Annotated in this window: 50 protein-coding genes (2 of these 50 only partly in view); 8 read left to right on the plus strand and 42 right to left on the minus strand. The window is 49.6% G+C overall.

Translation table 11 applies throughout. The features are described 5' to 3' along the window. Positions 1-1,445, minus strand: partial view of an adenylate/guanylate cyclase domain-containing protein gene (locus FO446_RS20585; RefSeq protein ID WP_237898943.1) — the 5' portion only. 1,312 nt of this gene lie to the left of the window's left edge; only the first 1,445 of its 2,757 coding nucleotides appear in the window; it begins with the start codon at positions 1,443-1,445; the stop codon falls past the left edge of the window. Between the two features lie 170 nt (positions 1,446-1,615). On the opposite strand from FO446_RS20585, the gene FO446_RS20590 reads away from it, so the two are divergent. From FO446_RS20590 to FO446_RS20600, 3 genes are read left to right on the plus strand one after another with little or no spacing between them, the layout of a single operon-like run. Next, complete coding sequence (locus FO446_RS20590; protein ID WP_015892467.1) at positions 1,616-2,002, plus strand: DUF4280 domain-containing protein; 387 nt, start codon at positions 1,616-1,618, stop codon at positions 2,000-2,002. 19 nt (positions 2,003-2,021) lie between these two features. Continuing rightward, positions 2,022-3,695 (plus strand): MORN repeat-containing protein, encoded by a 1,674-nt coding sequence (locus FO446_RS20595; protein WP_237898944.1) that lies wholly within the window; start codon positions 2,022-2,024, stop codon positions 3,693-3,695. Positions 3,696-3,697: 2 nt separating this feature from the next. Then, the gene (locus FO446_RS20600) at positions 3,698-5,131 is read left to right on the plus strand and encodes an eCIS core domain-containing protein (RefSeq protein ID WP_237898945.1); all 1,434 of its coding nucleotides are present in this window, start codon (positions 3,698-3,700) and stop codon (positions 5,129-5,131) included. A 53-nt stretch (positions 5,132-5,184) separates the two neighbouring features. Here the strand turns inward: FO446_RS20600 and FO446_RS20605 are convergent, their stop codons facing one another. From FO446_RS20605 to dpaL, 9 genes are all read right to left on the minus strand, one after another. Then, on the minus strand, positions 5,185-5,823 hold the full coding sequence (locus FO446_RS20605) for a pyridoxamine 5'-phosphate oxidase family protein (protein WP_173610957.1): 639 nt from the start codon (positions 5,821-5,823) through the stop codon (positions 5,185-5,187). A 73-nt stretch (positions 5,824-5,896) separates the two neighbouring features. Continuing rightward, the gene (locus FO446_RS20610) at positions 5,897-7,237 is read right to left on the minus strand and encodes a YjiH family protein (protein ID WP_173610956.1); all 1,341 of its coding nucleotides are present in this window, start codon (positions 7,235-7,237) and stop codon (positions 5,897-5,899) included. A 72-nt stretch (positions 7,238-7,309) separates the two neighbouring features. Continuing rightward, the gene (hutI, locus tag FO446_RS20615) at positions 7,310-8,584 is read right to left on the minus strand and encodes an imidazolonepropionase (protein ID WP_173610955.1); all 1,275 of its coding nucleotides are present in this window, start codon (positions 8,582-8,584) and stop codon (positions 7,310-7,312) included. Positions 8,585-8,589: 5 nt separating this feature from the next. Further along, complete coding sequence (gene hutU / locus FO446_RS20620; protein ID WP_237901080.1) at positions 8,590-10,260, minus strand: urocanate hydratase; 1,671 nt, start codon at positions 10,258-10,260, stop codon at positions 8,590-8,592. A 163-nt stretch (positions 10,261-10,423) separates the two neighbouring features. After that, a complete protein-coding gene (locus tag FO446_RS20625) occupies positions 10,424-11,920 on the minus strand; it encodes a helix-turn-helix domain-containing protein (RefSeq protein ID WP_237898946.1) in 1,497 nt (498 codons plus the stop codon). A gap of 99 nt (positions 11,921-12,019) precedes the next feature. Continuing rightward, a complete protein-coding gene (gene lepB / locus FO446_RS20630) occupies positions 12,020-12,577 on the minus strand; it encodes a signal peptidase I (RefSeq protein WP_173610953.1) in 558 nt (185 codons plus the stop codon). 101 nt (positions 12,578-12,678) lie between these two features. After that, on the minus strand, positions 12,679-14,460 hold the full coding sequence (locus tag FO446_RS20635; RefSeq protein WP_237898948.1) for a sigma-54-dependent Fis family transcriptional regulator: 1,782 nt from the start codon (positions 14,458-14,460) through the stop codon (positions 12,679-12,681). Positions 14,461-14,534: 74 nt separating this feature from the next. Beyond that, positions 14,535-15,695 carry an ArgE/DapE family deacylase gene (locus FO446_RS20640; RefSeq protein WP_237898949.1) on the minus strand — a complete coding sequence of 387 codons (1,161 nt, stop codon included), beginning with the start codon at positions 15,693-15,695 and terminating at the stop codon, positions 14,535-14,537. Then, positions 15,692-16,936 carry a diaminopropionate ammonia-lyase gene (gene dpaL / locus FO446_RS20645; protein WP_237898951.1) on the minus strand — a complete coding sequence of 415 codons (1,245 nt, stop codon included), beginning with the start codon at positions 16,934-16,936 and terminating at the stop codon, positions 15,692-15,694. Before dpaL ends, FO446_RS20640 begins: the two co-directional genes overlap by 4 nt. Positions 16,937-17,501: 565 nt before the next feature. Here dpaL and FO446_RS20650 point away from each other — a divergent pair. Further along, positions 17,502-18,731 (plus strand): leucine-rich repeat domain-containing protein, encoded by a 1,230-nt coding sequence (locus FO446_RS20650; RefSeq protein ID WP_370648031.1) that lies wholly within the window; start codon positions 17,502-17,504, stop codon positions 18,729-18,731. Between the two features lie 100 nt (positions 18,732-18,831). Here FO446_RS20650 and FO446_RS20655 read toward each other — a convergent pair whose 3' ends face one another. Next, the gene (locus FO446_RS20655) at positions 18,832-19,410 is read right to left on the minus strand and encodes a TMEM175 family protein (RefSeq protein WP_173610949.1); all 579 of its coding nucleotides are present in this window, start codon (positions 19,408-19,410) and stop codon (positions 18,832-18,834) included. A gap of 274 nt (positions 19,411-19,684) precedes the next feature. Here FO446_RS20655 and FO446_RS20660 point away from each other — a divergent pair, with 274 nt between their 5' ends. Together FO446_RS20660 and FO446_RS20665 are read left to right on the plus strand one after the other, a co-directional pair. After that, a complete protein-coding gene (locus FO446_RS20660; RefSeq protein ID WP_173610948.1) occupies positions 19,685-20,095 on the plus strand; it encodes a BlaI/MecI/CopY family transcriptional regulator in 411 nt (136 codons plus the stop codon). A 36-nt stretch (positions 20,096-20,131) separates the two neighbouring features. Then, entirely contained in the window at positions 20,132-22,390 is a 2,259-nt protein-coding gene (locus tag FO446_RS20665) for a M56 family metallopeptidase (protein WP_173610947.1), read from the plus strand. Between the two features lie 145 nt (positions 22,391-22,535). Here the strand turns inward: FO446_RS20665 and FO446_RS20670 are convergent, their stop codons facing one another. The 20 genes from FO446_RS20670 to FO446_RS20765 all read right to left on the minus strand — a co-directional run bounded on the left by FO446_RS20670 (position 22,536) and on the right by FO446_RS20765 (position 43,098). Continuing rightward, positions 22,536-22,949 (minus strand): VOC family protein, encoded by a 414-nt coding sequence (locus FO446_RS20670; protein ID WP_237898952.1) that lies wholly within the window; start codon positions 22,947-22,949, stop codon positions 22,536-22,538. 77 nt (positions 22,950-23,026) lie between these two features. Further along, positions 23,027-23,779: an RNA polymerase sigma factor gene (locus FO446_RS20675; RefSeq protein WP_237898953.1), complete on the minus strand. Its 753-nt coding sequence runs from the start codon at positions 23,777-23,779 to the stop codon at positions 23,027-23,029. Between the two features lie 133 nt (positions 23,780-23,912). Next, complete coding sequence (locus FO446_RS20680; protein WP_237898954.1) at positions 23,913-24,770, minus strand: putative RNA methyltransferase; 858 nt, start codon at positions 24,768-24,770, stop codon at positions 23,913-23,915. Between the two features lie 308 nt (positions 24,771-25,078). Next, complete coding sequence (locus tag FO446_RS20685; RefSeq protein ID WP_237898956.1) at positions 25,079-26,038, minus strand: ATP-grasp domain-containing protein; 960 nt, start codon at positions 26,036-26,038, stop codon at positions 25,079-25,081. Beyond that, a complete protein-coding gene (locus FO446_RS20690) occupies positions 26,039-27,310 on the minus strand; it encodes a type III PLP-dependent enzyme domain-containing protein (RefSeq protein WP_173610942.1) in 1,272 nt (423 codons plus the stop codon). After that, complete coding sequence (locus FO446_RS20695; protein ID WP_173610941.1) at positions 27,303-28,475, minus strand: DegT/DnrJ/EryC1/StrS family aminotransferase; 1,173 nt, start codon at positions 28,473-28,475, stop codon at positions 27,303-27,305. Before FO446_RS20695 ends, FO446_RS20690 begins: the two co-directional genes overlap by 8 nt. Next, positions 28,475-29,503, minus strand: coding sequence for a GNAT family N-acetyltransferase (locus tag FO446_RS20700; protein ID WP_173610940.1), 1,029 nt, complete (start codon positions 29,501-29,503; stop codon positions 28,475-28,477). The genes FO446_RS20695 and FO446_RS20700 overlap by 1 nt, the downstream gene beginning before the upstream one ends. Continuing rightward, positions 29,472-30,119, minus strand: a complete 648-nt coding sequence (locus tag FO446_RS20705; RefSeq protein ID WP_173610939.1) for a sugar transferase — start codon at positions 30,117-30,119, stop codon at positions 29,472-29,474. Before FO446_RS20705 ends, FO446_RS20700 begins: the two co-directional genes overlap by 32 nt. Next, a complete protein-coding gene (locus FO446_RS20710; RefSeq protein WP_173610938.1) occupies positions 30,103-31,113 on the minus strand; it encodes a polysaccharide deacetylase family protein in 1,011 nt (336 codons plus the stop codon). The genes FO446_RS20705 and FO446_RS20710 overlap by 17 nt, the downstream gene beginning before the upstream one ends. Continuing rightward, the gene (locus FO446_RS20715; RefSeq protein WP_229088241.1) at positions 31,080-32,318 is read right to left on the minus strand and encodes a glycosyltransferase family 4 protein; all 1,239 of its coding nucleotides are present in this window, start codon (positions 32,316-32,318) and stop codon (positions 31,080-31,082) included. Before FO446_RS20715 ends, FO446_RS20710 begins: the two co-directional genes overlap by 34 nt. Beyond that, on the minus strand, positions 32,278-33,480 hold the full coding sequence (locus tag FO446_RS20720; RefSeq protein ID WP_173610936.1) for an O-antigen ligase family protein: 1,203 nt from the start codon (positions 33,478-33,480) through the stop codon (positions 32,278-32,280). The genes FO446_RS20715 and FO446_RS20720 overlap by 41 nt, the downstream gene beginning before the upstream one ends. After that, positions 33,481-34,197, minus strand: coding sequence for a phosphocholine cytidylyltransferase family protein (locus tag FO446_RS20725; RefSeq protein ID WP_173610935.1), 717 nt, complete (start codon positions 34,195-34,197; stop codon positions 33,481-33,483). After that, positions 34,142-34,969: a CDP-alcohol phosphatidyltransferase family protein gene (locus FO446_RS20730; protein ID WP_237898957.1), complete on the minus strand. Its 828-nt coding sequence runs from the start codon at positions 34,967-34,969 to the stop codon at positions 34,142-34,144. Before FO446_RS20730 ends, FO446_RS20725 begins: the two co-directional genes overlap by 56 nt. A gap of 15 nt (positions 34,970-34,984) precedes the next feature. Further along, entirely contained in the window at positions 34,985-36,382 is a 1,398-nt protein-coding gene (locus tag FO446_RS20735) for a flippase (RefSeq protein WP_173610933.1), read from the minus strand. Between the two features lie 23 nt (positions 36,383-36,405). Beyond that, positions 36,406-37,101, minus strand: coding sequence for a CpsD/CapB family tyrosine-protein kinase (locus FO446_RS20740; protein ID WP_173610932.1), 696 nt, complete (start codon positions 37,099-37,101; stop codon positions 36,406-36,408). Continuing rightward, positions 37,076-37,828 carry a YveK family protein gene (locus FO446_RS20745; protein WP_173610931.1) on the minus strand — a complete coding sequence of 251 codons (753 nt, stop codon included), beginning with the start codon at positions 37,826-37,828 and terminating at the stop codon, positions 37,076-37,078. Before FO446_RS20745 ends, FO446_RS20740 begins: the two co-directional genes overlap by 26 nt. Then, positions 37,821-38,909 (minus strand): LCP family glycopolymer transferase, encoded by a 1,089-nt coding sequence (locus FO446_RS20750; protein ID WP_237898958.1) that lies wholly within the window; start codon positions 38,907-38,909, stop codon positions 37,821-37,823. Before FO446_RS20750 ends, FO446_RS20745 begins: the two co-directional genes overlap by 8 nt. Continuing rightward, positions 38,906-40,801, minus strand: coding sequence for a polysaccharide biosynthesis protein (locus tag FO446_RS20755; RefSeq protein WP_237898960.1), 1,896 nt, complete (start codon positions 40,799-40,801; stop codon positions 38,906-38,908). Before FO446_RS20755 ends, FO446_RS20750 begins: the two co-directional genes overlap by 4 nt. A gap of 40 nt (positions 40,802-40,841) precedes the next feature. Then, entirely contained in the window at positions 40,842-42,122 is a 1,281-nt protein-coding gene (locus tag FO446_RS20760) for a nucleotide sugar dehydrogenase (RefSeq protein ID WP_229088112.1), read from the minus strand. After that, on the minus strand, positions 42,115-43,098 hold the full coding sequence (locus tag FO446_RS20765; RefSeq protein ID WP_173610927.1) for an NAD-dependent epimerase: 984 nt from the start codon (positions 43,096-43,098) through the stop codon (positions 42,115-42,117). Before FO446_RS20765 ends, FO446_RS20760 begins: the two co-directional genes overlap by 8 nt. Positions 43,099-43,289: 191 nt before the next feature. Here FO446_RS20765 and FO446_RS20770 point away from each other — a divergent pair, with 191 nt between their 5' ends. Further along, complete coding sequence (locus FO446_RS20770) at positions 43,290-44,828, plus strand: glycoside hydrolase family 55 protein (RefSeq protein ID WP_221868115.1); 1,539 nt, start codon at positions 43,290-43,292, stop codon at positions 44,826-44,828. Between the two features lie 55 nt (positions 44,829-44,883). Here FO446_RS20770 and FO446_RS20775 read toward each other — a convergent pair whose 3' ends face one another. Together FO446_RS20775 and FO446_RS20780 are read right to left on the minus strand one after the other, a co-directional pair. Continuing rightward, positions 44,884-45,279: a hypothetical protein gene (locus FO446_RS20775; protein ID WP_173611003.1), complete on the minus strand. Its 396-nt coding sequence runs from the start codon at positions 45,277-45,279 to the stop codon at positions 44,884-44,886. Between the two features lie 111 nt (positions 45,280-45,390). Beyond that, positions 45,391-48,597: a DNA translocase FtsK gene (locus tag FO446_RS20780; protein ID WP_370648034.1), complete on the minus strand. Its 3,207-nt coding sequence runs from the start codon at positions 48,595-48,597 to the stop codon at positions 45,391-45,393. Between FO446_RS20780 and FO446_RS20785 the strand changes: the two genes are divergently transcribed. Then, entirely contained in the window at positions 48,491-49,765 is a 1,275-nt protein-coding gene (locus FO446_RS20785) for a hypothetical protein (RefSeq protein ID WP_173610925.1), read from the plus strand. The two genes, FO446_RS20780 and FO446_RS20785, sit on opposite strands and share 107 nt — an antisense overlap. Positions 49,766-49,828: 63 nt before the next feature. Here the strand turns inward: FO446_RS20785 and cysC are convergent, their stop codons facing one another. From cysC to FO446_RS20830, 9 genes are all read right to left on the minus strand, one after another. Then, a complete protein-coding gene (cysC, locus tag FO446_RS20790; RefSeq protein WP_173610924.1) occupies positions 49,829-50,434 on the minus strand; it encodes an adenylyl-sulfate kinase in 606 nt (201 codons plus the stop codon). A gap of 38 nt (positions 50,435-50,472) precedes the next feature. Further along, positions 50,473-51,612, minus strand: a complete 1,140-nt coding sequence (gene sat, locus FO446_RS20795) for a sulfate adenylyltransferase (RefSeq protein ID WP_173610923.1) — start codon at positions 51,610-51,612, stop codon at positions 50,473-50,475. 42 nt (positions 51,613-51,654) lie between these two features. Then, entirely contained in the window at positions 51,655-52,371 is a 717-nt protein-coding gene (locus FO446_RS20800) for a phosphoadenylyl-sulfate reductase (RefSeq protein WP_173610922.1), read from the minus strand. Positions 52,372-52,386: 15 nt separating this feature from the next. Continuing rightward, on the minus strand, positions 52,387-53,844 hold the full coding sequence (gene cobA / locus FO446_RS20805; RefSeq protein ID WP_229088115.1) for a uroporphyrinogen-III C-methyltransferase: 1,458 nt from the start codon (positions 53,842-53,844) through the stop codon (positions 52,387-52,389). Positions 53,845-53,899: 55 nt separating this feature from the next. Further along, a complete protein-coding gene (locus tag FO446_RS20810; RefSeq protein WP_173610921.1) occupies positions 53,900-54,139 on the minus strand; it encodes a DUF3906 family protein in 240 nt (79 codons plus the stop codon). Between the two features lie 38 nt (positions 54,140-54,177). Further along, positions 54,178-55,794 carry a nitrite/sulfite reductase gene (locus FO446_RS20815; RefSeq protein WP_173610920.1) on the minus strand — a complete coding sequence of 539 codons (1,617 nt, stop codon included), beginning with the start codon at positions 55,792-55,794 and terminating at the stop codon, positions 54,178-54,180. Then, the gene (locus FO446_RS20820) at positions 55,760-56,572 is read right to left on the minus strand and encodes a sirohydrochlorin chelatase (protein WP_173610919.1); all 813 of its coding nucleotides are present in this window, start codon (positions 56,570-56,572) and stop codon (positions 55,760-55,762) included. The genes FO446_RS20815 and FO446_RS20820 overlap by 35 nt, the downstream gene beginning before the upstream one ends. Before the next feature lie 156 nt (positions 56,573-56,728). Then, complete coding sequence (locus tag FO446_RS20825; protein ID WP_173610918.1) at positions 56,729-57,622, minus strand: alpha/beta hydrolase; 894 nt, start codon at positions 57,620-57,622, stop codon at positions 56,729-56,731. A 25-nt stretch (positions 57,623-57,647) separates the two neighbouring features. Then, positions 57,648-57,671 carry the 3' portion of an arylamine N-acetyltransferase family protein gene (locus tag FO446_RS20830; RefSeq protein ID WP_173610917.1) on the minus strand. It continues 735 nt past the right edge of the window, so only the last 24 of its 759 coding nucleotides appear in the window; its start codon lies off the right edge, out of view; its stop codon occupies positions 57,648-57,650.

A 57,671-nucleotide genomic window follows, 5' to 3' on the forward strand; every position in this document is an offset into this window, starting at 1 on the left:
TCATTGTCATCCATCATGAGAAACAATTCGCCATCCTTGTATTTGTAAATCGTTTTATATAACCCCCTGTTCACATTCACATCGTCTGGGACCTCCAGTTTTTTCAGGTTGGCCTGTATAGCTTGATAGTCCGCATTCATGTAGTCAATCGCTCCATTGATTCCATCCAGCCTGTCCCCTTCGATCAGCGTAGAAATAACATAGGCTTGGAGACGAAGATCGGTTTGATTTTCCTTCTCCATAAACGAGAAGGTCAGCTTCGTTCCCTCCAGTTGAAGAAATACAGGGACAACAATGAGTGGGGCGATCACAATCGTTTGCTTGATAATCAACGGAATCCGGAAGAGGCGAAACAACAGAAACTGAATGACACAAAACAGGAGAACTGCCATACCCAATCCTGTCCACCAGGTCCATTCCTTCAAGCGGTCTTCTCCGGATACAGACGGGGACGTGAGCTTGGTCATCACATTTCCTTGTTGATCCAGGAAGGCGAGTTGACTGTCTGTGGCGACTACGATCTCATACTGGGGAGTTACAGCAAACGCCGTTAAGGCACTGCTATCGCTCGACTTGATCTGCTCGAATGTTTTGGAAGGCACCATCAAGGCGATTTCATCTGGATGTGCGGGATCGAAGCGTTCAATGACATTTTGATCAGAATTGTAGAAAAGAAGACGCCCTGCTGGCCCCACTTTGACATGATCGGGGACGGTACGATTCGTTTCCGAGCGCTCAGAGTGAATGTAGAGCGGACCTTTCACTTGAGCTTCCCCGCTTCCCTGGGGAACGTCGACCTGAAAAAACTCTCCGCGCTTGGTAGTGACATAGGTATGCCGTGGGTCTACTCCTGTGATTTCATTGACGTACACTTCATTAGGCAATTGGATTTGATAGAGTTGTGTGGGGGGTGAATCAGAGGGTACAAATTGATAGGCAATTACTTCAGGATGTTGATACACATAAAAATAAAGGCGATCTTTCGCAACTTGCAGGGAGCGTACCTTGCCAATTCGCTTGTACGAGCTGTTCGCTCCGTATGAATCTTCATACACGACTTGTACGATTTCTCCCTCTGGCGACATTCGCACGATTCTCTCGGATACAGTCCGCAAGCCAAAGCTGTCGAGCTTTGTAATCAGCACGTACGCATATCCTTCTTCGTCGATGGCTACCTCTGTGAAATTTTCCAAGCCTTCTTCTGGATTTTGCTCCAGGACTTGCTGGTACCGTAGCGTCCGATCGGGGTACAGGCTAGTCAGCTTTTGGTGTCCATCCGTTATGAGGACGACATCCTTTTGACTATTGACCGCGATGCTGTTGATCCCTTGAAACGGTTCGTCCTGCTTCCCGCTTCTATTCACGTTCCAAGCGAGCAGCAAGCCGATCCCAACAAATACAATCAGCAGTCCGGTCAACCAGGAATACTTCTTGTTATTTCCCATCGTTTGCGGTTCTCCCATCTCTCGAAAACGTATTTTCGAAAATGATACCAAGCAACATTATACTAAAAATTACAAATTTCGCTATACATCTTCTCTATTTGACATTTATACTACTATACAGATTGATTTTCAATATCTTACCAGATGACTTATGAAAAGGAGTTGGCTTCATGGGACAACTTGTCTGCGGAGGAGCCATGCTACAGTGCAGCTTCGGTGCTGCTCCCAGTTCACTTATGGTGCTCCCGGTGAATCGCGTCACAACCAGTATGCCGATTGCAAACATCATGGACAATAAACCGATGGTAAACGTCCTTCCATTCGGGATGTGCAATACGATGTCCAACCCTCAGGTCGCAGCAGCCACAGCGGCAAAGCTGGGCGTTTTCACTCCGGTCCCCTGCGTTCCTGTCACAGCAGCCCCTTGGGTTCCTGGCTCCCCTACTGTTCTCGTCGCCAACATGCCTGCCCTCAATCAAACCTCCAAGCTCATGTGCAGCTGGGGTGGCGTCATTTCAATCACGAACCCCGGACAAGCGACGATTCAGGTTCCCTGACAAGTAGGGAGGTTACGATATGGACAAACAACTCCAAAAGCTAACGGAACAAACGATTGTCGACCCGCTCACCCATCCGCTCAAAAAATGGGGGCAGGATTGGATAAAAAAAGGAGCCGCCCTCCCCAAGCAAGCCCTCGATTGGATCAAGAACGGCATTGCCGGATTATTCACAAAAAAAGAAACTTCACTCAACGATTACGTGCATATCGGCCGTTTTTACATCGCCAAACGCTTTCTCATTTTGACAGGACTATTCCTCCTTGTCCTGGCCTACTTCCTGTTCATCAATCCTCCCGATGCGCTTAACCGCTTTTTGCAACGTCCCATCGTCATTCACTTAAAAACTCCCAATCAACAGATTTCCGACACGGGTTTGGCGATCATCTACAACCCGGAAGGCACGATGATCTATTCTGGTCAGCTCGTGGATGGTCTGTATGACGGAAAAGGCGAGCTCTATGACGACAATGGCAAGCTTTTCTACAGCGGCGAGTTTAAAAGCGGCACTCCACAAGGCTTGGGCAAAGGATACCGGAAAGGCGTTCTCGTCTATCAAGGCGGGTTTGACAATGGGGTATACGCTGGTCAAGGAGCGTTGTACAACGACAACCAGCAAGTTGTTTTTCGGGGAGATTTCAAAAATGGGAAGCTGGATGGAGCCGGTCAGGAATTGTACACAAATGGCGCAATTAAGTACGAGGGTGCTTTTCAAAACGGCGTGTACAACGGAGCTGGCCGACTTTTTACGAAGGATGGGAAGCTGCTCTACGACGGACTTTTTGACAATGGCTTCTACGGCGGCGAAGGTACCGATTACTACGAAAACGGGCTCGTGCAGTATAAAGGGCAATTTGTGGACGGCAGATACAACGGGGCCGGGAGTCTTTTTGATCGGGATGGCAAGCTCGTTTATGAAGGGCATTTTCGCAATGGGCACTTCAATGGAACCGGAACCAAATTCTCCACCAGTGGCAGCATCGTTTATCAAGGTGATTTTTTGCTGGGCGTGTATCACGGGCAGGGCGAGCTGAAAGATGCAAGTGGCGTAACGCTGTATAAAGGCGGCTTTGCCGAAGGGCATTATCACGGAACGGGAGAGCTTCGTTCTGCCGAAGACGCTCTGTTGTATCAAGGGCAATTTCGGGCAGGTGCCTACGACGGCATCGGGGTACTCTACGACAAGGAAGGCTTACCTCTATATAAAGGTTTTTTTCGCGAGGGGCGCATTCATTTGCCAGGATTCATTGGCATCTCCCGGAGCAAGCTGGAGGAAATCATGGGCAAGCCCGACGATGACACACCGAAGGAAGCCGAGGGTGCTGTTCCTCCTCCTGCCGATCAAAAAGCACCCGAAGTTCCACCAGTAAAGGATACCACTTTATCGCCGCAAAAACTTTCATATCGTGAAATGAACATGGCTTTTACACTTGAACCAGCACCAGGACTCCCTGGCAAGCAGATTGTCACTGCCGTTCACGTATATCACCCACAGGTCATCTCGATTGTCAAAGAAGATCGGAACGAGCTCGACAGCAAATCTGCCATTTTGCCCAAGACATCCTCCACATACTCTACCCGTACTGGCGCTATCACGAGCTATTTGGTCGACCCGTATCTGTATCTCTATTTCTATCAGGCACAGCAAAAGGAACCCGTTCAATTGGACGTGACAAAAGCAGAGGGGGTGTAATCATGCGACGCTATGAATCTAGCAAGTCGTCTATGGATGCGATTCAGGAAAAACCGAAAGCACCTGTCTCCAAGCCCATGCTCCAACCGAGCCAGATCCAAAGAAAGGCGAGTCACTCTTCCCACATCCTTTCGCTGCAAAAGACTCTTGGCAACCAGGCCATCCAGCGCATGTTATCGAATACTCCCCTGCAAAAATCGGAGAATCTCTCTTCCAGCAGCGGCCGCTCGCTCCCCGATTCCGTCCAAGCAAAAATGGAAAAGGCTTTTCACACTGATTTTTCAGATGTACAAATTCATCCAGAATCGTCTGTCGCCTCCCAAATCGGGGCTGTTGCCTTCGCCCAAGGGAATGACATTCACTTTGCTCCGGGGACGTATCAGCCAGAGACGCATAGCGGCCAACAGCTACTCGGTCATGAGCTGACACATGTGGTCCAGCAACGACAAGGACGGGTACAGGCGAACGTTCCTGATTCCAGCTTGCCCATCAATGATGATCCGGCTCTGGAAGCGGAAGCTGATCACTATGGGTCACTGGCAGCAGCAGGAACCATGACGGATGGTACAGGTACGGATGCTTCTGGTTCTGTATCATCCCCCATTATCCAAGGCACTTGGGATGAAGCTTTAAAAGATGCACGAAGAATGTGGGGTAAGCATGTGGATAAAACCAATGACTTGCATGACGGCACAGTCAGTGAACTTTTTGACAATGTTGACTACTTAACCTTCAATGACAAAGTGCGCTTCAGCTATAGTCTGCATTCCAAAATATCCGATATTTTTTCAGTTACAGGCGGGAACTATACAGAACTTGAAGAGGCACAGCGCCTTTTGGGAGAGGAAATCACGCCTTTTTTCGGTCAGGATAAGGACAATGATCCTGACATCGATTACAGCTATTGGGAGGAGCAAGAAAACGACAACGATGAGAGAGTCGACATGATGGACGAAGACGAGGAGAATTCAAATGTTTTACACGTGGAAAAACGCGTTGCAATGGAGATCAAGACGATCAGTTCCCATGATGATTTACAAATTAACGCACGTATTCACGAGGCGATTGGTCAATTGGATAAACGACGAGATACCGATCAATATGATGAATACGTCATCGTCATTCAAAAATATCATCCAGAAAATCCTTGGCCGTACACCAAAATGGAAAACCGGGCGGCTGCCGAACTAGGCGATCTCAAGCAAAGGGTTATTCAAAGATTGGGGAGCATGACCAATCTGCCCAACTATAATATCAAGGTTATATTCCGCGGCATCACCAGAGGTACACCCACAGGCGGAACCGGTGGTGTAAATCCTGCATTCATTATCCCGGAACACATCCGTTATTCGAATATGCCATCGTATTCGTTGGAGTGTTACTACTGGGGTGAAATCGGGGCAGGGTGGCTGGTAGATGATCCTGTTCGCGAATAACATGATAAAACGACAGCCACGCTAAATAAATGGCTGTCGTTTCACTTTTGACATTAGTACAATCGATTCGTATAGCTGTCTTGCAAGCCCTCTGCCACTTCTTTTGCCGTCACACCTGGAAGCTTCACATGATCCGCCAGCATTTGCGCGACATTAGGAGTGGTCCCCTCTGCCGGCCAGGTCTCTGGCTTCCATAGACCGGAGCGCATAAATGCCTTCGCACAGTGGACGAAGCACTCCTCTACCTTTACGCCGATCCCGAGCGTTGGCGCCTTCCCGTTTACCGCCATTTTCGCGAGTATTTCTTCATCGCGAATAATGCAAGCCTTGCCGTTCACGCGAAATGTCTCTTCTAGCGTAGGAATCAAAAAGATAAGCCCAATATGCGGGTTGACCAAAATATTCGTGATAGAGTCCATTCGCTTGTTTCCTGGGCGCTCAGGGATGACGAGATGGTGATCGTCGATGACATGCACAAAGCCAGGCGCATCTCCGCGTGGCGAAGCATCGCAATGGCCATCTTTGTCTGCTGTGGCAATGATGAGAAATGGCGCTTGGGCAATGTAATTGCGGCTATGGTTATCCAGCTGGGTTATCGCCTTGTTCTGTACGAGACGACTTGGCTCTCCTACCATTTCGCGCAGTTGCTGCTCTGACGTGATTACATTCCGGAATATTCCGAATCCTGACATGACTTCCCCCTCTTTCCTCTGCTTGTTCGAATCTGCCACCATCATACCATATTTGCCCATTCTCTTTTCATGATTATGGCAGGAGCAGGAAAGCTAACGGGGTAACAAACAGCAGTGTTAAGATCGTACGCTCTACCCAAATCACCAGAAGCTTTGGAATACTAATCGGAATCTCGGTAGACAAAATGCAAGGAATCGTCGCGGAAAAGAACAGGATGGAAGAAACTGAGACAACTGCAATGACAAACTTGGTGACCAGAGGCGCTTTTACCACTAATAGTGCGGGCAAAAACATTTCGGCAATTTCGATTGCTGACGCTTTTGCAGCCAGCATCGGCTCTGGAATTTGCAAGAGCCATGTAATCGGATAAAACAAGTAACCCAACCAGTCAAACAAAGGGGTAAATTCAGCCAGCACCAACCCGAGCAAACCGACCGACATAATGGACGGAAGAATACTCATGGTCATAATAAAGCCATCCCGCAAGTTCTCCCAAATGTTTCGTTTAAGCGGCAGTGCTTTTCCCGCCGCATCCATTGCTTCCGTCCACGCCTGGCGCAGCCGTTTTTCCTTGATTACTTTTTCAGGATCGCCGTTGTCCTGATAATACGCATCGCTCATGCTGGACAGCGGCCAAATACGCACCGTCACTGCGGTTACGAGAAACGTCACGACGAGCGACACCCAGAAGTAAAGATTCCAGTAATTCATCAAATCCAATGTTTTCGCGATGACGATCATAAATGTCGCAGAAACGGTGGAAAAGCCCGTTGCAATAATGGCTGCTTCTTTAATCGTATATTTGCCTTCTTTGAATACCCGGTTCGTGATCAAAAGACCGATCGAATAGCTTCCCACAAAGGAAGCCACCGCATCTACCGCAGAGCGGCCTGGTGTTTTCCAAATCGGGCGCATGATCGGTTGCACCAGTACCCCGATAAATTCCAAAAGGCCGTAGCCAACCAGCAACGCCAAGAACACGGAGCCGATCGGGACCACCATGCCTACGGGAATCACCAGCTTTTCAAAAAGAAATGGCCCCATATTCTTGTCCAGCAGCCATGCTGGACCCGCCTGAAAATAGATTAACAGAGCGATAGGCACACCCAGTACTTTTAGTGCAGAAAAGACGAGATTTAATTTGCTCTGCTTCCAACTGCCCGTTACAAACGGATAAATGGCCCCAAGCACAATCACAAGCAAGGCATATATCGGTATTACACCCGGCATGATTTGCCGAACCCATGTCACGATGTGATCGAGCATAATCGAGCTTGTGTCATTAACGGTAACTGGAATAAAAAAGACAAAAATACCAATGAGGCTAAAAACAAAAAACTTCCAAGCATGTGTGGTGGATACGGCTTGCTGATCAGGATGAGGTGCAAGATTGCTGTTCGAAATATTTCCCATACATGTCCCCCCATTTTAAAGACAAGCCGGTCTCCCCCACTTCTATCCGTTTTTCTTTTGCTCTCTTTCGTATTACGCCAGTCTGCCCCCAGCAACGACAATTGTTCCGTTTTTGATGACCGTGTTTACGTGATTAATCCCATACCGATATTGCAAGGTCATGAAATCAGGAACGTCAAAAATCGTGACATCTGCTTTTTTCCCAACCTCAAGGCTGCCGACTTCATGCGCGCAGCGGATTGCGTGAGCGGCATTGATGGTAGCTGCTGTCAGCACCTCGGCTGGCGTCATCCCCATTTTCAGGCAACCAAGATTCATGATGAGTGGGAGCGAAACCGTTGGAGACGAGCCCGGATTGCAATCCGTTGAAATCGCGACAGCCACGCCACGATCAATCATTTTCCTGCCATTTGCTGACTCAGCCATCAGGAAAAACGCCGTACCGGGCAGTAACACAGCGATGACACCCGCTTCTGCCATCTGTTCAATCCCCTTGTCGGAGGCACGCAACAAATGATCCGCAGATACCGCCCCAACCGAAGCTGCCAGCTCTGCCCCTTCATACGGTTCGATTTCGTCCGCATGAATCTTCGGCAGCAGCCCATGTCGGACCCCAGCTTCGAGAATGCGTCGGGACTGCTCAGGGGTGAACACACCTCTTTCGCAAAACACATCGTTAAAAACAGCCAGCTTGCGACGAGCAACCTCCGGGATCATTTCCTCGATGACCACGTCTACAAACGCATCCGGATTTTCCTTATATTCACGCGGCACCGCATGTGCACCCATAAAGGTACTAACGATGTCGATGGGATGTGCTTCGTGCAACTGCTTGGCGACCTCGAGCTGCTTCAGCTCATCTTCCAATGTCAGGCCGTATCCGCTTTTCGCCTCGACGGTTGTGACCCCATGCAACAGAAACTGGTCAAGACGCTGCTTACTCTGGGCAAACAGCTCTTCGTGGGTGGCTGCGCGGGTCGCTGCAGTGGTCGAGTGAATACCACCGCCATTGTTCATAATCTCCATATAGGTCGCACCGTTTAGTCGCATATTAAACTCGTTTTGCCGACTGCCCGCGTGCACCAAATGTGTATGAGGATCTATCAGCCCTGGCGTGACCAGTTGGCCCGAAGCATCGATGATTTGCGCCTCATGCGCACGATCTCGATAGTGAAGTGCCAGCTCTTCATCTGTTCCCACACGCTGGATCACGCCGTCTTCCAGCCAGATGCTTCCGTCCTCGATGATCGACAACTCGTTCATTTGCGCTCCAACTACTGGGGAAGAGGAGCCGCCAGCCAGCGTGGCAAGCTGACTGGCATGGCGAATCCATACAGGTTTTGTCATGGCTCTTACTCCTTCATCATCGGAATGTGGACGCCTTTTTCCTTGGCTGTTTGAATCGCGAGGTCGTACCCTGCATCGACATGTCGGACGATGCCCATGCCTGGATCGGTCGTGAGGACACGCTCCAGACGACGTGCTGCTTCTGGTGTTCCGTCTGCCACGATGACCATTCCAGCGTGGAGGGAGTAGCCCATGCCAACGCCTCCTCCGTGATGCACAGACACCCAGCTCGCTCCGCCTACCGCATTGATCATGGCATTGAGAATTGGCCAGTCTGCAACCGCGTCGCTGCCATCCTTCATCGCTTCCGTCTCACGGTTTGGCGAAGCAACAGAGCCGGAGTCCAGATGGTCACGCCCAATGACGATAGGAGCCGATAGCTCGCCGCGCGCCACCATCTCATTAATGATTTGACCAAAACGCGCACGCTCGCCATAGCCTAACCAGCAAATGCGGGAAGGCAGTCCCTGGAACTGAATGCGCTCCTGTGCCATGCGAATCCAGTTGCACAGATGCGTGTTATAGGAAAACTCGCGCAGGATGACTTCGTCTGTCTTGTAAATATCCTCCGGATCGCCGGATAGCGCTACCCAACGGAACGGCCCCTTGCCCTCACAAAACTGCGGACGGATGTAGGCTGGCACAAAGCCAGGGAAACGGAACGCGTCCTCCACACCCTCGTTTTTTGCCACCTGCCTGATGTTATTGCCATAGTCGAAAGTGACTGCTCCTTTTTCCTGCATGGCGAGCATCGCGCGAACGTGTTCAGCAATACTTGCTTTTGCGTGAGATTCGTATGCTTTCGGATCGCGCGCCCGCAGTTCAGCTGCTTCCTCCAGTGACATACCGATGGGAATGTAGCCATTGAGTGGATCATGCGAGGAGGTCTGGTCCGTCAGCACATCCGGGATAAAGTCGCGAGCCAGCATGGCATTCAGCACTTCGGGTGCATTGCCCAACAAACCGATGGAAATGCCTTTTTTGTCGCGTTTCGCGTCTTCCGCCAAACGGATCGCTTCATCCAGACTCTCTGTCATCACATCCAGGTATTTTGTGTCCAGTCTGCGTTGGATACGAGTCGGGTCCACCTCGATATTGATGCTCACACCGCCATTGAGTGATACGGCTAACGGTTGCGCCCCACCCATGCCGCCCAAGCCTGCTGTGACGGTAATGGTTCCGGTCAGCGTTCCTTCAAAATGCTGGCGTGCCAGTTCTGCAAAGGTCTCATACGTTCCTTGTACGATGCCCTGGCTGCCAATGTAAATCCAGCTTCCCGCTGTCATTTGTCCGTACATCATCAAACCCTTTTTGTCCAGCTCGTGGAAATGCTCCCAATTCGCCCAGGCAGGCACCAGGTTCGAGTTTGCCAGCAGCACACGCGGCGCATCGGTATGCGATTTGAATACAGCAACTGGCTTGCCAGACTGGATGAGAAGTGTTTCATCGCTCTCCAACGTTTGCAATGTTTTGACAATTGCATCGAAGCATTCCCAGTTCCGCGCCGCCTTGCCAATTCCGCCGTATACGACCAGATCCTCTGTACGCTCCGCTACATCGGGATTGAGGTTGTTCAAAAGCATGCGCAGCGCAGCTTCCTGCACCCATCCCTTTGTATGTAATTGGGTACCTGAAAAGGCTTGGATCAATTGCTCAACGGATTGTGTCGTCGTCATCATTTCCACCTGCTTTTCTAAAAGGATGTACTTCTTAGCTCCATTGTAAAAAAGCAAGGAAAGACAAAAAAGGCACCGCGCTTTCGATTTGGTGCCTCTATTTTCGATTCAGTTGCAACCGCATTCATGGTTTGACGAAAAAATCTGTCTTTTCTTTCGATTTCTATCTTTTCTTCTGATTTCGTAACAAACGTGGAGTTGTCCCTGTCTTTTCCTTAAAAATTTTACTGAAATAATTGGCGTTAATGAATCCACATCGCTCTGCTACCTCTTGAACAGACATCGATGTTTCAAGAAGCAATCGACGTGCCTCTTTTACCCGCAACGAAGTGAGTATTTGGCGAAAAGAGCTTCCTTGCTTTTGCGCGAGCAGCGTACTGAAATAGGAAGGGCTACGGTCGATATAGCGTGCAACCTCCTCCAGACGCAGTGCCGGATCGGTATAGCGGCCTTCTATATAACGAATCGCCTGTTCCACGACATCGACACGGGACTCGTCGATGGGATGGTGAGCAGCATCCAGAAGCTGATTGATAAACAGCAGCAGTTCCACTACGATCCGATACAAGATCGGCGAGTACAGAATCGTTTCGAAAACCCGGTGATACTCCTCTTCCAAAGGTCCAGAGTCAAGACCACGTGATATCATGTAGCGTCTGACTTGGGCCAAAATACTCGTCAGCCGAATACGCAACAGCCCGGGCTCTGGATAGGGCTCTTCCTTGTAAAAAAAGTGTGTATACAGCCACTGCTTCAACTCTTCCCGATTGCCTTCATCCAGCATTTCTACCCACGTGCGCTGTTCGGCGGGGGTCAAAAATGGGTCAATCATCGTCCAATTCACGCGATTGTTCACGACCGTCACTTGCCGATATCCTTTAAAAAAGCGGACTTGCAGGGCTTGGCTCGCATCCGCATAATTTTCGTTCAAGCTCCGCTCATGGTTGCTTGGGTCATACATGACCAAAAAGAGCGGCGCGTCATTATTTGCTTCCCAGTCCATCAGCAGACGCTTGCCCATTTGGTGGAGCGTAGAAGGCGATACCACAGCATCCATTGGAAAAACCCCCACAATGGTCTCCCCTAACGGCAAAAGAGCGGGTTTGTCGCGAAACGGATATTCTTCAAAAAAGCGCAGCAGCTCGGGGTGGCGCTTCGGATCCTCCAATTGAGCCAGCATGAGCGAATAAGACTTGGCTTGAACATGCCCGGGGAAAAACAGGTCAAGATACGAGACATCCCTGTCATGGTCCGATCCTGTTCTCTTCTCTTCGTTCACTCGCTTCCGATCCAAGCGCTCCTGGCAGCATCTCGTCAGGATTCTCCTGATGTATTCCGGTGTCTGTGGCTTCAGCCATAGATCGCGGGCAAAAAGTCCAATTCCCTGCATCGCGCGCTCGAACGTGGCTTCTGATGTGGTCACCACAACGGTCGGACGATACTGCTCCACCAGGAGCTTCAGCCGATCCCACTCCCCGCGCCCGATCATGTCCAGTTCAATACAGAGCACTTCCGGTGTATGCGCTTCCATCATTTCGAAAACGTCTTCCATGGTCCCGGCACTATACACCTTGTCATACGGAATGGCATAGCTGTTGACGAGCCATCCGATCCCAATTCGTTCGTTCTGGTCCCGATCCGCTATCAAAATGCTGAGCATAAGCCGTCCTCCTTTTTAGAGCGATCAGAAAAGTGGGACATCTTTCACTATGAAACAAAGGTTGCCCATAAATGGACAACCTTTTCTCCTTCACGTTCCTTACTTCTTGAGAGGGTTTTCGATCATGGTTCCCATCACATGATCCAGCGGAATAAAGCCAATATCGCGGGAATCTGTACTGTGATTACGGTTATCTCCCATAACAAAAATATGATCGGCTGGAACCGTGATCTTTCCGTCTGCTACATATTCCATCGTTTCTTTGATATATGGTTCGTTCAATGCCTCACCGTTTCGATACACCTTGTTGTCTTTGAACTCGAGTACGTCACCTGGTCTTCCAATGACACGTTTGACATACATCGTGTGATCATCGCCTTGGCCTGTGACCAGCGACACCAAGGGATGCCCCATGATATCGTCCATCAATGTACGGTCTCGCTCTACCCTACTGTCGATCACGACAATGTCGCCGTAATCTGGCAAATAAGAAAACGTGTGTGATAGTTTAGACACATATATGCGCTGTTCGTCTTGTAAGGTTGGGTCCATGGAATGCCCATCAACCTTGAACGGTTGAAATACAAAGATTCCGAGGACAAGAGCGAAAACGACAGCAAAGGTTATCGACCGAATCCATCCCAATACTTCTTTCATTTTCTTTTGGCACTCCTTCCTTATACCATTCTCTCTTCCTGTATCGAAACCATCATACCACATTATCCGCCCAATCCCAAAAAATCGACCGGAAGCAAAGATCAGGTGAGACCGTACTCGCGCAGTTTCCGAAACAGCGTTGCCCGGCTTATGCCTAATAGCGCAGCTGCTTCTTCTTTTCGTCCGTTTCTATCCCGAATTTGTTGCATCGCGGTATCAATTGCTGCTCGTTCCAGCTCTTTCAGCGTAAGCCCTTGCTTTTGCCAGTCGAATGACCCCTGATTTTCTTTTACGAAATGTGGGGAAGATTCACGCAGCATTCCCGTTCGAATGGGCAAGCTCGCAGGCTGGACCCAAGGGCTTGCTTCCATATTGACCGCGTACTCGATTACATTTTCCAGCTCTCGGACATTTCCTCTCCAGCCGTGATGAAACAGGACGTTTTGCGTTTCCTGGGAAAAGCCGAGCAGCTTCTTCCCCGCTCTATTCGCATGCGCCAAAAGGATATCGTTCGCCAAAGGCAGTATATCCTCTCTGCGTTCTCGCAGCGAGGGCAAGTGGATGGGAATTACATGCAAACGATAGTACAGGTCCAACCGAAACAACCCTGCGTCTACTCGCTCCTGCAAATCCAGATGGGTCGCTGCAATGATCCTCGCCGCTAAGCGTATAGGCTTGCCGTTTCCTCCGATTCGGTACAGTTCCTTTTCTTGCAACACGCGCAACAGCTTGCTCTGCAGAGGCATGGGCATATCCCCGATTTCATCGAGGAACAGTGTGCCTTTTCCCGCGACCTCAAACAAGCCCGGTTTTCCACCCTTTCGCGCTCCTGTGAATGAGCCTTCCTCGTAACCGAACAACTCGCTTTCCATCAAATGCTCAGGGATTGCTGCGCAATTAATCGAAAGGAACGGCTCGTCACGACGCGGGCTTGCCTGATGAATGGCTTTGGCAAAGAGCTCCTTTCCGGTTCCACTTTCACCTTGGAGCAGGACAGTCGAATCACTGGCTGCCACACGTCTTGCCACTTCCTTTGCCTGCACAATGGCAGGACTGTTTCCACCGATCATCCGAAAAGGGTCGGGCTCCGAATATCCACTCACCTGCCTTGCGATTTGCACGACTTCCTGTACATCATCAAGCGTAATCACCCATTCTTTGACCGTTCCTTCCAGTAGAATGGGCTTGATGGCAAACAAAAAGGTCTTGTCTTCCTGCCCGATGGACAAAACGACCTGCTTTGGCGCAGATTGCCCAGCATCTGCACGGCGAATGGCATCTATCCATTCTGCCGTCTGACTGTCGTCGTGATCGAGCTGCAAATATTGACGGGCACGCTGGTTCGCTTGCATGATCCGATTGTCTTGATCGACGAGAAACATAGCCTTGTCCATTTCATCCATAACGACACGCAGCTTTTCTACCGTATGCAACTGCTCGACGTACAAGCAATGCTCTTTTAACTTAATGGCGATCAGCTCAGCCATTTTTTGCAAATAGGTCAATATCGCATCCACATCTGCAAACAACCGCTCGCGTTGCTCCTCATCGAAAGCGAGCAAGCCGATCACACCTATGTTTTCATTATCTAAATGAATCGGGCAACAAATCTCTCCCGTCTCCCTGCAATTTCCATAATGCATACAAGGACGGCACCGCTCATCCTGCCCGGGATGCATGATCACAACAGGATGCCCGGCGAGCAACGACTCCCGGTAGATATGATCCTCTCCTGCCATCGTTCGCAAAACGCCAGCCTCATTCTTCCCCGTCCCTGCGATCCGCAAAAACTGACTGTCCGCAATCTCTACTTCTACGCGCAGAACCGATGCAACAGCCGAAGCAATCTGTTGCACACTTTCTTGAATATCTCGCAAGGGCATCTGGCTTCCCCTCCCGTCAATCTCTTGCATCCATTATAACGCATCACAGGAGAAGCCAGCCCTCTATGCAATTTTTACCGGCAAAAATCGCAAATTGTCTCCACCAAGATGGCACTCATGTCTACCAAGCTATCCACCTCTACATATTCGACTGCCGCATGCAGCCCAGCTCCCACTGGTCCAAACAAAACTGTAGGGATTCCCGCTTCCTGCAACAATGCTGCGTCCGTCCAACCCGAGAATCCGCACACTTCGGGTGTTTTTCCCGTCACACTCTTACACGCTCCCTGAAGGGCTATATAAACAGGCTCATCTAACCCGACTTCAAACGGCTCCCGCAAAAATGACAGCTCGGCGCTTGCTTGGAACGTCTCATCTTCTGCGCGCAGCTTCTGAAGTAATGCTTCTATTTCATTGGCAATGTCTGCCTCTGTCTCGCCCGGCAACGTCCTTCTCTCCCAGTCGATCCGGCAATAGTTTGGATAGGTGGACAGCTCCGTTCCTCCTTGAATGAGTGATGCATGGACAGATGCCGCACCGAGAATCGGATGAGCGGGACCTTGAGCCAACCTGTCCGAGAGGCGCTCCAGCTCTTGCAGGACTCTGCCCGCCCGAACGATTGCATCAATCCCTTCTGATGGACGGCTTCCGTGAGCTGCCTTGCCCAGCACCTCGCATTTGACCCAGGCAAAACCTCTGTGTACGACACCAATCGCCAGATCGGAAGGCTCGCAGCATATCGCTGCATCTGCTTTGTACGCCTTTACCAACTCCTCCGTGCCGATGCTTTTATACTCCTCGTCAGCGACAAAAGTCAAAATGACATCTCCTGCCATTGGAACCTTTGCTCGTGCGATCGCCTCTACTGCGGCAATCATGGCCCCCAGACTGCCCTTCATGTCCTGACTGCCTCTGCCGAAAATTTTGTTGTCCACAAGGGTAGGCTCAAACGGCGGAATCTCCATACGCTTGGCGCTTACCGTATCCATATGTCCATTTAGCATCAAGGATTTGCCGCCGCCCGTTCCCCGTAGGATCCCGACGACATTGACCGCTGTGTCGCTAATAGGCGTGACGCGAACCTCCAGTCCAGCCGCCTCCAAACGCTCTCGAATAAAAGCGGCGATCGCTTTTTCGCCTGGGCCATCCTCGTCCAGGTATGGATTCACCGAATCAATGCGTATCAAATCCTGTACGAATGAAATCAGTTCATCTCGATTGATCGTCACGTTCATTTTGTCAGACCCTCCTCTTCCCGGCATGCGCCCTCCCAGATGATGCGTTTGTAGATATCCCGATCCGTGTCACCCTCCGTACTAAAGCATAAAACAACGGAATTTTCATCTAAGCCGAGCTGCTCACGCTGTTGATGATACATTGGCTTGCTCATCAAGGCAGCGAGTAGCCCTACCCCGACTGCTCCACTTTCCCCGCTTACAATAGAAGGGTCGGTTCCAATCGGTGCCGCAAGTATACGCATGCCGTTTGCAGCCACATAATCGGCACAGCTAACGAAGAAGTCCGCATGCTCCTGCAAGATCTCCCATGCCATCGGATTCGGCTCGCCACATGCCAGACCTGCCATGATGGTTCCTAGCTCTCCCGTAGCAGTATGTGGCTGTCCGTCGTTCTCTTCTGCTGAGAGGACCATGCAATTGGCGCTATGTGGCTCTACGATCACGGTTGTTAGGTCTTTGTTTACTTGCGCCGCTACGAAATGTCCCAAGACTGCGGCAGCCATGGAACCGACACCAGCCTGCAAGAAAAGATGCGTCGGCTGTTTGGCGTCAGTAAGGGCTGAGAGTTGTTCCATAGCCTCTGCTGCCATTGTCGTATAGCCCTGCATAATCCACATGGGAATAGTCGTGTAGCCTTCCCATGCTGTATCTTGAATCACTTGCCAACCACGTTCTTTGGCCATTTGTTCTGAGAGTCGCACGGCTTCATCGTAGTTTCCATGGATCACGTGAGCTTCTGCGCCGGCCTCGCGTATCGCATCTACCCGTTGCTGGGTGGAGCCTTTGGGCAAATAAACAACGGCATGTTGTCCGAGCGCCTTCGCAGCCCATGCAACGGCCCGTCCGTGATTGCCATCTGTTGCAGTGACGAAGGTGACTTCTCCAATTCGCTCTTTCACTTCTTGGGAGCACAGTGCTTCAAAAGTCATGTCTTCTGTCGATTTCCCCAGCTTCTCGCACAAAAAACGCGCCATCGCGTAAGAAGCTCCCAAAACCTTAAAAGCATTGAGACCAAATCGCTCGGACTCATCTTTTACAAGTACCTGTCCTACCCCCAGCTCACGTGCCAGTGCAGGCAATGTAACAAGGGGAGTTGGCTCGTAGTTTGCGAGAGATTGGTGAAAAGCTTTGGCAAAACGGGATTCTATTGTGGTCAAATAGGTAGGAATGCGAGAACTCTCGCTATTTTTTCTCTTATTTTTTACGACGTAGATTGGTGGTTGATTACGTTTATCCATTTGATGTGTACCTCCTCCGTTGGTTTCATCCTGAATGATAGAGCAAGGATCGTGCCAACGGTGGGAGGCGTGGGTGGCTTATTGTTTTGGTGGGAATCGTATCATAATGAGATGAAATCGTATCATTTTGATACTTTTAGTCTTTTTTTGAGACTTTTTATCCCGACTGCTGTGGTGGGAGGAAACAGAAGAAAACGCTCCAGCTTCTTGGGTCACCAGGATCTTCGCTTATTTCTCCTGTTTCCTTGCGAGCGGATGTAGTTTCAAGTGGCTTTTAAAGATTGAGAATCATTGGACAGCTTCGCAGTGATTTGCGGACAACAGAAATGCAACGTGCCCACGCTACGAAGCGGCTACCACTTTTGCATTTCCCCGCAAATCGCTGCGGAGCGGACAGTCCCCACTTCCCAGCAGGACGTAGCCCGGAGCGTAGACTGGAAATATTCTTCTCTCCACTACAGCAACTACAAAATCAACTTGGCTTTCTATGCTATATTTTTATTAAGCTCCAAGGTATTGAGATGTATTGATACATAGCGCAGAAGTCAGGAGTTAAGAAGGAAGGATGAAGGAAATGACAAATCATAAGCAAGTTCGTTCTCCTGCTGGTTCTATAAGAGAAGATGGTCGATATCCCATCGACCTGACTGGCCCTCACAGCCATACACTTGTTATCAAGCCCGGCGTAGGCAGTCTCTCCATTGGACCCTCACAATTGGGCAATAAGGCAGATTTGCACGTCGATCCCTATGTGCCCATCAATTGGAACATATTCGATTCCTTTGCCACACCAGCTGGCTCTCCCTGGCCGCGGTTTCTGTACTACACAGGTAGCGACGCGGGCTTCTTCGACTGGGCCAAAGAACGCCCCATTGAAGAAATGGCATGGGTTCCGATCCTGTCAAAAGACATGGTCGTTGACGCCAGCCAATCCAAATTGCACAGCTTGCATATCGAACTGGACCAGTTTGAAAGCTGTTTGCATTTGAAACTCCCGAAACGCCAAGTCTCTGAATATTTCCGTCTGAGTGTGGCTGGAGATCTATCACGCTTCTCTGTCAATGGCGACATGCCATACTCCCTGACACTCAAGCCGCGAACCAGCCGCCGCAAGAATCATGCCCCCGTCTTGCTACCCGATCTGGGCGAGCTGCACCAGGTCACGAGCCTGACACTTCGAAACGAACCGCTGGCGCAGCCTGTCTCGCTGACGTGTTTAGAGAGATTTCAAAATCTTACATCATTGAGCTTGTGGGGCAATTTCTGCGACTTGGAGCTGTTAGCTCGTCAGACGCAGTTAACAAATTTGGAGCTCCGCTTCATGCCTGATCTAGGTGACCTGCCGCCATTAAATGTGTGGCCGTTGCTTGACAGATTTATCGCCTTTAACGTGGAAGAGATTACAGGCAAGCGACTGAGGCAGCAAATGAAAGCCCGAGCCAACACCCGCCCATGGACTGGCCACGCTTCCGTGAGCCAATTACGGAAGCCCGAGTGGTGGACGACCGAGTTTGGCCGCCCATTTTCGTCCTGGCCGAAACGTCTGGCCAAGCTGGCTAATGAAGCCTATGACGTTGCACAAGCGGCCTTGGCGCAAGCCCGCAGCCTTGCTGATGCGGAGGCAGCCTTTACGGCCTTTACCGTGCGTTTTAACACCCTCAAAGGTATCGAAACCATCGAACGAGATGACCTGGGTGAAGCTGTCTGGCAACTAAGCCAGTCTGACCACCAAATCGGCCAGCCTATTACGGAGGAAATGGCTCAACGCTGGTTCGACGCCGCACGCGATTACTGATGAAAGTGAAGCAATGTTACTAACAAGGTTTAAGACCATCCTTTGCGGGAACCTATTTTTGAAAAAAAGCCTCCGGTTTGGAGGCTTTTTTTAGGCACAATTATTCGCTTCTCAAGATATGCTCGATTCGCTTTTCCGGCACGACCCAGATCACAGCAACGAGTACATAAAAGAAACCGGAAACCCACGGACCCACATACGCGGTCAATATTGCGAGCAAGTAGAGAAAAGGAGATACTTTCACCTTCCAGTCTCGGCCCATTGACTTTACGAATACGGAATCGCCAGAATGCTGGCTGATAATTGCGAGCTGGAGAAACCTGTAAGAAGTAGCTGCAAGCAGAAGAACGATCCCGTACAATGCCATCGGGGCGGGAGCAAAATGACTTTCCCCCATCCAGGCGGTCGTGAAGGGAATAAGGGATAGCCAGAAAAGCAATATCAAGTTGAGCCACATTAGCCGCCCGTTCATTGTTCGAATCATGTGCAGCAGATGGTGATGGTTGTTCCAGTAGATGCCGACATAAACAAAACTGAAGATGTAGCTAAGCACTTTTGGTCCTAATTCAATTAACGAATACCAGTCTTGGCCTTCCGGTACTTTGAATTCTAGCACCATGATCGTAATGATAATCGCCAGTACGCCATCGCTGAACGCTTCCATCCGGTTTGCTCTCATTTGGTGATCACCTGTTTCCTCTTTACGTAATTTGTTGATTGATAGATATTTGTAGTTATTCTATATGTTCTGCATAATGTCAAGCACAATTGTTGCGAACATTCCCTTGCGTTTCTGGCCGAATTGAACCGCAGCTGAGCCATGCGTATGTAAATAACAACCTGTGGTTATGAATGGAAAATATTTCTTGACACTTTTCATTTACGTTTGTAATATTAACCCGACAGATTATATTTACATCTGTAAATCAAAAGATGGATTAGGAGGTGAGTACATGCACAATCTCCCGAAAATTTCTGAAGCAGAGTGGGAAATCATGAAGATTATTTGGAAGAACAACCCGATAAACGCCGAGAATATCGCACTCCTCTTGCCTGATGAAATCGAGTGGACCGATCAAACCGTTCGTACCTTTATCAACAGACTTTTGAAGAAAAAGGTGATCGGTTTTGAAAAAGCAGGAAGAAGTTATAAGTACTTTCCATTGATTTCCGAAAAAGAATGCATCAAGGCAGAGAGCCAGTCGTTTTTGAAAAGAGTCTTTAGCGGGGCGGCAGACATGATGATGACCAATTTTTTAGAAGACGTCAAGTTGTCCCAGAAGGATATCGAGCATCTCCAAAAGATTCTGAATGAAAAGCAGAAAGACAAGGACAAAAGAGGCGATGACAGATGTGAAGAATGACAAAGCAGCAGATCTCACTGTAAAGAGGTAGAAAGCATGGATATGCTATGCGATATTTTTTTATGGGTTTTTGATGCCACCATTGGAGCTAGCCTCGTCGCTTTGATGGTGATAGCCACCAAGAAAATCTTTCATCACCGAATAAGTGCTCGACTTCACCACGCACTTTGGCTGATTGTGTTAATACGGCTTCTGTTCCCTTTTCTCCCTAACAGTCCGGTAAGCATCTTCAATATCTGGCAAGTAGGCGTAGACAGCATAAAAAATGCTGTTTCCCCCCACTCCCCTGTTGCGAATGACGCGTCACAAAAAGAGATAGAGCAAAACAGCAAACAAACAAACTCACCTCAAAATAATAAGACAAACCAGCCAGAAAATCAAAAACTTCTGGATCCCTCCCTATCCCACCAAATCAAAATCGATCCAGACCCTGTCGAGAACAATCACATCCTTGGCGTAAAAATAGCAGCCATCGTTTGGCTTGTGGGATGTTTTTCACTGCTTGGATTTATGTGTGCCTACATGTTGCGAACCAGAAGCAGAATGAGCAGCCTCAAGATCGAAACCGACCCGCAAGTCATTTCCATCCTAGATGATTGCCGAAAAAGATTTGGCATCACCAAACCAATCCCTATCTATTCAGGAAGCTATAGAAAAAGTCCGCATATCTCCGGGGTGATCCATCCATGGATTTACTGTCCCGAAGAGATATGCAAGGAATCGAACGCCTCTGCGCTTACCCACGTCTTCTCCCACGAGCTTGCCCACTACAAAAGAAAAGACATCGCGTGGAATCTGCTGAGTCTACTTGCTCTGGCCATTCACTGGATGAACCCTTTTGTTTGGTTGTGTGTAAAACAGATGAAAGCCGACCGGGAGCTTGCGTGTGACGCTTATGTGTTGAACGTTCTGGGTGAAGATGAGTCTGTGCCCTACGGGATGACGATTATTCAATTTTTGCAGCGTTTTTCTGCCAACCGCCAGCAGCTTCACTTGCTTCACTTTAACGAAGCAAATAACAAGAATCAACTGATAAGGAGAATTCAGATGATAAAAAGCTTTAAAGCAGGATCTTACAAGCTTTCGGTTGCTGCCGTTTTGTGTGTAGCTTTGATGAGTTCGGTGACCCTTACGAATGCCGCGGTGAAGGTGGGGAGCACCGCCCAGCCAGTCGCCTCCGATAAAGCTAATGCAGGGCAAGAGGCTAGATTTTTATTTGACTCGGATGAGCGAACATACGACCGTTTGTCAAAAGGAATACAGACAACTGGTTTTGATTTTAAAGTTCCTGATGTGCTTGCTATGGACTATGAGTTTAGAGGGATGTATATCGATCAGAAAAAGTTGCGTACCAATAAAGAAACGCACGTTCAGATTGAATTTAGAAAAAGAGGTCCATCATCCAAATATGTGCGTTTTTCTGCAAGGAGCGGACTAAAAGGATTGGAGGCGGCTTACAAAATAATCGTAGATGAACAAAAAAAGGGATATGGGGAACAAAAAATAGCGAAGCAAAATTTAAATGTCCAAGGGCTAGCTGTAATGAAAGTGACTTTTAATAGCGAACACTCCGGTGAAGAAAACAACATTAACTACGTTTACTATCTATGGCAAGATAACGGAATACAGTATAACATTAGTAGTTTCGCTAGCGATCCTCAAGAAGACATTGTGAAAATGATCTCGAATGTGAAATACCCGGATCAAGCGATGAAAGAACGTTATGTAGGCTATTCCAGTTACGTCTTGGGCTTATATGATACGGAAGATGTACAGCACGGCTCAAAAGCTATAGGGTTTACTCCTAAATTTCCTTTGGAGCTGCCGGGACAGTTCAAAGGTACAGCAGCAGATATAAGCTCAAAAGTAAATTTCAGCATGCCGGCAAATGAGGAAGATTATAAGACTATGTACCTTGGGATTTACTACGATGTTGCTGAGAAAAACAAAAGATTGAGCGGAGAAAATAGAATCTCATTTGATCAAATCAAAGACACAAAAATATACGAAGATATGAAAAAGGATGGAAATGTAGCATTTCACCTCGGTATGGACGATAAGCACATAGTTAAGGTAAACATGCTGAAAATCGCTGGAAATGAAGTGTTCAAAACGGCGAAATACAAGCGTTTTGGAGAGGCGAGCAAACCAGAGGATCCAACTCTCATCTCCTATTTCTGGAGAGAAAATGACGTTTGTTTCAAAGTCACGTTTATGGACGAAGTGTCCAATGAGGAGGAGATTGTTTCCTACCTGATGAGCCAAAAAGCGGTGGACTTTCAGAACTTGAAGTAGTAAGGACGTACTAGTACTGTGCGGTAGAAGGGAAAATGATTTTGGATGCCACCCCAGGAGCAAGCCTAGTTGTTCTGGGAGTGGCATCCTTCAAAAAGTACGGTTGTTAACGGGGGAATCAAAAACGCTTAAAAGCTACCACTTTCTATGCGTTTCTCTCTTCATCCTCAACAGAAGGCCAGCCACCCCATAGGTGGTTCAAATGCCCATCTGGATCACGAAATCGAAAGCTGTAGCCTCCGCCTCGCTTATACGTCATTTCACTTACTTCGATTCCTTTGCTTTTCAACTCCTCATAAACCTCATGGATTTGGTCTACCTGCAAGGAGATGATCGGCTGGGCTTGTCCGGCCATATCGGTAAAGTCCAATCGCGGAACCTCCGGGCAACGAATGAGTCCGAGACCTACTCCGCCTACGTTCAACCAAGCCTCATTGTCTCCAGGTGAATATTCAAACGTGAACGGAATACCGAGCACATCGCGATACCACTTTATGGATACCTCCAAGTTTTTGACTGGCAGCTGTACAACCGCAAAATTACGCACATGAATACTCATTTGTGTTCGCTCCTTTTTTCAAATATGTATTTTCACCCTCATGAACGAAAGAAAAGAACAAAAAGAAACGGGTACTTCTACCATTTCTGAAAAAAATGCAGCAAATGTCCATCCGGGTCACGAACCGCAAAGAAAAGGCGATCACCTGCTACCGAAACCTTTTCCACGCTCACGCCCAGTTTTGCGAGGCGCAGGTACGTTTGACAAATCGCGTAGGCATCCCCTGCACGAAAGGCAGACAAAAATTGCTCGAACCCTTCTTTTGATACAAAGCCGGATGAATCACGACGTCCAGCTTTGTCGAATTTCTTTTTGTGGGATGGGCTTTCTCCCTGTCTGGATTGCTCTGCCAACACGAACAAGCGCTGGCGTGCCCTCTTCACTCCTTCCTTCACTGCCCCTACGGTCGTATGGAGCAATGTGGCTGTTTCCTGCGCCGTAAACGAAAAAATGTCCATCATGAGAATCAGCACCATCTGTCTGGCATTTAGTCGATCCGCCAGTTGCTCGAACACCTCTCTCTGCACAAACGCATCAGATACACTGGACTGATGCAGATAGATCGCTTCATCAAACAAGGCGGGATGCTCATTCGCCTTTACTTTCCTGCAATGATCGATCCAAGCATTCGTAGCAATTTGCTTCAAAAATGCCTTGGTTAGTTCTCTGTCTGGAGTCTTCTGCAAGGAACGATACACCTTCGTCAATGTTTCCTGGAAGAGATCCTGCGCATCCCACTCGTTTTTCGTGAGGGACAAGCAATGCTTTTGGATATCCGCAAGGAAAGGATTTACGCGCAAAAAGGAAGCCTTATCCTGATCAGCCCCCATACTATCCCTCCGAAACTTTTCTGAGTATTCATGCTTATTTTCAAAAAAATAAAGAACGCTGTCAACAACGACCATCTACAAATAGGAAAGCGACTGTCCCAACGGATTTTTCCCGCTCAGGACAGTCGCTGCTTTATTTCCTGCCAATCAATACAAGTAAGTCTATCGTCATATCCACTCCTGCCAAGTCAGACACTCGCTCCAATTGCTCAGGTGTCGCTCCCCACGCCAACGGAGTCATCTGAAGCAGGGAAACAAGACGCTCTTCCTCCAGTCGGAACTGATACTGAACCCGTTCCTTACCAATTAGCTGGAAGCTGGTTTTGAAGTGCTCGATCGTACGAGTATTCTTATATTGTGTTTTGGGAGTCTCTTGATACAAGGCTTCTCGTAGCTCTCGCAAATAGTTGGCCTCCGGAATGACTTTGATCATCCTTCCATCATCAGCCAGGAGTCTATGAAACTCATCCGAATTGGATGGAGATAATAGATTCAAAATGCATGAAAACTGTCTGTCGACAAACGGCGCATTTGTCAAATCGCCAACGCACCAAACTACTTCTGGATCGCTCTTCGCCGCGAGCATAACCCCCTCTTTGGCGAGATCGACACCCACTCCGACAAATGGGACTTTGCTTGTTTGCATCACTCTCTGCCGAACCTGTGTCAGATGATAGCCTTCGCCGCATCCTGCATCCAGCACGTACATCTGGCTTTCCTCAGCGTCTGTCCTATGCAGGATGACTTCGCTCAATACGTCATACAAAGGATCAAAGAAGCCTTGCTCCATGATCGCCCTTCTCGCCGCAAACAATTGCTTGTCATACTTTGTTTTGTAGGTTCGCGTAGCCAAGTGGACATAGCCGTGCTTGGATAAATCAAAGCAATGATGATTGTTGCATACCAAGCTGGTGACAGGTACGTTGCGCATAGCTGCCTGGCAATTTGGACAACGAAAAATCCCCACATGCTGGGAGATAGCTGTAGACATCAAAAAAAAGCACCCCATTCATTCGTATTTCGGTGAATGAAAAAAGGCACAGTCAAATAAACCCCAAGCATTTTCAAAAAATGCGGGATTCTGTTGAGCTGTACCTCACATTACCGATAACGAATGAACTGGATGATCATGGTCTGTAACACTCCTGCACTTTGATTAAGTAGGCATCACGTGGACGCTCAGCTACAATTGTAGCACATTTCAGCAATACAGCCACTGTACAATATGGGGCAGGTACGCAATATTTATCTTGTTTTTCGCTTCCCTGCCCTTTCCCGCTTCTGAGGTTTTTTTTCCCTTCACTCCAGAAGCATGACCTCATCGTATTTCATCATGATGCTTCCTTCCTTGTACTCCCCTACTTTTGGTACATTCACCAGACCCTTTATGTTTTGGAGAAGCGCACGGACGCTGTTCACTCCGCTTTCGTGAGCATGCGGATACCCTCCGCCAAAGCGGGGATTGATCTCCGACACAACGTACTGATCTCCCACCAAAAAACAATCGATGTCAATGGGCCCTCGCGGCTCCAGGACACGAATCAGTTCCTTCGCTAGCGATAGCAGACGCGGATCTTTTACCGCGAGTGAGCGATCCGTCTCCCCTGCCCGCATACGCAGCTTTTTGCGGGTGAATAGTGTCACCAGCTCCCCCGAGATCAGATCCACATAGCCGTCCACTCCGTACTCCTCTGCCTGCAAGAACGGTTGAATGACGACATCCTCCGTGTTTTCCATGAGCATGGACCATTCTTGATCATTCTCCACACGTGTGATGCCTAAACTGGCACTTCCATACCGCGGCTTGACAATCAATGGATATGTAATCTGCCCTGCTGTAAGCGCTGCTTGTACCTCATCCACTTTTGTAAAGGTGGGAATGGCGGGAATCTGATGCGCGGACAAAAAATCATACGTAGCCATCTTATCCAAGCACATCTGGATTACATCCCGATCGGACACGATCACCTCGATGCCCTGCATGTAGAAACGATCTGCATATGCAGCCAACAGTGTCAGCTCCGGGTCTATTAAAGAGAGGATTGCCTTGATCTCGTAGCGTTGGCAAATGTGCAGCAGGGCATCGAGATAACCAGGATCGTCGATACGCGGCACCTGCTCATGATAATGGGCAGCGTACAGGGCCGGGGCTGTCGGATCGCAGTCGACTGCGATGATTTTGCCAGTGTCACCCCATTCGCGTACAAAATAGTGGAGCAGCTTGACTCGTCTGCCTACACTGGTCACAAGTACGTTCATTCAGTTCACGACCCCCTGCTTGTCAACGTGAAAACGATAAACCGATTCGGGTATGAATTGTTGGAGAGTCTCTTTTCCCCTGACAATGACTGTATCTTTTCCATCGATAGCGAGAACCGGCGGCCTCTCCCGAATAAAAGGTGGATTAAAGACAAGCGTATACGCCCCTACGTGTCCGAAGACAAAATAATCCCCGCTATCAGGCAAAGGTCCCGTATAGCTTTGAAGCAAATAATCTTTTTCCATGCACGTATACCCGACGACATGATAGCTCGCTTCGGGAACTGGCTTGCGGTTGCACACATGTCGGGCTGGCAAAGGGTGCGCGTGCATCGTCGGCTTGACATTGTGAATGCTGCCATCCACGAGAACAAATCGCTCTCCTCTGTTTTCTTTTACATCGATGACCTGGCAAACGAAATCAACGGCATCTGCCACAAGTGAAATACCCGGCTCCAGAATCAGCAACGGAGCGTGATCCAGCTCTGCCAGCTCCTCCTTCATGACTGACGTAATCGCTTCGGCGTACTCCTCAAAGGTTGGTGCAGCCGTCATCCCGAATGAGGTCGGGAGCTCGCCAAAAAATCCGCCTCCCATATCGATAAAAGCAAGCCGCTCACCCAAATGCTGTTTTCCCAAACGGCATAAATAGCGCGCAATTTGGCGATACACACCGACACTGCGATTGGTGGAAAAGTGTCCATGCAACCCGACTACATGCACATTCGGGGCGACAGCCAATTGACTCAGGGCTTTTTCCAAATTGCCGTTTTCGACGCAAAAACCAAATCGGCTGACCTCGTACCCATTTTGCAGAGGACTCACGCCACCCCTGGCCAAATCCACATTAATCCGCAGCCCGATCCGAAACGTCTGCTCGGGATACTGCTTGGCGTAGGCCACCACCCACGGGATTTCCGAAAAAGAATCCAGATTGATCAGGCTCCCCTGCTCCAAGACAAAATGAATGTCCTCTTCCGTTTTGAGCGGGCCGTTAAAAATGATGGACGCAGGGTCGACGCCGAGTTTCCGTGCCAATTCGTATTCCAGTCGAGAGACGACTTCAGCATGCGCCCCTAGCTGATGCAGCTTTTGGCATAAAAACGGCAAGTAATTGGTCTTATACGAATACGCGACGACTACATGCTCATACCGCTGGGTAAAAGCCCGTTGGAAACGACGATAGTTCTCGGAGAGCTTCACGGTGTCCAGCACGTAATAAGAAGACGAGCAGAGGCTACGCCATTTTTCTAGCTGCTCATAACTATACATGGCGCACCCCCCGTTCCTGGTTCAGGAGGCAGCTCATGATCAGACCGATGACCCGCTCCTGTTGTTCAGCAGTCAAGCTGGAACCCGACGGCAAGCAAACACCTTCGGCAAACAGCTGATCTGATATACTCTCATCAGGTTGGTGCGGATAGTATTGGCATTGTGCGAACAACGGTTGTAGATGCATCGGCTTCCACACGGGACGGGCTTCGATATTTTCTCTACCCAGTGCATCGATCAATTGTGCAGCAGAGAGTGTCGTGTCAGCTGGATTCAGTCTCATCACCGTTAGCCAGCGGGTGGATCGCCCTGTCGCCGGCTCGGGCATGAACGAAATGCCAGGCAATTGTCCGAGGGCTTGTTCATAACGCTTATAAATCCCTCGCCTTGCCTCGATTCGCTCCTCCAAGACGCGCAGCTGCCCCCGGCCAATTGCCGCCAGTACGTTGCTCAACCGATAGTTGTAGCCCATCTCTTCATGCTGGTAATGCCTCACTGGCTCCTTCGCCTGCGTCGACCAGAAGCGCGCCTTTTCAATCGCCTCAACGTCATCGGAGACGAGCATTCCACCACCTGAAGTCGTCATGATTTTATTGCCATTAAATGAAAAAGTCCCAACATGACCAAAGGCACCGCTCATTCTCCCTTTGTATACAGCTCCTAACGATTCTGCTGCATCTTCCACCACGCGCACCCCATACTGCTCACAAAGCGCCATCAACGGCCACATATCTGCGCTCTGCCCATATAAATTGACGATGACGACCGCCTTGGGCAACTTGTCCGCTGCTGCAGCTTCCTGCAAGGCTCGCTCTAATGCCTGCGGAGACATATTCCAGGACCCTTCCTCGGAATCAATGAATACTGGAGTCGCTCCCTGGTACAGAATCGGATTGGCACTGGCGACGAAGGTGAGACTGGAGCAAAACACCGTATCACCCGGAGCCACACCGGCTAGCCTAAGGCCGAGATGGATAGCAGCCGTTCCAGAGGATACAGCCAGCGCAGCTTTTACGCCGACATACTGGGCAATCTCCCGCTCAAAAGCATCGACGTGTTCCCCCAATGGTGCAATCCAATTGGAGGCAAAGGCGTCTGCCACCAACTCCTGCTCATCCTCCCCCATATGTGGCGGTGATAAAAAAATCCGCTGCTGCGCACTCATTACGACGTCCCTCCATTGCGATAGGCAGGAAAGAAATCTTGCTCGCCAGCCTGATCGACCTGTAGTTTTTGGCACAAAGCCAGATACACTTCCTCATCGTGAACTTTTTTGCCCATCCAGTACGGAAAATGATTGCCGTTTGCAAACGAGGACTTGAAACGGAACAAGCCATCCCCATCCAAATTCCCTCCTCCAAGGAGAAGTAGCTGTGCTCCATCTTGCTTTGCCTGCTGGATCATGGCGTCGAAGAGGAGGTGGTTGACGCCAAGCGCCATGTCTTCCGTATGGGATGCCCCTAGCTGATAATGGGCGAATTGATTTCCACTGAGCAAAAGTACTCCCGCCACCGGCCGATCCTCATGCATGGCAAGCAGAAGCCGCGGCTTGCACAGCTCTGTTTTTTTCATGAGTCCCCAAAAAAATTCAGGTGCATAGTAATAGATCGCCGCGGCTTGATTACGGTCCATCGTCTCCCGATGCAGCTGGATAAAAGAAGGAAGCCAATCGGTTCCGCCCAATGTAACCCGGACGTCGTTTGCCGCGGCCTTCCTGATATTTCGTCCGACGTTTTGCGTATAGTGAGCACGAATGTAGGAAAGTGTGGGGCGCAAATCGACAGCCGTTACCATCCTCACCAAATCCAGTCGCATTTGATCCGCAAACAGCTCCGCATTTCCCAGCAACGGATGAAAGCGGACCGTTTCTGTCAGATAGTTTTTGTACCGACAGTAGACGTGGAATTGCTCCTGGAACAATCGGGCAGCCGTCTGTCCTCCCACGACAAATGGCCCTCCGTATCCAATCGAAACCAAATCCGCATAGCCGGGAATCCACCCATCCAGACGTCTGACCAAATACGGGTAGAAAACCTCGTTCTCCCCACTCTTGAAAAAGACAGCTTCTGGCGTGCCCTGCTCCATTTTGGCGTATAGCTGCACAAATTCTTTCGTGTAGGACACGTCTAATTTGAAAAACCGTCGCAAATATTCGGTCCAATCATCCTGTTCCGACAGTACGATCAGGCTCACATGCTTCCCTCCCAGCGCGCTCTGTGTTTTCACTCCCTCTGAAGTCTTCTACCGTGACGCTGCCCAGTTGATTTATGCCTGTCGATTGAAAAACACGCTTGATCGTCAGACCGATAATCCGCATATCCAGTAAAAAGCTGCCATTTTCTACATACCAGACGTCCAGCTCGAACTTTTGCTCCCAGTCAATCGCATTTCTTCCATTGACCTGCGCCCAGCCTGTAATCCCCGGCTTTACGTCGTGTCGTTTTAACTGCCGCGGCGTGTACAACGGCAAGTACTCCATCAGTAGCGGTCTCGGCCCTACGAGGCTCATTTCACCGCGAAGCACATTCCATAGTTGTGGCAATTCATCCAAGCTATACTTGCGCAAAAGCGTTCCGAATGAACCCAGCCGCTGCTCGTCAGAGAGAAGCACTCCACTCTCATCACGCTCATTGGTCATCGTGCGAAATTTGTAGATAAAAAAAGGTTTTCCGTGCAAACCTGGTCGCTCTTGTACAAACAAAACCGGAGACCCCAGCTTCCAACGGATGAGCAGACTCACCAGCAAAATCAGCGGGGACAGCATGACGAGCATCAGGAAGGATACGCCACGATCAAACAAGGACTTCATGCCGCACCTCCTGTTGATTCCACTTCGCTGCCGCTTCCTCCATACTGAGGCTCTGCATGCCGTACCTCTCGCGTAACATGGAGTAATGCTGGAGGATTTCCTCCAAAAAGGACAGATTCTCTTCCATGTGGTTCCCGAAGTTTTCCGGATGCCACCATAGATGGTACAAGCGATTGTGCTCTGCCGTATGAGTCAGGTCGCGTTTGATTCTTTTCATGCGCCATTTTTCCAACCTCTGTAGTCGAGGATGATAAGGACGCAAAAACCGACTGGATGGAACATCGACCATTCCCTCTGGACTACGCTGCAATGAAACATAATTGTTATGACCGGAGAGATTCACATACGCATCCATCAGTCGCATGGCTCTTTTGAACAATGTCTCTTCGGCAGCCCCTTGTGTGTGATACATCCAAGACTGCTCGTTGCCGCGATAGGAACGAAACCCCTTTTTCTTGCACAAAGATAAATAGGCAGGCTGTACCTGATTTCGCGGAAAAACGATGCTGGTAGGGGAGTATCCTTTTTTGTGAGTCACTCGATGAAAAGAATCAAGGTCAGCAGCAAAAGCTTCGGGAGTCTGTCCCGGCTCCAGACAATAGTAGTGGGAAAGGGTGTGGCTTCCGATGAATTGATGCGGGTAAGAGGATATCAGCTTGATTAAGGAAGGAGCAAAATGATACGGGTCGACCTGCTCATGCTCTCCGATCGCATCTGTGTCCATATAGGGATAGGGTGACAGCTTTTCATCGGCATACGCCGGGAGATGCCATGGGACGACACTTGCCAGCTCCTTGCGCGACTCGCAAAACAAAAAACCGACAGTCGCCCAGGTGACGTGCATTTCATACTTGGCAAACAGCTCCAAAAGTGCGGGGATCACTTGACGAACGCCTAGCAAATTTTGCTCATAGGACTGAATGGTTCTCTTGTCTCGGACGCCCCAGTAAAGTTCAAAGTCTAGGGAAATGACGAATGCTCCCGTCTTGTCCAATCTTCTCCGCTGCCTCCTTTCTCCTGCTCTCTTTCTTCTCTCAGCTGACCAGTCAGTTGGGCAAATAACGCCGCCTGCTTCGCGAGGACCGTTCGCTCATCAAAGTGCTCAAGCGCGATACTGCGGCTGTTCTGCCCGAATGCTTCTCTGAGTCTCGAATCCACTACGAGCTTTTTTAAAGCTGCATACAAGGGACATATCTGTTTTGGTTCTACTAAAAATCCGTTGACCCCGTCTCTGACTTCTTCCCGACATCCACGGATATTCGTGGCGACGATCGGTTTTGCCATCGCCATTGCCTCAATGATGGATCGAGGCAGCCCTTCGCGATGAGAAGGAAGGACAAAAATATCACTGGTGGCCATCAACTCCGGGATGTCTGTGCGGAATCCAGCCAAAATGATTTGCGGATGCTGTCGACAAAGCTCCACGAAGTTTTGCCCCCGCTGATCGCGTTCACTGGAAGACACGTCCCCCACCAACAAGAGGCGCAGACGTGGAAATTCGCCCGCCAGCTTGCGAAAGGCCTCCAACAGCTCAAAAATTCCTTTCTCCGAGACCATACGTCCTACATAGGTGATCACCACATGATCATCCCGCAGCCCCAGTGAGGACTTGATGGACTGGACCTTTTCTCTCGTAACGTGTCGCGGGTGAAAGCGTTCTGTGAGATCAACACCGTTGCCAATATGCAGAATCCGCTCCGCCTGAGAGGAGAAGCCATCCTGCACGCTCAACTCGTAATCCTCCCGACTTTGAAGCAAAAGATAGTCAGTCATATGCCGGGCAAACCATTTTTCCAGCGTGTAATACATCCGATACGTTCTTTTGCTCATGCCCTCATGAAAGAAGTAGCCATGTGCTGTGTAAATGACATGCGGCACTCCTGCCAACCTTGCTGCCACACGCCCGAGAACAGCAGCGATCGGTGTATGAACATGCACGACATCATACTTCTCCCTTTTCATTAACCGATACAATGCCCCAATCGTGACCAGATTGGAAATCGGGTCGATCTTTCGCTTAATGGGGATACTTCTGAGCGTCAATCCCTTTGCTGTTAGCACATCAAAGCGCCCTGTATCCGAACACGCGGTATGCACCTCGTAGCCTTCACCCATCAGCTTTTCAATCAGGGGAAACAGCAAGCTTTCTACAGAGCGGTCAATTGCGCATACTTGTAAGATTTTTTTCAAGCAGATCACCGCCATTTTTGATCTGACGCGTATTGATTTCGGCTGTCACAAAATACAGCGCGAGCATGATCCAGAAAAACGTTTCGCGAATTCCATTATGAGTGAGTCCGTACAAAATTTGGAAAAAAAGCGGATACCAAGCAACCAATCGATGCCCACGAACCGCCCCATAAATCACGAGAATGAACAACACCGTGCCCATTACGCCGTAGGAAAAGAACAGGTTGGCTAAGGTAGAATGGAGTTCCAACGAAATGCTGCTGTTAAATCGCTCGTACATCCCTTCCCCTGCTCCGAACAAAATGTACTCCGGATGGTTGGCAATCCGGTCATAGCCCCGCGCTGCCCAATTGTCATCCGAATCTTCGCCGAGTGTGACCATTCGTTCTTCGATTTGTGTGTAAATAGAAGCATCGCTCAGCACGTTTTCGTTGGTGTACAAATAGATGAAGAAGACAGTGAAGGACGAGACGAGCACGCAAAGGAGATTCATCCAAAACAAGCCCGTGCGTTCTTTGATCGAGAGGAGCAAAAAAACGAGGTACATCCCTACGGCACTAATGATCGCTGCTTTTGACAGGGACGCTGCAATGATGCTAAACGCCGTGCCGATCGCAACAAAGAGAGGAATGGTCTTCACAGATACGAAGCGGGCACACAGCAGGCATATCCCCATGCACAGAAGCCCAAAATAGCCGAGCTGGTTCGGATTGTTGAAGAACAAGGACTGCCTGAACTCGTCACTATCCGGTGACAGTCCTGACACGAGAATGAATGCCTGAACGAGCAAGGAAGTGGACGTAGCCAGGAAGACCCATTTGACGTACTCTTGCGGGTTGCGCCTGAACAAAATAACCAGGGCAAGCATCACGGCTCCGTTGTACAAATACCACTTGGTCGAGCTGAATACATCCATTTCCCCGCCGAGTGCAATCGCCCATATGCCGTTCACCATCATAATGTCGTACAAAAACAGAAGGGTAAGGAAGAGAAAAAATCCGAGTCTGCGGTTGACCCGCCCCAAGCGAAACAAGAAGCTGTAGGCGATCAAGATCAGCATAATAAAATCGGCGATTTGCGGATTGCCACTTGGGAAGAAGTAGAAGGGCTTAAGTACCACATATAGCAAAAGAAGGATCTTGTCCGGTGAGAGCTTTTCCTTGATCATCATTTACCTGTGCGCCAGATGGTTGGTGAATTGCAGGATTCGCCGATAATCCTCCCACGTATCAACCTCTGCCCAAAACAATCCCGATGGTATTTGTGCGACATACACATTCCTTTCCCCCAAAAAAGAATAGAGGACATTTTCCCACCACAAATCATACTGCTTCTCCTGAATCAACCTTTGTACTCGCCGCAAAAATATTGGCAGAAAGCTCTCTTGAAGCTTGGCAATTCCAACGTATTCGCCAGTTGTCTCTTCCAGTGAGAGCTCCTTTCCATGGCGGAGCAAGAGTCCGTTTTCATAGCCAAATTTATAATCCCCCTCATAGCGACGCACTGGATCAGCAAACATGACAGGGCATCTGGTCTCTTGCAACACGACCTCCAGTACCTTCGACTCAAAGTAAACGTCGGCGTTCAACAGCAAGCAGTCGCTTCCTTGCAAAAACTCGCGGGCGAACCAGAGGGACACCATACTATTCGTCCGATCATAAAAAGGGTTGTGATAAAAACGAATCGGTTCATCTCCGAGCAACTGGGTAATCACGTTGGCTCGATAGCCCACCACCATCGCGATCTCATCAATTCCGTGGCGCCTTAGCTCCGTTATCGTATTTTCAATGAGCGCCTGGTTTCCGATGTCCACTGTACACTTGGGAATACCGTCAATTTGCTCGTTGATTCGTGACCCGAGACCTGCTGCCATGAGCAGTGCCTTCATCCGACTCCCCTCCTTCTTTCAGAGATGGCATGACGTATTTGATGTTCAGCTTCAGCTTGTACATCGATCTGGCCAGTCCGACGAACAGGTGGTAGAAGGTCCATAGGAGCAAAAATAGCATCTGACCGCTGATTGCCCACAGGAACGCGGTAACGAGCACGCCCAACTGATAGCCCGTTTGGGTAAGAAAAAGGAAGACAAAAGCATCGATCCATTTGCTGCGCTTTCTCATAGAGACTGTTTCGTGAGAGATTTTCCCTTGACTAAAGACGAGATCGGAGCCATTCGTCGCCAAAATCTCTGCAAAAATCGTCAGCAGAATCAAATAAAGCAACCACGGCCCCAACATCGCGTGATAATTGATGATGCCGTATACCACACCGAATGACACCAGGTAGAGTGCATAGTTGAGCCCGATGTCCAGCCATTCTCCTCCCTTGCTCTTCTGGTTGCGCATGCGGGCCACTTCCCCGTCGACGCAATCCGCCAAGTAGCACACCTGACAGAAGAAGCAGCCGAGCAGAAAGGATGCCGCCGTTCCATACATAAATGCTGCAGCGCTTAGGAGCCCGGCAACAATCCCCCCCATTGTAATCGCGTTGGGGGAAATGCGTGTTTTTCGGGTCAGCAATAAGCTCACGTAGATGGAGATGCGACGAGTGAAGTAGTACGACCAAAATTCCTCCCTGCTCCACGGCTTCTGCACCTGCAGACGGCAATGGCGTGTCTCTTCACTATCCCAAAACATAGACGGATACAGCTCATCCTTCACGGTAAGCCACCTTCTTCATGACCTCGTCTCCTGGAGCGAGACGGAATATTTTTCGGACAAAAACGGGATATACCACGTGCGAAATCCAAAATATTTGGATGCCCAATACGAAGCACAAAGATCTCGACAGATCAGGCTGATTGATGTAGCAATGGCGGCCCCGATAATTCCATACAGCGGAATGAGGCAAGCGTTTCCGATTATGTTTAGTGCAGCTGAACAGACAAGAATATTGCGGGCCGTTTTCTGATGCCCGGTCATCGTCAATAAGGGGATAACACTCCCTGTGCAAAAATTGACAAACTGCCCCATGCACAAAATCACTAGGACGAGGCTCTCACTGGCAAACTCTTCGCCAAAAAAAGTGAGCAACGGAACGGCGAATAGCGCCACTAGCAGATTGAGAGGAGCAGAGGTGAAGAAAATGAGCCGATTGGCAAACGCAATCATCTTTTTCAAGCCGTCCATATCATTACGTGCGTACAGCTCAGAAAACTTCGGAGAGAGGATCGTATTGATGGAAATCAACGCAAAGCCCGTCACCATTGCCAGACGAATGACCACACTGTATACTCCGACGGTTTTGGCGTCCGTAAAAATCCCCAGCATGATCATATCTGTCCACGTCATAATCAATTCCATCGACGCACTGAGATACATCGGGAGTGCGACTGCAATAATTTCCCTCAACCTAACACCGGGCTCTCCCGCAGTCGGCTGTACACCGCTACGAAATCCTCGGCTCGTCGCATACCACTGCCCCATCCCATAGACCGCATTCAAGATAACAGCAGCTGCGAGCAGTTGAATCAAGAGCATCGTACTGGGTTCGAAAAAAGGAATGGCGATGAAGAGAAACGCCAAGTGCAGAAAACGCATACCGACGATATCGACAGTGATCGAGATGACAACCCGATGCAGTGCCCGAAATGCAGATGCATACAGCCTGGCGAGCGACACAAACGGAAGCATCCACGCGACGACTCTTAGTGCCTCTGCTGGCAGCTCCCCTGCAAACACGTAGGCGGACACCTGCTCTGAGAACAGATGCAAAAGTACCCCAAGCACAATCGAAATCAGCGTAGCCCACAGCACTACTTTGTTGAATACTTCGGAAATCTGATAAAGTGAGCCTTTCGCACGAAACTCCGAGAGAAAGCGGATGATGGCTGTATCCGTCCCCAAAACGGCCAGCACCATTCCGATGTTCATCAGGGTGATCGTCAGCGAATAGATGCCCAGGCTCTCGGCTCCATACTCTCTGGCAATGTAGAACTGCAAGAGATAGAGCAGTACGAAGCCAAGGAGCCGAAACAAAAACGTGAAGGCCGAGCCGCGAATCACTTCGTGAACGTCGCGATCTTTATTGAGACGGCTCCATTGTCGTTGCCAAGCTATTTTGAGGGCATGCATGTCTACAAACGCCCCACTTTCTGCTATGCGTTGTACCCGTATCCGTAGTACCCTTCTCTCTTTCCTACCTTTTTGTTGTTGAGAACAACACCGAGCAAGTTGGCGCCTGCTGCTTTTAACTGCTCTACCGCCTTGACAGCAGAATCCCGCTTCGTCTTGCTTGCATCCACAACCATGACACAGCCGTCCATTTCCCTCGCCAGCACCATTGCGTCGCTTACGATTAGTGGCGGACTGTCGACAATCACAAAATCGTAGTTGTGGCGCAGATAGTCCATCAATTCCAAGAGCCGTGGCGTCCCGAGCATTTCCGCTGGATTATGCGGGATCGGCCCTGCTGTAATGATCGACAACTCTGATACCCCAGACGGTTGGATGATATCGGGAATCTGGCACATATCCGAAAAGTAAGAACTGATCCCGTACAGATTCGGCATATCAAAGGTGAAATGCACCCGGGGATTGCGCAAGTCAAAATCAAGCAGCACCGTTTTCTTGTGATCCTTTGCCATCATCAAGGACAGGTTGGCAGCGGTGATCGTTTTTCCCTCAGAAGCCCCTGGACTGGTGACTAAAATCGTTTGCATCAGCTTGTCGCCCATGGAAAACTGAATGTTCAAGCGAAGAGTACGGTAGCCCTCTACCAGCGGAGACAGCGGCTCCCAATGGGCGATCAGCTTTTGATAACGATCATCAGGCTTCTGCCTTCTCATACTCATTCCTCACTTCCTCCACCTTGGGCTGGCGAAATGCCTTCCGTGTTTTTTTGTCAATCACCGCAATCGTTGCCAGTACAGGTAAACCTAAAAACTCCTCCACTTCTTTTTCCGATTGAAGTCGAGTATCCATCTGCACAAGCAAGAAGACGACGACCATAGATGTTGCCAACCCGAGGACAAAAGCGATCACCGAATTGAGGATCGGTTTTGGGCTCACGGGAATGGCCGCCGGATTGTTTCGGGCTTCCGCCAAAATATGCACGTTGTTCATGCTAAGCATTTTGACGACTTCTTCCTGAAAGGTCTTCGCGATGGTATTGGCGATGAGCACAGCTCTGCCCTGATCCGGGTCTTCTACCGTAATGGAAATGACCTGCGAGTCCTTGACTGGCTCCACTTTCGTTTGAAGAAGCAGATCCTCCATCGTAGCGCCGGCCCCGATCACTTCGAGCACGCGTTCCATCACCCGTGGACTTTCAATAATGACGCGGTAGGTCTCAATCAATTTCAGATTGGAATCAATTTCTGCGACAGATAGCATGCTCTCTACGGTTGAATCCAGCGAGCGATTCACTAATATTTCCGTCTTAGCCTGATAAATCGGTGTCAGCAAATAGAAGCTCACGAGCGCTGTTCCGATGGTGCACAAAGAAGTAATCAAAAGGATCAGCTTCCATCGCTTCAACAACATCAAGAGTATTTCACGAAGATTAAGCTCCTCATTCATCCTGCTTCCCCCTTTGCCCCGCCATGCTGTCACTTCCTTCTTTCGGCAGTTGTACGGGAGGTTCGATTTGTTTTTGAAAAGTTGAAAGACTCTCGGTCAATCTCTCACGCTCTTGCGGGCTGACGATATAGTAGTAGATTCCATTGATCATTTGACCCTTTCCTTCCAAACGAATCGTCTCGACGGAGGTAACTGCCGTGCTGTAGCTTAGGGCAAGCTGTTTCATCACATCAAAGGTCATGTTCGTTTTCACGTATTTCCCCATCGTCGTAAGGACATCATTCAATCGGGTAGGCGATGCAAGAGTTACCCCTTTATCCAGCAATGCCTTGATGATTTCCTGCTGTCTTTCGTTGCGCCCGAGGTCGCCTCTCGGATCTTCGTAGCGCATGCGAGCGTAGACCAAGGCTTGCTTCCCGTCTAACTGGATGGGACCTACCGGAAAGGTGTAATCGGCATAAGTAAAGGCAAGCTTGTTGTTGACTTCCACTCCGCCCAGCGCATCGATCACACCTGCGAATCCTTCCATATTTGCGGTCACCACGTAATCAATGGGAAATTGGAGAAACTGCTCGACGGTGTCTACTGCCTGCTGTACGCCGCCGAATGCATAGGCATGATTGATCTTATCCTGAGTACCTTTGTGAGCGATAGCGGTTCGCGTATCACGCGGTATGCTGATGAGCAGCGCAGATTTCGTTTTCGGGTTGACGGAGAGTACGAGGATGACATCTGAGCGTCCCTTGTCATTCTCTCTCTCATCAACGCCTAGAAGCAGCAAGGTGATCGGTTCTTTGGGCAAGATAGCGGAGTTCTCCACTTCAGCCGCAAGTGGTGTTGTTGCACCTTGGGAATTTAAAGCCGGTGTTTGTCTCACAGATGCTGGTTCAGTCGCTACAGGTATCTCCACAGATTTCTGCGTGCGGACAGGGAGGTACATTTTGCTGGCGGTTTCTTTTAACGACAGATAGACGTACACACCATAACCACTCAAGCCGATGAGACAAATCAATCCTCCCCATGCAAGCATCCGCTTCCACTTAATCGTGGCGATCTTTTCCTTCCATTTGCTGACGCTCATCCGATTGCCACTGGATAAGGGACTGGCGTAGACTCTTCCTTCACGTAAGAAGTGGATTGATAGCCTGGAACGATCCCTTGCAAAATCTCGATAATGGATTGTTTGTCCTCCATCGTCGCTCCCTTGTCTGCAATTTGCTCCAACCGGGCGATCCCTGCCAAGAGCTCATTCCAGGAAAAATCGAGCGGCTTGCCTATGAAGATGCGATTATGGCAAGTAGACGACAAGCCTTCTTCCGCCGTCAAAATTTCTTCGTACAGCTTCTCACCCGAACGAATTCCTGTGAATACAACCGAAATATCCTTACCCGGCTCCAAGCCTGCCAAGCGAATCAGGTCGAGGGCCATATCGACAATTTTGACCGGTTTCCCCATATCGAGAATGAAGATCTCCCCTCCCTGAGCGAGTGCTCCCGCCTGGATGACGAGCTGGGCAGCCTCAGGAATGGTCATGAAAAATCTCTCCATATCTGGATGTGTAATAGTAATCGGTCCACCTGCCCGGATTTGATTGAGAAAAACGGGAACGACACTCCCCCTGCTCCCCAGGACATTTCCAAAACGAACAGCCGCAAACCGGGTAAGTCCGAAATGGTTATACCCCTGGATCAAAAGCTCGGCGATCCTTTTCGTGGCACCCATCACACTCGTTGGATTCACTGCCTTGTCCGTCGAGATCAGGATGAAATGAGAGACGCTGGTTTCCAGTGCGCATTCCGCTACGTTTTTCGTACCCAGAATGTTGTTCTTTAATGCCTCACACGGGTTGTTCTCCATTAACGGCACATGCTTGTGGGCTGCCGCATGAAAAACAACGGCGGGACGATATTCATGCATAATCGAAGCAATTCTTTGTCTGTCACGAATATCTGCAATCAAGCTGACTGTCTCCTGCTCAGGAAACAAACGCGAGAGCTCCAGGCTCATTTCAAAAATCCCGTTCTCTTCATTCCCCAAGAGAAGAAGTTTCCTTGGTCCAAATCTAGCTATCTGTCTGCAAAGTTCCGACCCAATAGAGCCGCCTGCTCCTGTCACAAGTACGACTTGCTGTCGCAAGTATCCCGTAATCTCCTCCAGATTGACTTGAACAGGCTCCCTTCCCAATAAATCCTCCAACGCTACATCCCGAATCATGTTCATCGTGATTTTTCCATTAATGATGTCGGCTACGTGCGGCAAAATTTTGACGCTTGCTCTCGTCGTTTTGCAAATGTCGAAAATCTCCTTAATTGTCTGTCGGGAAGCGGATGGCATGGCAATCACGATGTCTGAAATGGAAAGTCGTTGCACGACACGGGCGATATCAGCCCGATTCCCTACAACGGGCAGGCCATACACGCGCAGATTTTGTTTGCTGGGCTCATCATCGATAAAGGCCACTGGACGCAGCTCCGACAAAGGCGAGGCTTTCATCTCTCTGGCTACGAGCACACCTGCGTTGCCTGCCCCGATAATTAATGTGCGCCTGCGCTCCTGCGTTCTTTTCTCCCGCTCTTCATTCCACCACTTCCAGACAAACCGGGAGCCTGTGATGCCGAGCAAAACAAAGGCTAGCGTCATCAGAAAGAGTGAGGTGGGAAATCGGATAGACCAACCAAGCAGGTACGTCATTTTGAGTACCAGGTAGAGCGCCAAAACGGAAAAGCTCGTGGCAAAAATGATCGAGACCAGCTCGCGAACACTGACATAGCGGAAAACAGGTCGATAGAGTTGAGCAAAGTGCATGCCTGTCACGACGAACAGTACGTGGCCAATCATCAAATACATAGGTTGATATTCGCTTATCTCCGTGAAAGAAAAATCAAATCGAACCAGGCAGGCTAACCAGACAGCCAAGCTGATAATTCCTGCGTCCGATAAGCTTAACCAGAATCTTCTCTTCCGGTAGCTCATATTCATCCGCTCCAGGTGATCTTTATTCAAAGAATGGTCATCATAAACGCCACAGGCTAATTTCTGCCGGGCATGTTTCGCGATTTAGCACGCTTTTCACGTCTGCGATGACACCTTGCCCCTGATACAAGAGCCCGGCAAGCTCCTCCCATCCCAGGTGCAGATATCGCTCATGAGGTACGGCCAATACGATTCCGTGGGCAGGCTGCAGGTCTTCCCACTCTCGCAATTGAATGCCGTATTCCTCTCTCGTCCGCTCTGGACAAGCCAATTCATCTGTCACTTGGACCTCTACTCCGAACTCCTTCAGTTCCTGGACAATGTCGATGACCCGACTATTGCGAATGTCCGACACGTTTTCTTTAAAGGTGATGCCCATAATCGTGATCCGCGAGCCTTGAATCGCAATATTTTGCCAGATCATTTGTTTCACGAGTGAGGTCGCGACGAACTTGCCCATCCCGTCATTGATCCGTCGTCCAGCGAGTATGACCTGCGGATGATAACCGACACTCTCCGCCTTGTATGTCAAATAGTACGGATCGACGCCAATACAATGACCACCGACGAGTCCCGGAGAGAACGGAAGGAAATTCCATTTTGTTCGAGCGGCTTCGAGCACATCTGCCGTTGAGATGCCCAAACGGTCAAAAATAATCGAGAGCTCATTGATCAAGGCGATATTGATGTCGCGTTGCGTGTTCTCAATCACCTTGGCTGCCTCAGCCACCTGAATCGAGGGCGCTTTGTGAATACCTGCCTCTACAATCAGCCCATACATCTCGGCAATCGTTTCACACGTCTGGCGATCTTGCCCAGAAACGACCTTGACGATCTGGGACAATCTCCGCTCCCGATCCCCCGGATTGATTCGTTCAGGTGAGTAGCCGACATAAAAATCAATCCCCGCCAGCTTTCCAGACGCTTGTTCCAATACAGGAATACAAATCTCTTCTGTTGCCCCTGGGTATACTGTCGATTCATAGACGACGATAGTCCCTGAACTCAGGTGTTGCCCAACGCTTTCAGACGCGAGAATGAGTGCCCGCATATCGGGCCGTTTCGCAGAATCGACAGGAGTGGGCACCGTTATGATGATAAAATCGCACGCTGCGAGACTTGCAGGGTCATCTGTATACATGATGTTGGCTCGCTTCAGCTCATCTGTCGACATCTCTCCCGTTTCGTCCATTCCACTCTCCAGACTGCGTATGCGTCTTTCGTCTATGTCAAAACCAACCACTGGAAGCACTTGGCCAAAAGCAATCGCGACAGGCAGTCCTACATATCCAAGACCTACGACTCCCACTTTTTTACGCATGAGCGACACCATAATAGCTGACGTACCAGTCTACAAATCGAGATATCCCCACGTCGACTGGTGTTTTTGGGCGAAAGCCTGTCGCCTCATACAGAGCTTCTACTGACGCATAGGTAGCAGGAACATCCCCCGGCTGGATGGGCAAATAGTCGCGAACAGCCTTTTTCCCCAGCTTCTCTTCCAAGATTGAGAGAAACGAAAGTAAATCGATCGGCTGGTGATTCCCGATGTTGAACACCTCATGCGGCGCTTTATCCCCCTCCCTTTGCGGGATTCGATTCATCAGTCGCAGCATCCCTTCGACGATATCGTCCACATACGTAAAGTCCCTCGTCATGTTGCCGTAGTTGAAAATGCGGACAGGCTCTCCCGACAAAATCGCCTTGGTAAACGTATAGAGCGCCATATCTGGTCGGCCCCAAGGCCCATATACCGTAAAGAAGCGAAGTCCCGTCGCAGGCAAGCCGTATAAATGACTGTAGGTATAGGCCATCAGTTCATTGGCTTTTTTCGTTGCTGCGTACAAGCTGACCGGCTCATCTACGGGATCGTACTCCGCAAATGGTAGCTTTGTGTTCCCTCCGTAGACGGAGCTTGAAGATGCGTAGAGCAACTGCTTGACCCTCGACCGACGGCATCCTTCCAAAATGTGCAGAAACCCGGTGATATTGGAAGTCGTATAGGCGTGAGGATTTTCCAGACTGTACCTGACGCCCGCTTGAGCGGCCAAGTGAATGACAATTTCCGGCTCCATCTCTCGGAACAACTCGTCCATTTTGCTCTGATCTGCAATATCCGCTTTGACAAAACGAAAGGATGGATACGCTTGGAGGATTTCCAGTCGGTTGCTCTTCAAGACCGGGTCGTAATACTCATTGCAATTATCTACCCCCCAGACCGTCTGTCCTTGTTCCAAAAGCCGTCGTGCTACATGAAAACCGATAAATCCAGCTGCACCAGTCACCAAAATCGACATACTATCCACCTCTTTGCTTATTCATACGGAGGTTCTAGGACAAATATGCCAGTGGCTGCCCAAAGTTTATGGAACACATTTTTATGTAGTCCATGCCCTTTTTACTAAATGGTTGTCAACATTTGAGAAATGGTTGAATGAAATGAAATGAAGACAATCTTGTCTACCAATTACTGGAGGAGAATGCTTTTATGTGGATTGATGTAAAAACACACGGAGCAAAGGGGGATGGAGTGACCGACGATACCCAAGCAATCCAGGCTGCATTGACTGCTGCTCTGAACCTGCAAATTCCATTATTTTTTCCTGCTGGCACCTATATCATTGAGCCAAACAGACTGGAGGTCATCCTAGGAGCAGGAAAAAGCCTAGTGATGCAGGGAATCGGTCCGTTTTCCGTGTTAAAAAGGAAAGCCAATTCATCTGGCGCAGATTGGCGCTGGCTTTTCTCGATTACGTCCTCGGGTGGTGATGCTGATTCTTTTGTGGTCTCCAACCTGAAGATTGATTCCAATGCAAGAGCAAATCCGCTGCCACCCGATCCTTACGATTACGAACATAGCGCTGATTTCTACATTCGTGGTGGAGGTCCTAGTAGCTATATCAATTACGTAGCGCTACAACAAGTATGGTGTACGGATGGAGTCGCCGACCATTTTTACTTTGCCGGGGAAACGAACTGCTATGTCCGCACGGTGCAAATTACCGATTTTTATAGCGACAACCGCAAGCGTACACGCTCAGACATTACCGTGACGGGTGGCCTGGAGCGGCTGAATGCAACGAATGTAGCTTGTGATCGTTTTGAAGTCGAGCTCAATCAAGGGTACGACGGAGCCACACCCATGTTCGTAAACCTGAGCAATATCTCTTGCCGTCAACAGCTCGACTTGGAAGGAGATTTGTCCTCCCCGATGGTCGTGCAAGGTAGTAATCTGGTTTCGCTCGCCAGCTTCAGTCTTACTGGCATGACAGGCTGTATCAGCTCCTCGGTTTTTTATACGGCACCTGATCAGAAAAATCGGGTGAACTTTATGAAAAACATGACTTTCAGCAACTGTCGCTGGGTACTGCATACAACCGCGCAAGGAAGTACAAAGACGGTAGGTACTGGTCTAACCGTGGATTATTCGGATGTAGGACTTGTATTTGATGGCTGTAGCTTCGAGGCCAATGATACAGCGGCTTCCATCGGCGGCTACGCCTTGAGCTTGGAGCCATGGGATGTGCTCGCCGAGCGGCATGTTACCGTGAGAAGTTGTTCGTTTGACCCTCGACTGACCCAAAACATTTCATTGAACCGCTGCGGAAACGTCTATCTCATAAACAACCGTTATTCCGGATCTGACCACGCGATCATGCTCTACGGCACTGGAACGTACCCATTGGTAGTCACCGTGGATGGTGGCGACTTCAGCCAGGTTACCGGAAAAATGTTTTATCACAAGACTTCGGATAAAATAACCCTCTCCATGAAAAACCTCCCTGTTCCTGTCTCCCTCACTAGCGGCTACAAATCCGAAAACTCTTCCTATATCCCAACTGTTTCCATCAACGAACGTGTGGTGTATGTCGCAACAGCCCCCAGCGCCTCCGTCAAATACGGTGGTCTCAAAGGCGATACTCTGCGCTTGATCACTCCTGTAAACAATCAACCATGCGAATGGATTGCAACTACGACAAATAAGACTGCCTGCACTTGGCTTGTGACCAAAACAGCCAAAAGCTAAGGGGAATGAAAAACATCCATCTGCCCCTCGTCGTGGGATAGATGGATGTTTATTATTAGGCAATACGCTCTAAATCCGGATTGTACCGTTTCACGTAGGTAAAAATTTCTTCTCCAAGCAATTGCGTTCTCACTAGCTCATCTGCCCGTTCACTCAAATGCCGGGTGAGTTGATTGGTTCCATTTTCGATGCGTCTTTTGGCAGCCTCAGGCAGTGTCAATACATGCGGTACGAGCAATTGCAGGTACCAAACGCCCTTTTCTTCCTCGGAGACATCGATCTCCAGTTCCATGTCCGGACTGTCGAAATCGTACAGCTGGTTAAAGAGCCATTCTCTTTTTTCCAGCGTCATTGCGGCAATGTCGATTTTTTCCACGCTCAAATAATACTCTTCATTGAACAAGACAAGTTTATCGTCAATTTCCTGATACTTTTTCGCCAGCGGATTCATCGTCATCGATCCTTTCCATCTCACATCTATTTTATAGCATACTACCTTACTGAATATTTAGGCAACTCGTCCGTTTAGAAAGGGCCTTGCTCCATGCAAGACCCTCGTTTTCTACAGGAGTGTCGATCCCTCCACTACGGCTTGTGCGTCCTCCTTGGAAATAAGGACAGCGCGAGCCTTACCGCCGCTTTGGCCTGCGACGTATCCATCTGCCTCCATCATTTCGATGAGACGGGCAGCACGGTTATATCCGACGCGGAAACGACGTTGCAATCCAGATGCAGAAGCTTGACCCTGCTCGGCCACGAACACGAGCGCTTCCTGATACAACGGATCGTCTCCACTGTCAAACGATGCAACCTGCTGCTCCAAATCCTCTTTGCTGAAAATATACGCAGGCTTTCTTTGCTTTTTGATCATGTGCGTGATTCGCTCGATCTCGTCATCCGAGACGAAGTTCCCTTGCAGACGAACCGGAGTCGTGCCGCTCTCAAGGAACAGCATGTCCCCTCTACCCAACAGTCGTTCTGCCCCAGATTGATCGAGAATCGTACGCGAGTCAACTTGGGAGAATACGGCAAAAGCAAGACGCGTCGGTACATTTGCCTTGATGTTTCCGGTAATGACATCCACAGATGGGCGCTGTGTCGCCAAAAGCAAATGAATACCGCAAGCACGTGCTTTCTGAGCGATCCGGATAATGCAATCCTCGACATCCTGCGGCGAGACCATCATCAGGTCAGCCAGCTCATCGATGATGATCACGATATAAGGCAGCTGATCATCTGTCGTCTGATTGTAGCGATCAATATCGCGAACACCCGCATCTACGAAAAGAGCATAGCGCTTCTCCATTTCTTCCACGGCCCACTTGAGAGATGCCGTTGCCTGCTTGGCCTCTGTCACGACAGGCGTAACCAGATGAGGCAAGTGATTGTAAGGCGCGAGCTCCACCATTTTCGGATCGATCAAGAGCAATCGCACCTGCTCAGGAGTCGCTTTGTACAGCAGACTGACGATGATCGAGTTGATGCACACACTTTTACCCGAGCCTGTCGAGCCGGCAATCAAACCGTGCGGCATCTTTTTAATATCCGCAATAATCGGCTCTCCGCCGATGTCCATACCGAGTGCGACCGCCAGCGGAGATGAATGCTCCTGAAACTTGTCTGAACTGATGATCTTCTCGATTAATACAGGTTGGCTGGACATATTCGGGACTTCGATCCCAATGGCATTGCGTCCTGGAATCGGTGCCTCGATGCGAATATCTTTGGCAGCCAAATTCAGCTTAATATCGTCAATCAATCCCGTAATCTTGTTCACTTTTACCCCGGGAGCCGGTTGCAACTCAAAGCGTGTCACGGATGGGCCTTTGACAATCCCTACGACCTGAGCGCTGACATTGAAATTCGCGAGCGTCTCTTCCAATAACAGCTTTTGAATTTGGGTATGCTCATCGTCATCATCGCTGACCGGCGGGCTCGGATTCAGCAGTCCCAAATCCGGCAAGGCGTATGGCGGCTGTGTGGACTCTGCTCCTTGGTCAGCTTCATTGGACGAGTCTTTTACCGGAGCTGACGCAGGCTGCACCGCCCTGGATGCCTGGGACATGTTCACGGGCTGTGCTGTGGATGAAGCAGGGACTGGGGCTGGAACGGTTTCTGCAACAGAGGTTGCAACTGGTACTACAACCGGTTCCACAACGGACTCCACAATTGGTTGAACAATGGATTCAGGCTCAGTTGGTTCTGTTGGTTCTGTTTGCTCTGACGTATCTTCGGAGACCGAACCCACTCCTGCTGAACTGAGCTCCAGTGTATCTACCTCTGCTCTCTCTAGCAAACGACTGATAGCAGGTGCATAGGCAGGCTCTTCGACGCCATCGCTCTCTAGGGCCGTATCGACTGCTTGATTCTCCTCACCAACAGAAGGAACGTTAACGCCATCATGCTCGCTTTCCACCTGCACAACCGCACTGAGTGTAGTAATCAGTCTATGCTCGGCTTCTTCATGTGCTTGCCGCTCTTCCATCGTTTGAGAGGAGACTGTAGGTTCTGGTTGCCCAATAGACTCCGATACCACTTCTTCCTCATGCACATCAGCCACCGTCTCTTCGACTTTTGGCTCGAATGCGTCAGAATCAGAATCTTGCAGCGCCGTCGCTTTTATTTCTTCTACTACCGTCTCTTCCAATTGTACGGAAGCAGCAACTTCTTGTTCTGAATCAAGAGCATCTGCCACAGCAGTCTTTGCAACAGCATTTTCACCTTCGTTATGTACAGAATCATTCGTAACAAAAGCATGCTGCGGTTCATTTTGCTCAGTAGATGCAGACTCTTGCTCCTCTGGAAAATACCGCTCGCTTATCTCTTGTTCCCACTGCTTCATCTGCTGCAAATGCTCTTCTTGTTCCAAGCGCGGGTAAATGATTCCCGCAGTCGTATGGATGCGATGTTCCGCCTCGCGCGTCGCCGGAGTAATCTTCCCGTAAACAGGCGAAACGATTTCAGAAGGCTGATAGGCACGCTTTTCTTCTGTAGAAAAAACGGTTCTCGTCACTTTTTCCACTTCTTTTTGCGGCGTACGGACGGGACGCTGCGGTATCTCGCTGTTGTTTTTGACAAGCTCAGGTTTCTTTTTCTCGAAAACGGGCTCTGTCTTTGTTTCTGGCACGCGATCATTGGCTGGCCGCATCGTTTCACGCTTCGGCTCGAATCGCTCACGAGGTGCCTGTTGGCGACTGCGTTCATTCGATTCGGAAGAATTTACGCTTTGATTGCGCTTCCTCTCCAAATAGTCATCCGGGACAACCGGAAAACGAAATTGACGCTCTCTTCTTTGACGCACATTGTCTTCTGTATCTCGATTGTCTACCCGCTCTTTTGGGTATATGTTTTTTGTTCTCGCCTGAGGCTGAGGCTGACGGGGAACGGGATTACCTGTTGGGTTACCGGTACCTGCTGGACGGCCTTCTTCCTCTATTTCTTCTTCTCTTTCTCCCTGAAAAAAGTTCATCAGCTTTTGAAGCCACGACCACATGTTGCAACGCCCTTTCTTCACTAACCATCTTCTCCCCTTCATTTTACCACGAAAATGAGGCAGAATTAGCCGGATTGTGATTTTTTTCCGTTTTTGCGAAACCTTTTCTCTATTTGTGCGTAGAACAAAGGGGGAATAAAAAATAATATACATAGGGGAGGAACACATCATGTGGAAAAAAGGTAGCGCCCTTCTGGTAGCAGGTACAGTACTGCTGACCGGTTGTGCAGGAGAGGCATCCCTGGTGCGTGATTCTATCGTAGCGACAATTGACAAGCCTAACTATGATTTTGAAGGCACTTTGAAGCTGACAGGCGACGTTGAGAAATTGCCTGAAGCATTCGGAGAACCGGTTGACAAAGAAGGGCAAGCATTGTTGTCCGCTTTGAAAGCAGGCGTAACAGTAAAAGGCTCCCAGCTGGATCTGGACACTGTGAAGTTTGAAGTGGAAGTAAAAGACGACAAGCTCCTGCGCGACAACAAGCTCTGGACAGGTGACAAAAAAGCATCCGTTGAAACCATCGTTGACGAGGATAAAGTCTACGTGAAGTCTCCACTGGACAGCAAGTACTTGGTAATCGATTCGAACTCTTCCAATCCTTTCATGGCTGAGCTTGGCGGCTCCGATGCTGCTAACGCTGCGAAGCTGAAAGAATACCAAGACAAAATGAACGACCTTACTTTCAACTTTGTGAAAAAGTATGTGAGTAAATATGGCTATACATTGGCTGACGCGAAAAACCATGGCAAACAATCCGTAACATTGCCGAACGGTGAAAAAGTAGAAGCAACTCATGTAACTGTAAAAATCGACGCAAAAGAATTGGTAAAAATGTTCTTCTTCACAGCTAACGATGCAGTAGCTAGCAAAGAAGTAAAAGATTTCGCGATCGATATGATGGTACTGACCACTTCCATGACAGAAGATCTGTATCCGGAACTGGGCAAGAAAACCACAGAAGCTGAGAAGCGCGCAAATGCGGAAGCGATGGTAAACGAAGGCATGGCTGAAGCGAAAAAATGGTTGGATGAAACAGGTAAAGCATACACACCTGAAAAAATCGTAGAAGAAATGAAAAAAGAAGGCTTCCACAAGCTCGCTTGGAACCTCGACTTCTACATCGACAGCAACAAAATGCCTGTGAAACAAACAAGCGATTTGAGCGTAACTTTCCAAGCTCCTGAAATGAAGCAAGCTGTAACAATCGGTCTGGCTGCTGATCAATATGCATACAACTTCGGAAAAGCAACCAAGTTCAGTGCGCCAGCAAAAGATGCTGGTCTGACTGTAGAACAGCTGGTGAAAGATGAAAAAGCAATCAACAGCTTTAGCGACAAAGGCTTTGTTCGTCCAATCGCTGAAAACATGGTTGATCAACAAAAATGGATGGAAGAATTGGCTGAGGATCTGGAAGTTGAAGAAGCAGCGACCACTACGAAGTAATATTTTTCCTCACGAAGAAAGCACGGCGCCTCTCGCGTCGTGCTTTTTTACCTATCCATAAAACTAGAGAATCTTGTGCTTTTCCAGGTATGTAAGGACAATCTGGACAGCTTCTTCAATGGTCTGCTTGTCGCTCTCAATGACCAACTCCGCTTGAACAGGCTCTTCATACGGTGCTGATATCCCCGTAAACTGACCAATCTCCCCGCTTCTCGCTTTTTGATACAGTCCCTTTACATCTCGGCGCTCACACTCATCCAATGAACATTTTACATATACCTCGATGAATTCCCCAGCTTCTACCAGATTACGCGCAAGCTCCCGGTCTTCCCGATAGGGAGAGATAAATGCCGTCAAGGTAATCACGCCTGCCTCTACGAACAGCTTCGCGACCTCGCCAATTCGGCGAATATTTTCCCGTCTATCCTCTGCCCCAAACCCCAATCCCCGGTTTAAGCCGTGACGTATATTGTCACCATCCAGCACGTAACTGGCTACCCCTCTTTGATGAAGCTCATGCTCGACTGCATTCGCCAACGTTGATTTGCCAGCACCAGACAGCCCCGTAAACCATAAGACACAGCTTTTGTGGCCCGCACGCTTCTGTCGGTCTTGTTTCGTTACCGTCGTCGGATGCCATACGATATTCGCGGTACCCTCTCTACTCATCGTCTCTCCCCTCTCGCACAACCGATTTTTTCAGCGGATTAGACGGACACCGGGCGCAGCCCTTCGATCAATACCCGTGCAACCTCAGGACGGCTAAATTCAGGTGGCGGAGCCTCACCACGCGACAGCATTTCCCTCACCTTGGTCCCAGACAGCGCGATATGATGCTCGCTATCATGCGGGCACGTTTTGGTAGATGCCATGTTTCCGCAGGTCTTGCAATAAAAGCTGTTCTCGAAAAATAATGGTGTAATTCCTAGCTCCTCTGGCTGGAACTGGCGGAAAATATGCTGGGCATCGTACGTCCCGTAATAGTTGCCAACGCCAGCGTGGTCCCGGCCTACAATAAAATGAGTGCAGCCATAATTCTTCCTCACCAATGCATGAAAAATCGCTTCACGCGGTCCTGCATAGCGCATGGCAGCCGGGAACACAGCCAACTCTACCCGTGTAGCCGGATAGTATTTTTCCAGCAATACCTGATAGCTGTTCATCCGCACATCAGCAGGAATGTCATCTGCCTTCGTTTCGCCCACAAGAGGATTTAAAAACAGACCGTCGACGATCTCGAGAGCTGACTTTTGGATGTATTCATGCGCGCGGTGGACTGGGTTGCGTGTCTGAAAGCCGACAATCGTTTTCCAGCCCTTCTCGGCAAATCTTTCTCTCGTTTGTGCCGGATCGAAGTGATAGCTGGCAAAACGCCCTTTTTCGGTGCGCTTTACCAACGTAATTGGGCCAGCCAAATAAACGGCGGGACGCTCCAGCAGCTTTTTCACCCCGGGATGATTCGTATCATCGGTGCCATAGACGAGACGAGCTTCTCGCTCCTTGTCAGGTGAATAAATATCGGTAATTGCAAGAATACCGTAGACCGACCCCTGATGACTCAAACGCACCTTGTCTCCGATCTGCAACGCTCCTGCGACAGTGGTCGAGACCGGAAGTGTAATTGGAATGCTCCAAACGGTACCATCTGCCAGCCGCATCTGCTCAACGACAGAAATATAATCCGCCCGATTCAAAAACCCTTCAAGCGGACTGTAGCCTCCAATCCCGATTAACTCCAGATCTGCGAGTGCAAATGCATCTATCTCCACCTCATGCGTAGTCACCGACAGGTCTGCCTGTGGATCAAAACGGTTTACCAACTCTCCCCCGTGAGGTTTCCCACTCATACAAAAGCCCCTCCTATCCTTGATTTGTTCTTCTCTTTCTCCTTACCTTGCGAGATGAAGACCACATTCCGTTTTCCCTGCTTGCGCCCAGCGCCCTGCTCTTGAATCCTCGCCCTCTTTTACAGGACGCGTACAAGGAGCACAGCCGATGCTCGGATAGCTCTGGTCGTGAAGGGGGTTGTACGGCAACTCAAATGCTCGGATGTACTGCCACACTTCTTCCGACTTCCAATGAATGAGCGGGCAAATTTTTAACGACTGGAATTTTTCATCGCGATTGATAAACGCGACATTCGCTCTCGTAGCAGATTGCTCTCTGCGCAGCCCTGACATCCATGCAACCGTTCCAGTCAGCACACTTTCCATTGGCAGTACCTTGCGGATATGGCAGCACATATCCGGCTGCCTGCTCCACAATTCTTCGCCATGGAGGTCTGCCTGCTGTGCCAGCGTGATGTCAGGCTGCTTGACTGTTATACGAAGCGCAGGATACCTCGCTCTCACCTGGTCAATCAAGCTGTATGTCTCGGAAAAGTGGAGATTGGTATCCAAAAAGGTGACCTTGGCATCCTTTTTCACATCGCTGATCATATCGAGCAGCACCATGGCCTCGGCTCCAAAGCTACACGAATAAATCAAATCATCCGAAAACGTGGTGTAGGCCCATTTGATTACTTCTATGGTGTCGCCCTTTTCGAGACGATTATTGATAGAAGCGAGTTGTTCCTCTGTCGCTGACGCATAATTTAGCTGGCTCATGTGCCCCCTCCTTGATCATTTAGCGTACGACTCTTTCAGCTCGTTTATATTGATCGCGTTATCTTCTTGGCTGCTCACGAATTGCCAGCCCATTTCTCTGGCTGCATCCGCTGTTTCCTTTCCGACACATACGATCGGTGTCTTTGACCAGGCATCGCCAGCGAATTGGGCCAGCGCTGACAGCGTATGGACATCATCCGTGGCTAGCCAGTCAAATGAGCATCCTGCCATCTTTTCATTGGGGTTCTTCCCATCCCATTCGAACGTGCCCGCTTGCATCACTTTAATCGCTTTGCCATCGTCCAACCTGATTTTTTGCGGCTTCCCTTCCCCTGCGTAAAGCACCTGCTCTTCTTTTTCCAAGGCGAGCAGGTCAGGGAATGCCAGCAGTGACGTGTTTTCATCGAACACCAAGTCCGGATATATCCCCTGTTTCTCGAAAGCCGCATATGCCCGTTGTCCACAAACAGCCAGCTTGCTCGTTAAGCGCCGTACATCGTAGCGCTGTTGTCGCAGGGCAGAAGTAAAAAAGGATACCTGCTGCGCATTCTGGAAGACGAGCCAACGATAAGTGGCAAGCTCTGTCAATGGGATGTCAAACGTGCAGCGTTCGATCAAAGAAATCGGCATGACTTCGGCTCCCAACTGTTCCAAGGCAATCAAGAGCTCGCTATTTCCTTCATCGCTTGCTCTTCTTGCAACAGCTACTCGTTTACCGAACAAGGGGCGGGATTCGTACCAGTTCAGCGATTCCCGCAGACGGACGACCTCCCCTACGATAATGATAGCGGGTGCGGCAAAACGTGCCTGCTCTACTTCCTTATCTATCGTCCCAAGCTTGCCGATCAGCGTCTCCTGCTCACGCACCGTCCCCCAGCGCACGAGAGCAACGGGTGTATCGGCGTCTTTTCCATGCGCAAGAAGGCGCTCCCTGATCCGAGGCAGATTTTTCACACCCATGTAGATAACCAACGTTTCCATCGAGGCGAGGGCTGCCCAGTCCGGCTCCTTTCCCGCATTTTTTTCACACAAGTGACCAGTGACAAAAGCGACGGAAGAGTTGTAGTCACGATGCGTCAGCGGAATACCCGCATAGAGCGGAGCCGCCATCCCAGAAGTAATCCCTGGGACGATCTCAAACGGAATAGAATGGTCACGGCACATCTGCGCTTCTTCTCCTACCCGCCCGAACATGCTCGGGTCCCCGCCTTTCAGTCGAACGACATACTTCCCTTTTTGGGCTTCCCGGATGAGCAGGAGGTTGATCTCTTCCTGCGGCAATGTATGATGATCGGCCTCTTTCCCGCAATAGATGAGGCTGGCGCCCTTTTTTGCGTACGAGAGAAGCTGCGGGCTTGCCAGGCGATCGTACACAATCACATCCGCAAGACGAAGCGACTCCATGCCGCGAATTGTCAGCAGCTTGGGGTCACCCGGCCCTGCTCCGACAAAAACGACTCTACCTGTGTTCATTGCGAATCCGTCCTCCTTGCTGCTTTGTTCCTTCACAGGAAGAGCCTTGGCTGTATCAGGCAAACGTAGAGGTTTCCACTACGTACCCGACTCCTTGGCGTCCGAGCGGCTTCTTTTCTACCAAGCTCAGCTCTTTGATGCGAGGTGGCGCTATGGTATGTCGCAAGAGATTGTTCTCGGCTGAAGTGAAAGCTCGCTCATCCGTTTGGGCGATCACAACAATCGTCAGTAACCGCCCTTCCTCTAGCACGGCTTCCAGCTTGTAAAGGTAGCTCTCTGCTTGTTCCTCTCCCATGACATTCCCCCCCTAATCTAACGCTACCCGCCCAAGCATTACGCTGGTTGCAGAATGGAGTCAACCTGTGCTTGAATATGGGAAAGTCCTACCCGCTCCACGTAGCGCCAGTACGGTTCGTCTTCCTGACGATCCACCTTGTACAGCGTGATCAATTGGGCAAGGAACGGCCCGAGTCTGTCCACAGTAATCCGTGCGTTGAGCTTGCGGTTGAATTGCGGCTCCTCCAATGTCCCGCCTACGAAGATGTCAAACGCCTCTACCATTCCGTCCGCTGTCTTGACCAATGCACCTTGCAGGCCGATATCCGCAATTTGGCGCTGTCCGCAAGAATTCGGGCAACCGATCATGTGAATGCGCAGCGGCGTTTCGAGAACGACCGTATCATCCAAATATTGAGCCAGCGAACGCATCCGCTCCTTGGTCTCCACGATAGCCAGATTGCAATATTCCGTACCTGTACACGATACGGCATACCCGACAAACGTATTTGGCTGCAATTTGAAACGATTCACAATCATCGGCTCATTGCGGAAAGCTGCTACTTTTGCTTCAGGAATGTTGCGAATCAGGACATTTTGCGTGTTACAGGTGCCAATCGTCCCATCGCCATATTCGTCCGCCAAACGGGCAAGTTCATTTAGTTCCCTTGCATTCATCCGCCCAACGGGAACAGACAAGCCTGCGTAGTTCAGTCCTGCTTGACGCTGCTCGTGAATGCCATAAAAATATCCACCATTCCACCCCGCGGTTAAATCGATACCACCTGGCTCTAACTCGCCAACCAGCTCCAGTAATTGCTCCTTGAACTTTTCCGGTCCCCAGTCAGCGACCAAGAACTTTAGACGTGCATGCGTACGTTTTTGACGGTAACCGAAATCACGGTATAAAGTCGTAACTCCTGCCGCTACTTTGACGACATCCTCTGGTCGCACGAAAACATCCAGTTGCTTCGCCAAGAATGGCTTCGCTGACAAGCCGCCACCCACCCATACATGAAAACCGATCACTTCCTCGCCAGCTATGACTTTTTTGGCCGGAGTGAAAGCCAGGTCGTTGATTTGCGCATGCGCGGCGTTATGGATGTTGGCAGAAACCGATATTTTGTACTTGCGTGGCAGATTGGAAAAGTCCCGATTGAGCAAGAAAAATTTTTCTAACTCCGCTACGATGGGGCGCGTATCCAGCACTTCATGCGGATCAATTCCTGCCAGTGGGTTCCCCATGATTTGCCGCGGGCAGTCTCCACATGACTCAAAAGAGGAAAGTCCGGCTGATGCGAGCCGCTCAAAAATGTCAGCGAGCGATTCTACCGTGAGCCAGTGAAATTGCACAGCCTGACGCGTGGTCACATCCACCAGATCACGGCCATAATCTGCTGCGATATTGGCGAGCACCCGAGCTTGTTCACTGCTCAAAATGCCTCCAGGTATGCGTACGCGCATCATGAAGTGTCCGTCCTTTGGCCGCTGCTGATAGACGCCTGCCCATTTAAATCGATCCATGTCAGAAGATTCAATCGATGCAAATCCTTCTTTGGAATAGGTGTTTACGATCGTCTCGATAACATCCAGTCCGTCTTTTTCCAGCTTCGTAAACTCCATTTTGTTGAGGGATGGATCAGCAGCCCATTTCCACTGCTTTCTCTCGGCCATGCTCGTACATGCTCCTTTGTGTGAAGATGTCAGTTACCAATGCCATTCGAATTGATTGGCTCATCCAGTCCGCAATCAGTGGATGGGGCAAGTACGCACTGCCCTCATAACGATAAGCCAAGCCCACAAGCCTTTTCGGGATTGCTTGTCGCGTGAAGTAACCTTGGCTGACAAACAGAGGAAGCACGAGAACCTCCCCTTTTTCTGCAAGTAAACAGGCTTGATCGTACAGTGTATCAGGCCTCAGTGTAGCATATCCGGCAGCGGCAAATGCATAGCGGTTTTGCAAGCGGAATGTCAGACGCAAGAGCAGCTTTTCCCAGCGCTCATGACATCCCGGCAAGTCACTGCCGTGCCCGACGAGCAACAAAGCCTCCTGATTAGGCAAGCGTGATAGACTTGCGATTCGCTCTGCCACAATCTGCTCGACGTTTCCGTGATCCTCCAATGGTGGACACCAAAGAATTCTTGCCTGAACGGGAACGCGAATCAGGTCTGTCTCTCCTGTCGGCCATGGGTCTAGTCCAAGCATCGCACGGATTTCCCCTACGTGATTGCTTCCAGCCGTAGCGAATAGCGGAACGACGACAATCGTTGTCGCTCCTGATGCTTCCAGACGATTCACTTCCTCGCTGATGCTTCGTCCTTCCACTCCTCCCAAGTAAGCTACCCGAATTGGCAAATCAGTGCGGCACTGCCAAACGGCTGATTCCACCAACGCCAACCAGTCAGGATCCGGTGAACCGTGAGCAATTACCAAAACCGCTGTTTTCGCCATCGGATAATCCCCTTATCCAAACTTATTTTGTAATTCATATATGTTTACTCGGAATTATAATTGGGTTGGATTGCCTCGTCAATAACAAAATGATATTTCGCTTGAACATAGTAGAAGCCGCCCTAACCCTGGCGGCTTCTTGCAAAGTGGAGTTTTCTATTTTTTTGCAAATACATCCTTTAAATAATTCGAAACTTGATTACGTGCTTGAAGCCCTTTATCCAAAATCCCTGCCATCCAGAAGAAGCCATGGACCATTCCTTCATAACACTTGTATTCTACGGGAACCCCTGCTTCCTTTAGACGCTCAGCATATGCCGCACCATCGTCTCGTAAAGGATCGTATTCTGCTGTAATCATAAGCGTCGGTGGTAAATCCTTTACGTCATCGTTCAATGAAGGTGAAGCAATTACATTGTATCTGTCGATTTCGTCACGTAAATAGGTTGAAGCTGCCCAGAAAACGCCCTCAGTCGTAAGCAAATAACCTTCGGCATTGTCGCGGTATGATTGTGCGTTGAAGGTCAAAGTAAGATCGACCACCGGATAGATTAATACTTGAGCCGCTAACGAGAGATTGTTGAACTTTTGTGCCATGACGGCAACTGAAGCAGCAATATTTCCACCAGCACTGTCCCCACCAATTGCAATTCTTGTTTTATCTGCGCGCAGCATGGAACTATTTTCAGCTACCCATTTGGTGGCTGCATAGCAATCCTCTAGTGGAATCGGGAATCTATATGCAGGAGCTAGGCGATACTCTACCGAAACAACGATACACTCAGCATCATGTGCGATGTTTTGACACAAGATATCCACAGATTGAATATCTCCTGCCACCCATCCACCACCATGCAAATAAACAAAAACAGGTAATGAATCCTTTTCATTTGGAGTATACATGCGAACTTTAATTTCACCGTTCTTTACAGGGACTAGAAAATCCTCTACTTTCGATACAGCTTTGGCTTCCCCGTGCTCCTTCCCTGTGAGGGAATTAAGATCCCCCCCTTGTGCCATAAATGATTGTACTTGTGGATCTAAGGCCATAAAATAGTCCTCCTTAAAGTTTTTATCAAATATTGATCTGGAAATAGCG

This window comes from Brevibacillus brevis, from assembly GCF_022026395.1.
In the GTDB taxonomy this organism is placed as follows: Bacteria; Bacillota; Bacilli; order Brevibacillales; family Brevibacillaceae; genus Brevibacillus.

Coding starts and splice junctions, on each gene's coding strand:
- FO446_RS20745 (WP_173610931.1), bottom strand. CDS start 37,828: ATGAATGAGGAGCTTAATCTTCGTGAAATACTCTTGATGTTGTTGAAG.
- FO446_RS20610 (WP_173610956.1), bottom strand. CDS start 7,237: ATGGGAAATATTTCGAACAGCAATCTTGCACCTCATCCTGATCAGCAA.
- FO446_RS20695 (WP_173610941.1), bottom strand. CDS start 28,475: ATGAGTGCGCAGCAGCGGATTTTTTTATCACCGCCACATATGGGGGAG.
- FO446_RS20720 (WP_173610936.1), bottom strand. CDS start 33,480: ATGATGATCAAGGAAAAGCTCTCACCGGACAAGATCCTTCTTTTGCTA.
- FO446_RS20665 (WP_173610947.1), top strand. CDS start 20,132: ATGGATATGCTATGCGATATTTTTTTATGGGTTTTTGATGCCACCATT.
- FO446_RS20625 (WP_237898946.1), bottom strand. CDS start 11,920: ATGCTCAGCATTTTGATAGCGGATCGGGACCAGAACGAACGAATTGGG.
- FO446_RS20735 (WP_173610933.1), bottom strand. CDS start 36,382: ATGCATGCCCTCAAAATAGCTTGGCAACGACAATGGAGCCGTCTCAAT.
- FO446_RS20660 (WP_173610948.1), top strand. CDS start 19,685: ATGCACAATCTCCCGAAAATTTCTGAAGCAGAGTGGGAAATCATGAAG.
- FO446_RS20775 (WP_173611003.1), bottom strand. CDS start 45,279: ATGAATCCGCTGGCGAAAAAGTATCAGGAAATTGACGATAAACTTGTC.
- FO446_RS20690 (WP_173610942.1), bottom strand. CDS start 27,310: ATGTATAGTTATGAGCAGCTAGAAAAATGGCGTAGCCTCTGCTCGTCT.
- hutI (WP_173610955.1), bottom strand. CDS start 8,584: ATGACAAAACCTGTATGGATTCGCCATGCCAGTCAGCTTGCCACGCTG.
- FO446_RS20590 (WP_015892467.1), top strand. CDS start 1,616: ATGGGACAACTTGTCTGCGGAGGAGCCATGCTACAGTGCAGCTTCGGT.
- lepB (WP_173610953.1), bottom strand. CDS start 12,577: ATGAAAGAAGTATTGGGATGGATTCGGTCGATAACCTTTGCTGTCGTT.
- FO446_RS20815 (WP_173610920.1), bottom strand. CDS start 55,794: ATGGCCGAGAGAAAGCAGTGGAAATGGGCTGCTGATCCATCCCTCAAC.
- FO446_RS20770 (WP_221868115.1), top strand. CDS start 43,290: ATGTGGATTGATGTAAAAACACACGGAGCAAAGGGGGATGGAGTGACC.
- FO446_RS20825 (WP_173610918.1), bottom strand. CDS start 57,622: ATGGCCTTAGATCCACAAGTACAATCATTTATGGCACAAGGGGGGGAT.
- sat (WP_173610923.1), bottom strand. CDS start 51,612: ATGAGTGGGAAACCTCACGGGGGAGAGTTGGTAAACCGTTTTGATCCA.
- FO446_RS20680 (WP_237898954.1), bottom strand. CDS start 24,770: ATGTCTACAGCTATCTCCCAGCATGTGGGGATTTTTCGTTGTCCAAAT.
- FO446_RS20765 (WP_173610927.1), bottom strand. CDS start 43,098: ATGTCGATTTTGGTGACTGGTGCAGCTGGATTTATCGGTTTTCATGTA.
- dpaL (WP_237898951.1), bottom strand. CDS start 16,936: ATGGATAAACGTAATCAACCACCAATCTACGTCGTAAAAAATAAGAGA.
- FO446_RS20755 (WP_237898960.1), bottom strand. CDS start 40,801: ATGAGCTACCGGAAGAGAAGATTCTGGTTAAGCTTATCGGACGCAGGA.
- FO446_RS20635 (WP_237898948.1), bottom strand. CDS start 14,460: ATGCCCTTGCGAGATATTCAAGAAAGTGTGCAACAGATTGCTTCGGCT.
- FO446_RS20595 (WP_237898944.1), top strand. CDS start 2,022: ATGGACAAACAACTCCAAAAGCTAACGGAACAAACGATTGTCGACCCG.
- FO446_RS20820 (WP_173610919.1), bottom strand. CDS start 56,572: ATGGCGAAAACAGCGGTTTTGGTAATTGCTCACGGTTCACCGGATCCT.
- FO446_RS20605 (WP_173610957.1), bottom strand. CDS start 5,823: ATGTCAGGATTCGGAATATTCCGGAATGTAATCACGTCAGAGCAGCAA.
- FO446_RS20800 (WP_173610922.1), bottom strand. CDS start 52,371: ATGAGCCAGCTAAATTATGCGTCAGCGACAGAGGAACAACTCGCTTCT.
- FO446_RS20670 (WP_237898952.1), bottom strand. CDS start 22,949: ATGAGTATTCATGTGCGTAATTTTGCGGTTGTACAGCTGCCAGTCAAA.
- FO446_RS20675 (WP_237898953.1), bottom strand. CDS start 23,779: ATGGGGGCTGATCAGGATAAGGCTTCCTTTTTGCGCGTAAATCCTTTC.
- FO446_RS20600 (WP_237898945.1), top strand. CDS start 3,698: ATGCGACGCTATGAATCTAGCAAGTCGTCTATGGATGCGATTCAGGAA.
- FO446_RS20740 (WP_173610932.1), bottom strand. CDS start 37,101: ATGAGTATGAGAAGGCAGAAGCCTGATGATCGTTATCAAAAGCTGATC.
- FO446_RS20655 (WP_173610949.1), bottom strand. CDS start 19,410: ATGAGAGCAAACCGGATGGAAGCGTTCAGCGATGGCGTACTGGCGATT.
- FO446_RS20810 (WP_173610921.1), bottom strand. CDS start 54,139: ATGGGAGAGGAACAAGCAGAGAGCTACCTTTACAAGCTGGAAGCCGTG.
- FO446_RS20650 (WP_370648031.1), top strand. CDS start 17,502: ATGAAGGAAATGACAAATCATAAGCAAGTTCGTTCTCCTGCTGGTTCT.
- FO446_RS20750 (WP_237898958.1), bottom strand. CDS start 38,909: ATGAGCGTCAGCAAATGGAAGGAAAAGATCGCCACGATTAAGTGGAAG.
- FO446_RS20785 (WP_173610925.1), top strand. CDS start 48,491: ATGTGGAAAAAAGGTAGCGCCCTTCTGGTAGCAGGTACAGTACTGCTG.
- FO446_RS20705 (WP_173610939.1), bottom strand. CDS start 30,119: ATGAAGTCCTTGTTTGATCGTGGCGTATCCTTCCTGATGCTCGTCATG.
- FO446_RS20640 (WP_237898949.1), bottom strand. CDS start 15,695: ATGAACGTGACGATCAATCGAGATGAACTGATTTCATTCGTACAGGAT.
- FO446_RS20760 (WP_229088112.1), bottom strand. CDS start 42,122: ATGCGTAAAAAAGTGGGAGTCGTAGGTCTTGGATATGTAGGACTGCCT.
- FO446_RS20685 (WP_237898956.1), bottom strand. CDS start 26,038: ATGAACGTACTTGTGACCAGTGTAGGCAGACGAGTCAAGCTGCTCCAC.
- cysC (WP_173610924.1), bottom strand. CDS start 50,434: ATGAGTAGAGAGGGTACCGCGAATATCGTATGGCATCCGACGACGGTA.
- FO446_RS20725 (WP_173610935.1), bottom strand. CDS start 34,197: ATGAAGGCACTGCTCATGGCAGCAGGTCTCGGGTCACGAATCAACGAG.
- cobA (WP_229088115.1), bottom strand. CDS start 53,844: ATGAACACAGGTAGAGTCGTTTTTGTCGGAGCAGGGCCGGGTGACCCC.
- hutU (WP_237901080.1), bottom strand. CDS start 10,260: ATGACGACGACACAATCCGTTGAGCAATTGATCCAAGCCTTTTCAGGT.